A 40,548-nucleotide genomic window follows, 5' to 3' on the forward strand; every position below is an offset into this window, starting at 1 on the left:
CTCGGCCGCCGACAGCTGAAGCCGATCCGGCCGCGGCTGCAATTCGTGTTCCAGGACCCGGCGGCGTCGCTGAACCCGCGCATGACGGTCGGCCGCATCGTCGCCATGCCGCTCAGAGTACAGAAACCCGCGCCCCCGGCGGCTGAGCGGGCGGCGCGGGTGGCGGCGGCGCTGGAGACGGTCGGCCTGTCCGCCAGCCATGCCGAGCGCTTCCCGCATGAATTCTCCGGCGGCCAGCGCCAGCGCATCGGCATCGCCCGGGCACTGGTGACCGAGCCGCGGCTGCTGGTGGCGGACGAGCCGGTCTCCGCCCTCGACGTCTCGGTCCAGGCCCAGATCATCAACCTCCTGATGGAGGTGAAGCGGCGGCTGGACCTGACCATCGTCTTCATCAGCCACGATCTGGCGGTGGTGGGCCAGATCTGCGACCGGGTGGCAGTGATGTATCTCGGCCGGATCGTCGAGATCGCCCCGGCCCGGGCGCTGTTCGAGACGCCGCGCCATCCCTACACCGAGGCGCTGCTGTCGGCTGCGCCGATCCCGGACCCGACGCTGCGCCGGCCGCGCATCCTGCTGAAGGGCGAGCTGCCCAGCCCATTGTCGCCGCCCTCCGGCTGCGCCTTCCGCACCCGTTGCCGTTACGCCCTGCCGGCCTGCGCCGAAGCCGTCCCGCCGCTGCAGGCGGTCGGCGACGGTCATCTCAGCGCCTGCATCCGGCCGGAGTTGGCCCTGGCCTCGCCGCTGCGCCCGGACATCGCCTGCGCCGGCTGACTATAATCTGTGCAGGCTGCCCCGCCGGACGCCGGCGGGAGGGCGGATCGGGCCGTTTCCGGGCTTTCCGCGGCTGGCACGGGCCTTGCTTCGAATTTGTGACGAAAGCGAGGTCCCGCCATGACCGACATCACCACCGTCAAGACCGAACGCAACATCCTGTTCCCGATCGTGCTGGCGCTGGTCGCCGGCGTCGCGACCGGCGTCCTGTGGTGCTACGCCAACCCGATCCAGCTGGTGCCCGGCGTCATCCAGTGGCGCATCTTCGCCTTTCTGCCGCCGCTGGTGGGCATCCTGTTCGGGGCGCGCAGCGGCTTCATCTGCGGCTATGTCGGATCTCTGGTCTGGTCGCTGCTGGCCGGCACTTTCATCCCGGCCCACACGCTGATCGTCGACGGCATCATGGTCGGGCTGACCGGCGCCGTGCCCGGCCTGCTGTTCGACCCGGCGCGCAAGCCGATCGACACCGCCGGCCTGGTGAAGATCGCCGCCACCTGCCTCGTCATCGGCCTCGTGATGGTCGCCGCGGTCGCGGCCAGCCTGGCCTTCCTCGGCATCTTCCCGTTCTGGTGGGGGCTGCTCTATCTCGGCCTGTCGGACATCGTGCCGATGATCATCGGCACGCCGCTGCTGGTGAAGCCGGCGCTGAAGATCCTGGCCGGATCGGGCCTGACCTCCGGCATCACCCGGTTCTGAGGACCCGCGCCGGACCGTGCTCGAGCTCGATGCGCTGAGCGTGGGCTTCGCCCCGGCGAAGCCCACCATCCTGCCCACCTCGTTCCGGATCGCGCCCGGCGAGCGCCTGCTGCTGTGCGGCGCCAACGGCTCCGGCAAATCGACGCTGCTGGCGGCGGCCGCCGGGGTGATCCCGAAGCTGTCCCGGCCGCCGCTCCTGGCCGGCTCCGTCCGTCTCGGCGGCGCCGAGCTGGGCGGCCTGCCGCGGACCGAGCTGTTCCGCCGCGTCGGCATCGTGTTCCAGAACCTCGATGATCAGCTCTGGGACCTCGGGGTCGAGGACCTGATCGCCTTTCCGCTCGAAAGCCGCGGCCTGCCAGGCCTGCGGGTGCGGGACCGGGTGCTGCAGCTGGTCTCGGCCCTGTCGCTCGAGGCGCTGCTCGGCCGCCGGGTGCTGACCCTGTCCGGCGGTGAGCGGCGCATGGTCGCCCTCGCCGCCGCGTTGGCGACGGGGCCGGAGCTGCTGGTGCTGGACGAGCCGACCACCGGCCTCGACCCGGCGGCGCGGCAGCGCTTGGCCACGCTGCTGGGCCGGCTGGGCGGAGACCTGCCGATGCTGCTGGCGGCGGAGCAGGATGCCAGCGCGCTGGCCTCGGTCGCCGATGCCGTGCTGCTGCAGAAGGACGGCGCAGCCGGCGCACCCCGGCCGATGGCCGAGGCCGCGGCCGACGACCCGCTGTGGCTCGATCACGGCCTGCTGCCGCTGCGGCGCAGGGCTGGCAGCCATCGCCGAGGCGCGGGTATCGGCCGGCCCCTGATCGAGGCCACCGGGCTGGTCAGCCGGCTGCGCCGCAGCGACGGGCGGCCGGTGCTGGACGGCATCGATCTTACCGTCCGGGCCGGCGAGGTGGCCGGGTTGATCGGGCCGAACGGCACCGGCAAGACCACTCTGTTCCAGTCGATCCTGGACCTGTCGCCGCTGGCGGCCGGGCGCATCCTCCTGGGCGGCGAGGAGGCCGGCGGCTGGACCGTCGCCCGTCGTGCCCGTCGCATCGCCTATGTGCCGCAGAATGTCCGGCGCATCCTGTTCAACCTGACCGTGCTGGACGAGGCGGCCTTCGCCGTTACCGGCAATCCGCGTGGGCTCGGCGCCGCCGATGTCCACGCCAAGGCGCAGGCGGCGCTGATGCGCTTCGGCCTCGACCGCCGGGCGGGGGACAGCCCCTTCGCCCTGTCGGCGCGCGAGCAGGCGGTGCTGGGCCTGGCCTGCGCCGCGGCGGCGGAGGCCGGGCTGGTGATCCTCGACGAGCCGCTGCTGGCGCGCGACCTCGCCGGCCGGGCGATGCTCGACCGCTTCCTCGATGATCTGCGCAGTCGCGGCGGAGCCGCCCTGCTGGTGTCGCACGACCTGGAGCTGGTCGACGACGTCGCCGACCGGCTGCTGATCATGGATGGCGGCAGGATCCGCCACGACGGGCCGCCGGAAGCGGGCTGGCGCTCCGCCGCCTTCGCCGCGCTGGGCTGGCCGGCGCCGCTGCCCGCGCCCACGGAGGCGGTGGCATGAACCTGCTGCTGCGCCTGAACTTCTTCCTCAAGCTGCTGGCCGCCGCCGCGGTGACGACCGCCGCCTGGCTGGTGGCCACGCCCTTGCTGGCGCTGCTGCTGATGGCCGCCGTCCTGGCCGTGCTGCTGGCGCTGCGGCTGCCGGGCCTGCGCGGCTATCTGAAGGGCGCCGCGATCCTGTTCGCCCTGGTCTTCGCCACCTGGCTGCTCAATCTCTGGCTGCAGGGCGCGCCGCCGGCCGAGGCCGCGGCGACGGCGCTGCGCATGGCGGCGCGGCTGGTGGCGACGACCGGTGCCTTCTTCTTCGTCATGGAGACGTCGAGCCCCGGCTCGATCCTGGCCGCGGCCAGCGCGCTGCGCCTGCCGGCCATGGCGACGCTGGTGCTGGCCCTGATCTTCGGCCTGATCCCGATGCTGCGCGACGAGTTCGAGCGCATCGGCGAGGCCCAGCGCGCCCGCGGCATGGAGCTGGACGACGTGCCACTGTGGACCCGGCTGCGCTATGGCCTGGCCCGCGGCGTGCCGCTCCTGGTGCAGAGCATCCGCATGGCCCAGGCGATTGCCACCTCGTTGTCGGTCTACGGCTTCGACCCGGCGGTGCGGCGCACGAGCTGGCGCCGGGTCGGAGTGCTGGTGGAGGAGCGGCTGCCGGCCGCCGGGAATGGAGACCACAGGAATTGACGGAGCAGAGCAAGCCGACCTGGCGCGTCGATGTGGCGGGGCTGCCCGTCGATCTGCCGATCGTGCCGATCAAGCCGGATTTCGCCATCTCGCTGCTGATGGTGATCGACGCCGGCGTCGCCTTCGGCGCCCATATCGGCCGGGCCCTGGCGGAGCGGCTGGCGCCGCTGCAGCCGGATGTGGTGGTCGGCGCCGCCACGCTGGGCATCCCGGTCGCGATCGAGGTTAGCCGTTATCTCGGCCTCGACCGCTACGTCATCCTGCAGAAGTCGCCAAAGATCCATCTCGGCGACGCGCTGGTGCAGAGCATCACCTCGATCACCTCGAAGGGCGAGCAGCGGCTGCTGCTCGACCGTGCCGCGGTGCCGCTGCTGGCCGGCAAGCGGGTCGTGGTGGTGGACGATGTGGTGGCGACCGGTTCCAGCCTGGCCGGGTCGCTGGCGCTGGTGCGCGCCGCGGGCGCCGAGGTGGCCGGCATCGGCGTGATCCTGACCGAGGCGCATGACTGGGAGCCGGTGCTGGGCGCCGACGCCGCCCTGGTCACGGCGCTCGGCCACATCCCCCAGTTCCGCCCGGGGGCACAGGGCTGGGAACCGATCCCCGGCACGCTGTGAGGACCGGCGTCAATCGGGTCTACCTGGCTCGGTTCAAGCCAAATCGCCGCCGTCGATACCGATGACGTGGCCGCTGACATAGGAGGCGGCGTCGCTGGCCAGGAACAGGACGACGGCCGCGACCTCCTCCGGCGTGCCGGCGCGGCGCATCGGATAGGGCGCGACCAGCTGCTCGGTCGTTACCTGCCAGTCGCGCCGCACCCGCTCCAGCATCGGCGTCTCGATGGCGCCGGGGGCCAGCGCGTTGATCCGCACCTCGCGGCCGTATTCCTGGGCGGCTGCGCGCGTCATGTGGATCACCGCGGCCTTCGTGGCGCCATAGGCGACGATGTTCGGAAAGGCGTGGCGGCCGCCGATCGACGCCATGTTGATCATCGCGCCCCTGGCCCGCGCCAGATGCGGCAGCTCGTATTTCATCGACACGAAGACGCCGCGCAGGTTGGTCGCGACTTGGTCGTCGAATCCCGCGATGTCGGTGTCGGCGATCGGCGCCGGCGGCAGATCGATGCCGGCATTGTTGAAGGCGATGTCCAGCCGGCCCCAGCGCGCCACCGTTTCGGCGACAAAGCGCTCCATCTGTGCCGCGTCGCGGACATCGGCGCGGGTGTAGGCGACGTCGCCGCCCTCCCAGCGGAGACGTGCCTCGACCTCCTCGCCCAACGCCTCGCGCCGGCCGTTGAAGGCGACCTTGGCGCCGGCCCGGGCCAGCGCGGCCGCGGTGGTCGCGCCGATGCCCGAGGTGCCGCCGGTGACGATCGCGACCTTGCCGGCCAGCACGCCCGGCGTCTCGGCGGCCGATGCCGCGGCCGGAAGTGCTGCCCCGCCGGCGGCGATCGCACCGGCCAGGACGGTGCGACGCGGCAATGCTGTCGTCTCTTCCATGGTCGCCTCCTGCTGGTTGTGCGGGAGAGTCTACCGGCTGCGATTGCCTTGAAAAATCGGCACTGTCTTTCTGAGCTTTTAAGTTTCGATTTATAATCAGCGCATGACCGCGCCCGACCCCTTCACCGGCCTGTCCGCCTTCCTCGCCGTGGCCGAGGCCGGCGGCTTCACCGGGGCGGCGGCCCGGCTCGGCGTGTCGCCGGCAGCGGTCAGTCAGGCGGTGAAGGCACTGGAGAGCCGGCTGGGGACGCTGCTCTTCGTCCGCACCACGCGCCGGGTCGGGCTGACCGAGGCCGGCGCCGCCCTGTTGGCGCGGGTCGGGCCGGCGACGATGGAGATCGCCTCGGCGATCGAGGCTGCAGGCGAGATGGCATCGGTGCCGACCGGCCTGCTGCGCCTGACCGTGCCGCGCATGGCGGTGCCGCTGGTGGTCGAGCCGGTGGTGGCGGCGCTGCGCCGCAGCCATCCCAGGATCGCGGTCGAGATCGCGGTCGACGACGCCACGGTCGACCTGACCGCGCGCGGCTACGACGCCGGCATCCGGATCGGCGAATATGTCGAGCGCGACATGGTGGCGGTGCGGCTGACCCGCGACATCGCCTGGTCGGTGGTCGGCAGCCCGGCCTATCTCGACGCCCGCGGCCGGCCGGAGCGGCCGGAGGACCTGACCCGGCACGAGGCGATCCGCTACCGCTTTCCGGCCTCCGGCGCGATCTATCGCTGGGAGTTCGAGCGCGACGGCCGTGCCCTCACGGTCGATCCGCCGGGCAGCCTGATCGTCAATGATGGCGATCTGCTGCTCGCCTTCGCCCGGGCCGGGCTCGGCCTCGCCTATGTCGCCGATATCGCGGTCGCGGCGGAGCTCGCCTCGGGGGCGCTGGAGCCGGTGCTGCAGCCCTTCCTGCCGCGCACGCCCGGCCTGTTCCTGTACTTCCCGCGCCGGGCCCAGGACCAGCCGAAGCTGCGCGCCTTCATCGATGTGGCGCGGGCGGAGCTGCGACCGGGGCGCTGACGCGATGCCGGCTCTGCCGCTTCGCTTCGTGATCTCGTTCCGCATCCGGGCCGAATTGTCGTGAATAGTTTGGATTTTCCATTGTTTTTTCTGCGGCTGCGACCTTATTGCCGTTGAGGTATCCGAGTAGATCTTCTATCGCCGATGAGACTATGCTTGGTACCTCTGTCGGATCATTGTCGATTATTTTAACGAAAATCACGTCGATCGCACGCGGTCGGCGGAGGCCGGTGCTCACCGGTCCAAGGGGAGGACGCGTTCCGGTTTCCGCTGCCAAAGGACCCTTGGTTCCGCGATGAACGAGCCTCTCCGCACCGACCGCGTGCTGGTGGTCGAAGACGATCCCGGCACCCGCTCCCTGATCGTGCGCATCCTGCGCGAGAACGGGCTGCGCGCCACCGGCGTCGGCGACGGCCGCGAGATGTGGGAGTCGATCGAGACGGCGCCGGTCGACCTGCTGATCCTCGACGTCATGCTGCCGGGCACCGACGGGCTCGACCTGTGCCGCGCCTTCCGGGCCCGGAGCCCGGTGCCGGTCATCATGGTCAGCGCCCGTGGCGAGGAGATGGACCGGGTGGTCGGGCTCGAGGTCGGGGCCGATGACTACATCAGCAAGCCCTTCGGCCGGCGCGAGCTGCTGGCGCGGGTGCGCGCGGCGCTGCGCCGGGGCGCGGCGCTGGAGCCGTTCCCCGGCCGTGCCGCCCGCGAGGTTCTGCGCTTCGCCGGCTGGGTGCTCGACCGGCGCCGGCGCCGGCTGACCGATCCCGGCGGGGCCGAGGTCGAGCTGTCCGGGGCCGAGCACGACCTGCTGGTCAGCTTCCTGGAGCATCCGCAGCGCGTGATCGGTCGCGAACGCCTGCTGGAGCTGTCGCGCTCGCGCCTCGGCAGCCCGTCCGACCGCAGCGTCGACGTGCTGGTCAGCCGGCTGCGCCGCAAGCTCGGCGCCGGCGGGATGGAGGGAGCGCTGATCCGCACCATCCGCGGCGTCGGCTACATCTTCACGGCGGATGTCGAGCAGCGGTGATCCGCCGATTCGTCTGCCCGCGCGGCCTGCTCGGCCGCCTGACCCTGCTCGTCCTCTCCGCCGTGCTGCTGCAATTCGTCGGCAGCGCGGTGCTGCAGGAACTGGCCGAGCGCTACAAGGCGGGCAACGTCCATGCCGATCATCTGGCCGAGCGGCTCGCCATCGGCGAGCGGGCGCTGTCCAGCGTGCCGCCCGATCAGCGGCCGCGGCTGGCGCAGGCGCTGTCCACCGCCGACCTCGCCCTGAGCTGGTCGCAGCACCCGGGGGCAACCGAGGGCGCCGCCGCGTCGCCCTGGCTGCGCGACCTGGAGGCGCGGCTGCAGAAGCGGGATCTGGCCGGGCGCGGCCTGACCCTGGACCGGGGCGGCGGGGAAGGGGAGCCGCACCGCGTCCGCGGCGAGCTGCGCCTGGCCGACGGCTCCGTCCTCGGCTTCGACGTCACCCGGCTGCAGCACGGCCTGCCCGACATCCTGCGCAGCCTGCTGTCCACCGCGCTGCTGGCCAGCTGCCTGCTGATCGCGGCGCCGCTGCTGGTCCGCGCCCTCGGGGCCCCGCTGCGCCAGCTGGTGCGGGCGGCGGATGCGATCGGCCGCGGCCGGCCGGTCCCGGTCGCCGTGGAAGGGCCGATGGAGGTGCGGCGGCTGGCGCGGGCGCTCAACGCCATGCAGGACCGGCTGGCCCGGCTGATCGCCGACCAGACCCAGGCCCTGGCCGCCGTGTCGCACGACCTGCGCACGCCGATCGGCCGGCTGCGCCTGCGCACCGACCTGCTCGATGATCGATCGCTTCAGGCCGAGCTGCAGGCCGATCTCGACGAGATGGAGCAGATGGTCGGCTCGGTGCTGGCCTATCTCAAGGGCGACACCGACCCCGAGCCGCCGCGGGCGGTCGACCTCGTGGCGCTGCTGACCACGCTGGTCGACGCCGCGGCCGATGCCGGGCAGGACGTCGTCTATCGGGGGCCGGAGCGGGCCGTCCTCCACGCCCGGCCGCTGGGGCTGAAACGCGCCTTCGCCAACCTGATCGACAATGCGATCGCCTATGGCGGCTCGGCGCGGGTCGTGTTGCATTGCAGCGAAACCGATATGGCGATCGCCGTCTCGGATGACGGGCCCGGCATCCCGGAGGCCGAGCTGGGGCGGGTGCTGGAGCCGTTCCAGCGCATCGAAGGATCGCGCAACCGCACCACCGGCGGTGTCGGGCTCGGCCTGGCCATTACCCTTCAGGCGGTGGAGCGCGAGGGCGGGCGGCTGTCGCTGAACAACCGGCCGGGCGGCGGGCTGACCGCGGAGGTGACCCTGCCAAGGCGCTGAAACACTTTGTCACGAACCATTCGCACATGCGAAAAACAGGAATCCCATCCTCTCAGTGCACGACCCTCGCTCATGCACTGGAGGCCAAGGATGGACGACCTCTTCCTCGGGATGGCGCGGTTCCGCGCCGAAATCTTCCCGCAGCAGCAGCCGCTCTACCAGAAGCTCGCGACCGACGGCCAGCAGCCCCAGGCGCTGGTGATCTCCTGCGCCGATTCCCGGGTGGTGCCGGAGCTGATCACCCAGAGCGGCCCGGGCCAGATCTTCTGCTGCCGCAACGCCGGCAACATCGTGCCGCCCTTCTCCCAGGCCAATGGCGGCGTGTCCTCGGCGATCGAATACGCGGTGGTGGCGCTCGGCGTCCGCGACATCGTGGTCTGCGGCCATTCCGACTGCGGTGCGATGAAGGGGCTGCTGCACCCCGAGGCGCTGCAGGACATGCCGAACGTCGCCGCCTGGCTGCGCCACAGCCACGCCGCCCACCGGGTGGTGTGCGAGGCCTATCCGCCGGGCCGCGACGAGCGCGAGACGCTGCGCGCGCTGGCGCTGGAGAATGTGGTGGCGCAGCTGAACCATCTGCGCACCCATCCCTCGGTTGCGGCCAAGGTCGCGCGCGGCCAGCTGCGCCTGCACGGCTGGTTCTTCGAGCTCGAGACCGGCGACATCCTGGCCTATGACGGCGCCGCCGGCCGCTTCGGCCGGATCGACGACGCCGGCAGCCTGCCGGTGGCGCTGCCGCCGATGCCGCGCCTGGCGGCGGAGTAGGGGCATGGCGCGCTTTTTGCCATCCTCGCTGGCCCGCGACCTGCCGGCCTCGATCGTCGTCGTCCTGGTCGCCCTGCCGCTGTGCATGGGCATCGCCGTCGCCTCCGGCGTGCCGGCCGAGAAGGGGCTGGTGACCGGCATCATCGGCGGTCTCGTCGTCGGCCTGCTCGCCGGTTCGCCGCTGCAGGTCAGCGGCCCCGCCGCCGGCCTTGCGGTGATCGTGTTCCAGCTGGTGCAGGATTTCGGGCTCGCCATGCTCGGTCCGATCCTGGTGCTGGCCGGTCTGCTGCAGCTCGGCGCCGGCGTGCTGCGCCTGGGCAAGTGGTTCCGCGCCATCTCGCCCGCCGTGGTGCATGGCATGCTGGCCGGCATCGGCGTGCTGATCGTGGCGGCGCAGCTGCAGGTGCTGTTCGGCCGCACGCCGCTGCCGGACGGGCTGCAGAACCTGGCGGCGATCCCGGCCGCCCTGCTCGGCCTGCTGCCGCTGCAGTGGTCGTCCGGGACGGCCGCTGTGCTGGCCGGCGGCGCCACCATCCTGGCGATGGTGCTGTGGGAGAGGCTGCGGCCGCGCTCGCTGCGCCTCGTCCCGGGAGCCCTGGTCGGCGTCGTCGCGGGGACGGCGCTGGCCGCGGCCCTGGCGCTGCCGGTGCAGAGGGTGGACGTGCCCGACGCGATCCTGGCTGCCGTCTCGGTCCCGACCATGGCCGACCTGTCGCGGCTGGGTGAAGGCGGGATCCTGGCCGCGGCGCTGGTCATCGCCGTGATCGCCAGCGCCGAGACGCTGCTCTCCGCCGCGGCGGTCGACCGGATGCATGACGGCGTCCGCACGAATTACGACCGAGAGCTTTCGGCCCAGGGCGTCGGCAACCTGCTGTGCGGCCTGGCCGGCGCCCTGCCGATGACCGGCGTGATCGTGCGCAGCTCGGCCAATGTCCAGGCCGGCGCCGTCACCCGGTTGTCGACGATCCTGCACGGCGCCTGGATCCTGGCGGCCGTCGCCCTGCTGCCCTGGCTGCTGCGCGAGGTGCCGATGGCGGCACTGGCCGGGGTGCTGGTGGTCACCGGTTGGCGGCTGGTCAGCCTGAAGCATGTGCGCGAGCTGCTGCACCGGCACGGCGTGCTGCCGGCGGCGATCTGGGCGGCCACGGTGGTCATGGTGGTGGCGACCGACCTCCTGACCGGCGTCCTGGTCGGGCTGGCGCTGTCGTTCCTGGAGGTGCTGCCGCATCTGCGCCGCATGCCGCTGCGCATCCGGCGCCGCGACCTGCCGACCGGCGAGGCCGAGCTGCGGCTGGAGGGGGCGGCCACCTTCCTGCAGCTGCCGACGCTATTGCGGGCGCTGGAGGCGCTGCCGCCGGGCGCGACGGTCCGGCTCGATGCAGGCGGGCTGGCCCAGATCGACCACACCAGCATGGAGATGATCGCCGACTGGGCCGAACGCCGCGCGGCGCCCGTCGAGCTGCACCGGCCGTCGGCCCTGCCGCATGGTCAGCGCCTGGCCGCGGCGCTCCGGGCCTGAGGCTCTCACCGCCGCTCGATGAGATCCTTCAGCCCCTGCACGACCTGCAGCTGCAGGAACGGCTTGGTCCACACCGGGCGGCCGCGATGCAGCAGCTCGATCTCCGCCTCTGAGCGGCCGGTGACGAAGGCGAAGGGGATGTTGCGCTCCTCGAGGACATCGGCTGCGGCATAGACCTCGGTGCGGCCGAGGCCGATGTCGAGGAGTGCCGCGTCCAGCCGCTCCGAGCTGGCGATCCGGACCGCCTCGCGCAGCGTGCTGACCGGGCCGACCACCTCGAGCCCGGCGGCCAGGACGATGTGCTCGAGCATCCCCGCGATCCAGGTGTCGTCCTCGACGATCAGGACCCGGGGTGGGGGCTCACGGCTCTCCATGCCACCTCCACATGCCTGTGGGTTTCACCTCATCAACGGCAGATGACGGGAATCATATCCACAGGCCTGATGTCGGACGAGCCGGAGCCCGGCCCTCCGCCGGTCACGACATGATCAGGCCGCCATCGACATTGATGGTCTGGCCGGTGATGTAGGCGGCGTCGTCGCTGGCCAGGAAGGCGACCAGGCCGGCCACGTCCTCGCCGCTGCCGGCGCGGCCCATCGGGATGCCGCGGACCCATTCCGCCATCAGCTCGCCCGGCTTGTAATCGCCCAGCAGCTTGCCCCAGGCGGCGTCATTGTAAGCCCACATATCGGTGTCGATGATGCCGGGGCAGAAGGCGTTCACGGTGATGCCCTCCTTCGCCACCTCCTTGGCCAGGCTCTGGGTCACCCCGACCACGCCGAACTTCGAGGCGGCGTAATGGGGCGTGAACACGAAGCCCTGGCGCGCCTGGCCGGAGGCGGTGTTGATCAGCCGGCCGCCGCGGCCGTGCTTGCGGATCCGGCGGATCGCCTCCTGGCAGCACAGGAAGACGCCCTTGGTGTTGACCGCCAGCACCTTGTCCCACTCCGCCTCGGTCATGTCCTCGATCCGGGCGATGGTGATGACGCCGGCGTTCTGGATCGAGATGTCGACCTTGCCGAACTGCCGCTCCGCCTCGTCATAGAGGGCCGCGACCTGGGCCGGGTCGGTGACGTCGGCGACGAAGGATGCGGTGCGGCCGCCCTCGGCCGCGATGCGGGTTGCGGCCTCGGCAACGCTGGGCTCGTTGGCGGCCAGCAGCACGGAGGCGCCCTCGGCGGCGAAGCGGCGGGCGATGGCGGCGCCGATGCCGCGGCTGGCGCCGGTGATGACGACGGTCTTGTCGGTGAAGCGGGGCATGGGGTCTCTCCCGGATGTGGCTTTGGGTCAGCGGGCGAAGTCGTTGTCGGACTGGGCCAGCAGCTTTTCCGCCGTGAAGCGGTCGGTGATCAGGATGTTGATGTGGCGGCCCAGCAGGGCGCCGCGGATCGCCGCCACCTTGCGGGCGCCGCCGGCGACGCCGACGATGCGCGGGATGGTGCCGATCTCGTCCAGCGACATCGAGATCACACGCTCATCCAGCGGCGTCTGGACCGGGGCGCCATAGGCGCCGAAGAAGCGCAGGCAGATGTCGCCGACACCGCCGCTCTCGGCCACCGCCTCCAGCTCCTCGCCGGTGAAGACGTTGCCGCTGTTGGCCAGCATCTTGGACGGCTCGACCGCGCCGATGCCGACCAGCGCCAGGGTGATGCGCCGCCACTGCTCGATCGTCGCCCGGACATAGGGGTCGGCGAGGAGGGCGCGCTTGGCCGAGGCCGAGCCCGCGACGCCGGGGGCGGGGAGGAGCTGCGGCTGCGACCCGGTCAGCTGGGCCAGGCGCGTGGTCAGGTGGGTGGCGTGGCCCTGCACCGCGGGGTTGCCCATGCCGCCCAGCATCTGCACCACCCGCTCGGCCGCCACCCGCTTCAGGGGGTTGATGGCGTCGACCATGCGCAGCAGCGACGCGCTCCAGGACGAGATGCCGATCACCTCGCCCGGATCCAGCGTCGTCTCCAGGAAATGCGCGGCGGCGTCGCCGATGCCGGCCAGGATCGAGTCCTCGCGGTCCTCGCCGCATTCGGCGACGATCGCCTCGGCCAGGCCGAAGCGCTCGCGCAGCCCGGTCTCCAGGTCGACATAGGTGCCGCGCGGCGCGTTGATGGTGATGCGGACGATGGACTCGTCCTCGGCCCGCTTCAGCAGGCGCGAGATGGTGGCCTGCGAGATGTGCAGCCGCTGCGAGATGTCGGACTGCTTCAGCCGGTCGACATAGTACATCTGCGCCACCCGGGTGATCAGGCGAAGCTCGTTGATGCGGCTCATCGGAAGGCGGCCTCGATCATCGGTTGCCGGTTCGGCTGACTCGAAAATTTATGCATCATGGCCTGATTATTCAGTCGCCAGCCGATGTCGGGTCAAGCGGAAGCTGTGTGCCGTCGCCGAGCATGGCTCAGAATTTTCTCCTAGTTCTTCGCGTCATTTGTCCTTTGGGCGAACGACGAGCCGAGTGGCTTGACGGGCTTCCGACTCCTGGCTAGCATGAATTTAAATCTGAATGTGAATAATTATTCAAGCCGGAGGAGCGGTGCTCGACCCCAAGCCCTCATTCGTCCCCGACACGGTCCCTGACCCGGCGCGCATCGCCGCGGCGGACGGGGCCGAGCGGGCGCGCCTCCTGGCCGGGGCGGCGGCGGAGATCCGCGGCTCGGTGCTGCGCATGATCGGGCAGGCCGGCCTCGGCCATGTCGGCGGCGACCTGTCGGTGACCGACATCCTGGCGACGCTGTTCTTCGGCGTGCTCGACCTCGACCCCGCCAACCCCATGCGGCCCGACCGCGACCGCTTCATCCTCAGCAAGGGCCATTGCGCCGCCGCGCTCTACAGCACGCTGGCGCTGCGCGGCTTCATCCCGACGGATCTGCTCGGCAGCTTCATGAAGACGCTGTCGGTGCTGAACGGCCATCCGAACCGGCGCAAGGTGCCGGGGGTGGAAGCGAACACCGGCCCGCTCGGCCACGGCCTGCCGATCGGCCTCGGCTCCGCCATCGCGGCGCGGCTGAGCAGCACCCCCTGGCGCGCCTTCGTCGTGCTCGGCGACGGCGAGCTGCAGGAGGGCAGCAACTGGGAGGCGGCGATGTCCGCCGGCCATCGCGGCCTGGACAACCTGACGGCCATCGTCGACCGCAACCGGCTGCAGCAGGGGGCCCGCACCGAGGACACCAACCGGCTGGAGCCGCTGGCCGACAAATGGCGCGCCTTCGGCTGGGAGACGGTCGAGCTGGACGGCCACGACCATGCCGCGCTGTGGGCCGCCTTCACCGCCGCGCCGGCCGGCAAGCCGCGCTGCGTCATCGCCCGCACGATCAAGGGGAAGGGCGTGTCCTTCATGGAAGACCGCGTCGAATGGCACCACAAGGTGCCGTCGCCGGCACAGATCGAGCAGGCGCTCGCCGAGGTGGCCCGATGAGCGCCGATGTCGTCGCCAAGGCCGGCACCTTCGACTGCCGCAAGGCCTTCGCCGAGACGCTGACCGAGCTGGCGCGGACTGACCGGCGCATCGTCGCCGTGTGCAACGACTCCGTCGGCTCCAGCAACCTGACCGGCTTCGCCGCCGAGTTCCCGGACCGGCTGGTCAATGTCGGCATCGCCGAGCAGGCCATGGTCGGGGTCGCCGCCGGCCTGGCCAATGGCGGCTTCGTGCCCTTTGTCTGCGCCGCCTCGCCCTTCCTGACCGGCCGGGCGCTGGAGCAGATCAAGGCCGACGCGGCCTACAGCTACTATCCCATCGTGCTGTGCGGCATGAGCCCGGGCATGGCCTATGGCGAGCTGGGGCCGACCCATCACTCGATCGAGGATCTGGCCTGGACCCGGGCGATCGCCGAGCTGACGGTGATGGTGCCGGCCGACCCGGCCCAGACCCGCGCGGCGGTGCGCTGGGCGGCGGGCGCGGGCCGTCCCGTCTTCCTGCGCATCGGCCGCTTTCCGGTGCCGGAGGTGACGCCGCCCGGCACCGAATTCGACGCCGGCGCGACGCAGCTTCTGCGCGACGGCGGAGACGTCACGCTGGTGGCCACCGGCACCATGGTGTCGCGGGCGCTCGAGGCGGCGGAGCTTCTGGCCGGGCAGGGGGTTCAAGCCCGTGTGCTGAACGTCGCCACCCTCAAGCCGCTCGACCCCGAGCCGCTGCTGCGCGCCGCGGCCGAGACCGGCCGCATCGTCACCGTCGAGGAGGCGGTGGTGCAGGGCGGGCTGGGCGGCGCCGTGGCCGAGATCGTGGTGCAGGGCCGGCCGGTGCCGATGCGCATCCTCGGTGTCACCGGCTTCGCCCCGACCGGCAGCGCCGCCTTCCTGCTCGACCATTTCGGGCTCAACGCGGCCGGCATCGCCGCCGCCGCCCGCGAGCTGGTGGCCTGACCATGACCTTCGTCCTCGCCATCGACCAGGGCACCAGCTCCACCAAGGCGCTGCTGGTCGATGCCGCGGGCGCGGTGGTGGCGCGGGGCTCCGCGCCGCTGGGCGAGACGCATCCGAAGCCGGGCTGGGTCGAGCAGGACCCGATGGCGATCTGGGACAGCGTCCGCGCGGCCGTGGCCGCCTGCCTGCGGGGGCGGGATCCCCGCTCGGTCGCGGCGGTCGGCTTCAGCACCCAGCGCGAATCCCTGCTGATGTGGGACCGGCGGACCGGCGAGGCGCTGTCGCCGCTGATCAGCTGGCAGGACCAGCGCACCGGCGCGCTGTGCGAGGCGCTGCGCTCGCCCGATGCCGAGCGGCTGGTGCGGGACCGCAGCGGCCTGCCGATGGACCCGATGTTCTCGGCCGCCAAGGCCAAGTGGCTGCTCGACACGCTCGACCCGGACCGGGTGCGGGCGAAGGCCGGCGAGATCTGCCTCGGCACGGTCGATGCCTGGCTGCTCAGCCGGTTCGGCGGCGAGGCGGTGACCGAGGCCGGCAACGCCTCGCGCACCCAGCTGCTGGATGTCCGCCGCGCCGCCTGGGACCCCGACCTGATGGATCTCTTCGGCGTGCCGGAGGCGGCGCTGCCACGCGTGGTATCCTCGACCGGCCCGTTCCCGTCGGTCCGCGGCCTCGACCCACTGCCGGACGGCGTGCCGGTGGCGGCGGTGCTCGGCGATTCCCATGCGGCGCTGTTCGCCCATGGCGCCTTCGCCCCGGGCCAGATCAAGGCGACGATGGGCACCGGCTCCTCCGTCATGGGGCTGATCGACCGGGCCGAGGCGCTGGACCCCGGCTTGTGCCTGACCATCGCCTGGTCGGTCGACGGCCCGGCGCTGGCGGCGGAAGGCAACATTCGCTCGGCCGGGTCGACGCTGCGCTGGGTGGCAGAGCTGCTGGGCCTGTCGACCCAGGACCTGGCGGATCTGGCGGCCGATGCCGCCAGCGACGGTGTGTTCCTGGTGCCTGGCTTCAACGGACTCGGCGCGCCGTGGTGGGACCTGAACGCGGTCGGCCTGCTGGCCGGCTTCACCCTCGGCAGCGGGCGGGCGGCGGTCGCGCGAGCGGCGCTGGAATCTATCCCGCACCAGATCGCCGATGTGGTCGAGGCGATCGACCGCAGCGTCGGCCAGGTGCGGGCGCTGCATGTCGATGGCGGGCCGACCCGCAACCCGGTGCTGATGCAGGCCCTGGCCGACCTCGCCGGCTGCGAGGTGCTGCGGTCGGATACGGCCGAGCTGTCGGCGCTCGGCGCGGCCCATCTCGCCGGTCTCGGCGCCGGGATCTGGAGCTGGGATGGCCTCGCGGCGCTGCCGCGCGAGCGGCATGGCTTCGCCGCGGCGATGCCGGCGGACCGGCGCCGGGCCGAGCGGGACGGCTGGCGGCGGGCGGTGCGGCGCGCCTCCGGCGCGGTGCCGCCGGAGACGGCGGAGCACTGATCTGCCCCGCCTGGTGACACGAAAAGGGATGTAGGGAATGGAAGCGCGCATCGACCGACCGGCCACCAGGACGTTCCTGCCGCGATTCAGCCTGACCAGCGGTGCCCAAGGCCCGCTGATCGGCCTGATCCTGCTGTGCGTGATCTTCTCCTTCGCCTCGGACCATTTCCTGTCGGTCCGCAACGGCCTCAACGTGCTGGACCAGGTCACCGTGCTCGGCATCCTCGCCATCGGCATGACGGCGGTGATCGTGATCGGCGGCATCGACCTGTCGGTCGGGTCGGTCCTGGCGCTGTCGATGATGGTGATGGGCTGGCTGGCGCGCGACATGGAGCTGCCGATGGCCCTGGCCATCCTGCTCGGCATCGGTTCCGGCGCGGTCTGCGGCCTGGCCTCGGGCCTCCTGATCACCATGGCGCGGCTGCCCGCCTTCATCGCGACCCTGACCATGATGTCGGTGGCGCGCGGCCTGGCCAACATCCTGACCGACGGCACCCAGATCGTCGGCTATCCCGACTGGTTCACGGCGCTGGCCACCGTGCGCAACTTCGGCTTCCTGTCGCTGACCGTAGCGCTGTTCCTGGTGCTGGTCGCGGTCAGCTGGCTGTACCTGACCTTCCGGCCCAGCGGCCGCAACCTCTACGCCATCGGCGGCAGCCGCGAGGTGGCGCGCCTGGCCGGCATCCATGTCGGCCGGGTGACGATCGCGGTCTACGCCGCGGCCGGGGCGCTGGCCGGCATCGCCGGCATGGCGCTGGCCTCGCGTCTCGACTCCTCGCAGCCCAGCGCCGGGCTCGGCTACGAGCTCGACACCATCGCCGCGGTCGTGATCGGCGGCGCCAGCCTGTCGGGCGGCGTCGGCAGCATCGGCGGCACGGTGGTCGGCGTCCTGATCATCGGCGTGCTGCGCAACGGGCTGAACCTGCTCGGCGTCTCGCCCTTCGTGCAGCAGGTGGTGATCGGCCTCGTGATCGCCGCCGCCGTCACCTTCGACACCCTCGGCCGGCGCAACCGCTGACCGGGACAAAGACGGAAAGACCGTCGCAACAGGAGAGGAAAGACCCATGAAGACCCGTATCGCCGTCGCCGCGCTGGCCCTGCTGGCCGGCACCGCCCTCGGCTCCCCCGCCTGGGCCAAGGACAAGGTGATCGGCCTGGCCGTCGCCAACCTGCAGGCCGACTTCTTCAACCAGATCAAGCAGTCGGTCGAGGCCTCGGCCAAGGAACAGGGAATCAAGGTCGTCACCGTCGACGCCAAGGGCGATTCCGCCACCCAGGTCAGCCAGATCCAGGACCTGATCACCCAGCAGATCGACGCGCTGATCTACATCCCGGCCGGCGCCACCGCCGCCAGCGTTCCGGTGAAGGCGGCCAAGGCGGCCGGCATCCCGGTGGTCGCGGTCGACCGCAACCCGGCCGACGCGCCGGGCGACACCTTCATCGCCACCGACAGCGTCGCCGCGGCTCGCACGCTGGGCGAGTACGTCTGCAAGGTCACTGGCGGCAAGGGCAATGTCGCCATCATCCAGGGCCAGCTCGGCACCACGCCGGAGCAGGACCGCGACAAGGGCTTCACCGAGGCGCTGGCCAAGTGCCCGGACCTCAAGGTCGTGGCGAAGCAGGCCAGCACCATGTGGATGCAGGATGAGGGCTTCAACATCGCCCAGGACATGCTGCAGCGCGACCCGGACATCTCGGTGTTCTTCGGCCGGGCCGATGCGTTGGCGCTGGGCGCGGCCCAGGCGGTGAAGGTCGCCAATCTCGACCACAAGACTTGGATCTTCGGCTTCGACGGCGATGTCGCCGGGCTGAAGGCGGTGCAGGCCGGCACGCTGGACGCGACCATGACCCAGACCACCCAGCAGATGGGCCGGCTGGCGCTGCAGTCGGCGCTGGAGCTGGCGGATGGCAAGAAAGTCCCGGCCGATCAGCTGCAGGCGGCGACGCTGACGACCAAGGACAATGTCGCCGGCTTCATCGAGAAGCACCCCTGATGGCGGGCGCGGCGACCGTTCGCGCCGCCGTGGCGGAGAGCCCTGAAGGGCTCTCCATCCGCGGCATCGGCAAGGCCTATGGCGCCGTCACCGTGCTGGAGGGCGTCGACCTCGACATCCGCCCGGGCGAAGTGCTGGCCCTGCTGGGCGAGAACGGCGCCGGCAAATCGACTCTGTCCTCGGTCATCTCCGGCCTGGTGCCGCCCACCATGGGGACCATGACCTGGCAGGGGCGGCCCTACGCTCCCACACGGCCAGGCGACGCGATCGCCGCCGGCATCGGCCTGATCCATCAGGAGATGAAGCTGCTGCCGGACCTGACGATCGCGGAGAACGTGTTCGTCGGCCGGCTGCCGAGCAAGGGCGGGCGGATCGACCGGGCGGAGATGAACCGCCGCGCCGGCGAGCAGCTGCAGCGCCTGGGCCTCGACATCGCCCCGACCAAGCTGGTGCGCGAGTTGCGGGTGGCGGCGCAGCAGCAGGTCGAGATCGCCAAGGCCCTGACCCTGAACTCCCGCCTGCTGATCCTGGACGAGCCGACCGCGGCGCTGGGCGGGGAGGAGACGGAGCGGCTGTTCCAGCAGATCGACCGGCTGAAGCGCGACGGCGTCTCCTTCATCTATATCAGCCACCGGCTGGACGAGATCGCCCGCATCGCCGACCGCGTCGCGGTGCTGCGCGACGGGCGCCTGGTCGCCACCCATGAGACGGCGCAAGTGCCGGTCAAGACGCTGGTCGAGCAGATGGTCGGCCGCAGCGTCGACCGGATGTTCCCGTCCGTTTCGGTGCCGGGCGAGCCGGCACGGCTCGATGTCTCCGGCCTCACCGCCGCCGACGGCGCCTTCCGCGACATCAGCTTCACCGTGCGCGCAGGCGAGGTGTTCGGCATCGCCGGCATCGTCGGCGCGGGCAGGACCGAGCTGGTGCGCGGCGTCGTCGGCGCCGACCCCGTGGCGTCCGGCGAGGTGGCGGTGGACGGAAGGCCGGTCGACCTGCGCGGCCCGTCCGATGCGATCCGCGCCGGCGTCATGCTGGTGCCGGAGGACCGCAAGCTGCAGGGCGTGGTGCTGGATCACACCATCGCCGACAACATCGCCTATGCCAATTTCGACCGCATCGCGCCCGGCGGCTGGATCAGCCCGGCGCGGGTGCGCGGCTTCGCCGCCGACCTGATCGCGCGGATGGGGGTGAAGGGCACGCCAGGCCAGCGCGCCGGGAATCTCTCCGGCGGCAACCAGCAGAAGGTCGTGATCGCGAAATGGATCGCGCGCGACCCCAAGGTGTTCATCCTGGACGAGCCGACCCGCGGCATCGATGTCGGCGCCCGGGCCGCGATCTACGACGTCATCGCCGGCCTTGCCGCCTCCGGCATGGCGGTGGTGGTGGTCAGCTCCGACCTCGACGAGGTGCTGGGCCTGTCGCACCGGATCATGGTGCTGGCCCGCGGCCGCAACCAGGGCATCCTCGACCGCGACCAGGCCAGCCGCGTCGCGGTGATGGAACTCGCAACCCGCTGAATCAAGGGAATATCCGACCGTGCAGATCTTCCGGCTCGATGATCAGATCGCCTTCGTCACCGGCGCCGGCAGCGGTATCGGCCAGCGCATCGCCGTCGGCCTGGCCGAGGCCGGCGCCGACGTCGCCCTGTTCGACCTGGCGGCATCGGAGGCCGGCCTTGCCGACACCGCCGGCCGCATCCGGGCGCTGGGCCGCCGGGCGCTGACCCTGACCGGCGACGTGACCCAGGCCGCCGACCTGGCCGCGGGGGTCGACGCGGTCGAGGCCCAGCTCGGCGCGCTCACGGTCGCGGTGAACTGCGCCGGGATCGCCAACGCCACGGCGGCGGAGGACCTGCCGGAGGCGCAGTGGCAGCGCACCATCGACGTCAACCTGACCGGGGTTTTCCTGTCGGCGCAGGCCGAGGCCCGGGTGATGCTGCCGCGGGGACGCGGGTCGATCGTCAACATCGCCTCGATGTCGGGCTCGATCGTCAACCGCGGCCTGCTGCAGGCGCATTACAACACCTCCAAGGCCGGGGTGATCCATTTGACCAAGAGCCTGGCGATGGAGTGGGCCGACCGCGGCCTGCGAGTGAACGCGATCAGCCCCGGCTATACCCTGACGCCGATGAACCTGCGGCCCGAGGTGGCGGAGCAGCGCAAGATCTTCGAGCGCGACACGCCGCTGGGCCGGATGGCGACGGTGGACGAGTTGGTCGGCCCGGCGGTGTTCCTGGCCAGCGCCGCCGCGTCCTTCTGTACCGGCGTGGACCTGATCGTCGACGGCGGCTTCGTCTGCTGGTGAGGGCAGGGCGCCCGCTCTCCTTTCAGAGCAGGCCCTATCCCCTTTTCGTCATTCCCGCGAAAGCGGGAATCTCTTTCCCGTCAGGGCGTAAGGAGATTCCCGCTTTCGCGGGGATGACAGGTCGGGGAGCTTTGAGAAGATCTCACAAGCGGGAGAGGCAAAGCCGCCGCTCTACTTCACCGCGCCCGCGGTCAGGCCGCGGATGATGTAGCGTTCGAGGAAGATGCCGATCACCGCGAGCGGCGCAATCGCCGCGGTCGACAGGGCCGCCATCGACCACCAGTTGATGCCTTGCGAGCCGGTCTGGCTGGCCACCATCACCGGCAGGGTCTTGGCGTCGGTGCTGGTCAGGAGGGCGGCGAAGAAATACTCGTTCCAGCACAGCACGACCGACAGGATGAAGGCCGCCACCATGCCCGGCAGGGCCAGCGGCAGCACGATGCGCAGGAAAGCCTGCCAGACGGTCGCGCCGTCCACCCGCGCCGCCTCCTCCAGCTCGATCGGGATGGTGGCGAACTGGTCGCGCATGATCCAGATCACGATCGGCAGCACCATCAGCGCATAGACCAGGATCAGCCCGATCCGGGTGTCCAGCAGCGCCAGCTCCTTGTAGAGGACCAGGAACGGCATCGCCAAGACCACCGGTGGCAGGATCAGCTGCGACAGGAACCAGAACGAGATGTCCTTGTTCCGCCAGGGCCCGAACTTGTAGCGGAAGCGGCTGAGGCCGTAGGCGGCGAGCGAGCCGATCACGACCGCCAGCAGCGAGGCGCCGACCGAGGCGACGATGCTGTTCTCGAAGCGCAGCACGAACTCCTCGCGCACCGTCGAGGTCGCGCCGATCGTGTCCGGCGACAGGCCGAGCGAGCGCCAGCCGCGCCAGTCCGGCTGATAGTCGACGAAGGGGATCAGATGCCCCTGCGTGACGTCGACCGCGGTCTTGAACGAGGTCGTCACGGTCCAGTAGATCGGGAACAGCGAGATGAAGGCCCACAGCAGCGCCGCGGCGTAGAGCAGCGTGCGGCCGGAGATGCGCTTCACGCGCCAGGTCGCCGCGCCGCTCATGTCAGCCGCCGCATCCAGCGGCTGACCAGGTTCAGGAGCGCGGTCACGAAGATGATGATCATGATGAAGTAGACCTGCGCCAGCATGGTGCCGTAGCCGACATTGGATCGGTCCCGGTACTCGCGATAGATGAAGCTCGACACCGTGTCGGTGGCGCCGCCGGGCCCGCCCGACGTGACGTTGATGACGATGTCGGCCAGCTTGAGCTCGAAGATGATCCGCAGGATGACCGCGGTGACGCTGACCGGCAGCATCAGCGGGAAGGTGATCTTCCAGAAGGACTGCCACGCCTTGGCGCCGTCGATCCGCGCCGCCTCCAGGATGTCGTTCGGTATGGCCTGCAGCCCGGCCAGCAGCAGGATCATGATGAAGGGGATCGAGACCCAGCCATCCATCGCCATGATGCTGATCCGCGCCATCCAGGGCGAGGCGAAGAAGGCCGGGTTCTCCCAGCCCAGGAACCGGGCCAGCGACGCCGCCGGGCCGAAGCGGTATTCCATGATCGACTTGCCGATCATCCAGCTGACCGCGACCGGGCTCAGCATGAACGGCATCAGGAAGGCGACGCGGAAGAACTTGCGCGCCCGGATCTCGGCGTTCAGCAGCAGGGCCAGGCCGAAGGCGATGGCGTATTGCACCAGCACGGCCAGCACGTACCAGACCATGTTGCCGAGCGCGTTCCAGTAATAGGGATCGGCCCACAGCGCATAGATATTGTCGAGGCCGTTGAGCTGCCGGCCGGCGAAGGAGCTGAGGTTCCAGTCGGTGAAGGCGATGTAGAGCCCGAAGACGGTCGGGAAGATCACCATCGACACGGTGAACAGCACCGCCGGCAGCAGGAACAGCGCCCGGTGGCCGGCCTCGCCCCGGATCATCACCTGCCCGGCGCCCAGCGCCACCGCCCAGGCCAGATAGGTGTAGAGCAGGGGGCGCCAGGTCTCGAAGCCGATGGCGACGATTTCGGCCGAATCCAGCACCTGCAGCAGCGCCATCGCCGCGAGACCGAGGGTGGCGAGCCCGATCAGCCAGCGCCCCGCGGTCTTGCGGCCGGCGGGGATGTGCGACGAGACGGGCTTGATGCTGTGATCGCCGGCGAGGGCGCCGATCTCCGCTTCGCTCATGCTGGTCCGGACTCGCAGGGTGCCACGCAGGCCGAATTAAAGACGGTCCCCCCTCCCCCTGCGGGAGGGGAGTAGGGGGAGGGGGTTGTCGATCGAAGGGAGCCGCAGCGTCCGGACCGACGCTTCACCCAATCACAAGCATGCGGCGGCACGAACCCCCTTCCCCTGGCCCCCTCCCGCAAGGGGAGGGGGGACGAGGAGGGCAGGGGTTCGGACATCGTTCCTGGCAATCCGGACGTCACAACCCGAGCGAGGCTCTGTACAGGGCGAGCTGCTTGTCCCGGCCGATCTGGTCGGTGAGCTTCTCCCAGGCCGCGGCGATGGCGTCGGCGCCCTGCTGGGCGGTGCTCTTGCCGGCGAAGACCTTGGCCAGCTCGTCCTCCGCCACGCTGTAGTACTGGAAGATGCCTGGGATGCGCGGTTCGACCGCGGCATTCGGGTGGTTGTAGGACGTCGACTGCGAATTCAGGTAGGAGGTGGTGTAGGCTTCATTGTAGCCGGCGGAGATCCATTCCGGGATGTTGAAATGGCTGTTCCGGTAGGGTTGGAAGCCGGACGGATAGGCCGCCGTCCAGAGCGACAGGTCCTTGCCGCCGATATGCGCCGCGGCGCTCCAGGCCGCCTTGTGCTTGACCGAATCGCTGTCGACCCGGGCCATGACATAGACGCCCCAGCCGATATAGGCCATGTTCGGCGCGTAGTTCGGGCCGCTCGGCAGCTTGTCCCAGGCGCCGGTCTTGGCGTTCCAGACGTCGTCCGAGCCCGGCAGAATGCTGAAGCCGCAGACATCGCCGACCACCGAGGAATCGCTGGTGTTCGCCATCGATCCGACATCGCCCCACCAGGCCAGCATCGAGCCGGTGCCGGCCAGGAACTGCTGGAAGGCGGTGGTGTTGGGATCGGCGCCGAGCTGGTCGGCCGGCTCCGACGGCAGAGCGTCGATCACGTCCTGGATCGCCCGCACCCAGGCCGGGTTGTTGACGCGCGGCTTCATGGTGTCGACATCGAACAGCCAGGCCTTGTCATCCGGGTGCTTGGCATAGGCCGAGGCCCGGCTGCCCAGGAAGTAGAAGCCGAAGCCGCCCCAGGCCTTGGGCGCGTCGAGATAGCCATAGACATCCTGGCCGCCGACCTTCTTGCCCTTGAGGAACTTGGTCACCGCCTGGACCTGCTGCCAGGTCTTCGGCACGCCCCATTCGCCCTGGCCGCCGCCGTCCTTCCAGGCCTTGGCCAGGTCGGCGTCAGAGAAGACGTCGGTGCGGTAGTTGAAGTTGTGGCAGTCGCCGTCGATCGAGATCCGGTAGGTCTTGCCGTTCCAGGTGCCGACCGGGGCCTTCAGATAGGCGACATAGTCGTCCATCTCGATCTGGCCCTTGACCCAGTCCGGCATCTCCGAGGCCAGGCCCTTGCCGCAGACGTCGCCCTCGAACGGCGCGCCCATCTCGACGATGTCGAAATCGACCGTGCCGGTGGCGATCGACTGCTGCAGCCGCGGGTTGTAGTCGGCCTGGGCCAGGTCGATCCAGGTGATCTTGGCGCCGGTGTAGGTCTCCCAAGGCCGCAGGAAGCCGCGGAACAGCAGGTTGTGCAGGTTCTGGTTGTTCAGCCCCATGAAGGTCAGCTGCACGCCCTTGAACTCGCCCTCCTTCACCATCGCCTTGGTCGGCCCGAGGCACAGCTCACCGACCTTCTGCCAGTCGGCATCGGTCGGCGACCCCTTGCCCACCCCCGGGATCTGCAGGATCTGGGCGCGCAGGTCGTTCTGCGCCAGCGCGGTCGAGGAGAGGGGGCCGAGCAGGCCCGTCGTGCCCAGGGCGGCGCCGAGCCCGGCGGCACCCTTCAGAACCGTGCGCCGGCTGGCCCGCATCCCGACGAGACGGTCGTAATCCTGTAGCTTCACCGCGAATCTCCCTGTGGCATTCTCTTTGTTCTCGCCCTCCGCCGGGTCGGAACCGCCCTGGCCTGATCGCCCGATCGTTCCGGCCCCGGAAGGGCGTGAAACGTTTCATGGCGGCGCGGCCAGCGATGCGATTTCGGCGGGTGCCGAAGGCGATCCTGAGTATGATGCGGCCTCGATGGGGGCGCAAGGGAGCGGCCGGGGAGCCGCTCTACGCCAGTTGGAGCAGGGAAGGGACGCGCGGATGGGCGCTACGGGCAATTTCCAGCGGGTGTTCGGCGACACGAAGCCGGTGATCGCGATGGTGCATTTCGGGGCCCTGCCGGGTGCGCCGCTCTACGACTCGGCGGCCGGCCTCGACGGGCTGCTCGACGGCGCGCGGCGGGACCTGCAGGCGCTGCAAGCGGCCGGCTTCGACGCGGTGATGTTCGGCAACGAGAACGACCGGCCCTACGAGTTCAAGGTCGATACGGCCTCGACCGCGACCATGGCCTATCTGATCGGCCGGCTACGGTCGGAGATCACGGTGCCGTTCGGCGTCAACGTGCTGTGGGACCCGGCCAGCTCGGTCGCGCTGGCCGCCGCCACCGGCGCTGCCTTCATCCGCGAGATCATGACCGGTACCTATGCCTCGGATATGGGGCCATGGAATCCCGATGCTGGAGAGGCGATGCGCTATCGCAACCGGCTCGGCCGCCAGGACCTGGCGATGCTGTACAACATCTCCGCCGAATTCGCCTGGTCGCTGGACCGCCGCGACCTGGCCGACCGGGCGCGCAGCGCCGTGTTCTCCAGCATCCCGGACGCCATCCTGGTCTCCGGCACGATCACCGGCGAGGCGGCGGCGATGTCGGACCTCGAGGCGGTGAAGCGGGTGCTGCCGCACACTCCGGTCCTGGCCAACACCGGGGTCAAGCACGAGACGGTCGCCGATGTGCTGCGCGTGGCCGATGGCTGCATCGTCGGCTCCTCGCTGAAGGTCGACGGCCACACCTGGAACGCGGTGGACCCCGACCGGGCGGCGGAGTTCATGCGCCTTGCCCGGGGCGCGCGGAAGGGCTGACGGCGATGGCGACGGATCTGCCGGGCACCGACCCGGTCAAGCAGCGCCTGCGCGGTCTGGTGTCGGAGCTGATGCTGATCCCGGGCCTCAGCGGCCATGAAGGCCGGGTGCGCCGGCACATCGCCGGGCTGCTGTCCGGGCTCGGCATCGACTCGCGCTCCGACCGGCTGGGCAACCTGATCGCGACGGTCGAGGGCACGGTCGCGGGGCCGAGCGTGATGCTGTTCGCGCATATGGATCAGCTCGGCCTGATCGTCCGCAAGATCGAGCCCGGCGGGCTGGTGCGGGTGGAGCGGCTGGGCGGGGTGCCGGAGAAGGCGCTGGCCTCCCAGGCGGTGGTGTTCTGCGTCAGCACCGGCCGCGACGTGCCGGGCGTGATCGCCAACAAGAGCCATCACGCCACCTCGCAGGAGGAGAAGTACCGGGTCCTGCCGTATCCGGAGATCTATATCGACGCCGGCTTCGACAGCGCCGCCGCGGTGCTGGCCGCCGGCATCGATATCGGCACGCCGGTGGTCTATGTGCCGAAGGTGGTTGAGCTGGCCGGCGACCGCATCGCCGGCACGGCGGTGGACGACCGCGCCGGCTGCGCCGTGATCGTCGAGGTCGCGCGGGCGCTGCTGGCGGCGCCGCGGCGGCCGACGGTGCATCTGGTGTTCTCGGTGCAGGAGGAGTTCAACCTGCGCGGCGCGGTGACCGCGGCGCAGGTTCTGGCGCCCGATATCGCCATCCAGCTCGACATCATCCTGGCCACCGACACGCCGGACATGGCCCAGCGCGGCGATGTCCGGCTCGGCGGCGGCCCGGCGATGAGCCTGTACAGCTTCCACGGCCGCGGCACGCTGAACGGCACCATCCCGCATCCGGCGCTGGTCGCCCTGTTCGGCGAGGCCGCGAAGGGTGCCGGCATCCCGCTGCAGAAGAGCGCGCATGTCGGGCTGCTGACCGATTCCTCCTATGTGCAGCTGGTCAACGCCGGCGTCGCCTCGATCGATCTCGGCTACCCGGCCCGCGGTACCCACTCCTCGCTCGAGATCTGCGACCTGTCCGACCTGGCCGGGCTGGCGCGGCTGCTGGCCGCCGGCATCGGCCGCATCGACGAAAGCTTCAGCCTGGACCGCGACCGGTACGAGACATGACCCATCACTATCTCGGCATCGACATCGGGACCTTCGAATCCAAGGGCGTGCTGGTGGCGGCGGATGGCAGCATCGCCGCCATGGCCGCCAAGCCGCACAAGCTGATCGTGCCGCAGCCGGGCTGGGCCGAGCATCGGCCGAAGGAGGATTGGTGGGACGACGTCACCTTCCTCTGCCGCAAGCTGCTGGCCGACAGCGGCGTGCCGGCCGCGTCGATTCGGGCGGTCGGCACCAGCGCCATCGGCCCCTGTATGCTGCCGGTCGACGCAGCGGGCGAGCCGCTGATGAACGGCGTGCTGTACGGCGTCGACACCCGCGCCCATCAGGAGATCGCGGATCTGACCGCCCAGATCGGCGAGGACGTGCTGCTGGAGCGCTGCGGCAATGCCCTGACCTCGCAATCGGTCGGGCCCAAGATCCTCTGGCTCAAGCGCAACCGGCCGGAGATCTTCGCCCGCACCGCGAAGATCCTGACCTCGACCTCGTTCCTGGTGCACCGGCTGACCGGGCGCTTCGTCATCGACCACTACACCGCGGCGAATTCCAGCCCGTTCTACCTGGCCGACGAGCTGGCCTGGAGCGATGAACTGGCCCCCGGCATCGTCGATTTGGGGCAGATGCCGGACCTGGCCTGGAGCACCGACATCGTCGGCACCGTCACCCGGCGGGCGGCCGAGGAGACCGGGCTGGCCGAGGGCACGCCGGTGATCGCCGGCACCATCGACGCGGCGGCGGAGGCGGTCAGCGTCGGCGTGCTCGACAGCGGCGACATGATGGTGATGTACGGGTCGACCATCTTCACCATCCTGCTCGGCGACACCCGGGTCCGCGATCCGCGGCTGTGGTGGGCGCCCTGGCTGATGCCGGGCCAGCACGCGGCGCTGGCCGGCCTCGCCACCAGCGGCACGCTCAGCCACTGGTTCCGCGACCAGTTCGCCCGCGAGCTGGACCCGGCCACGGCGATCCCGGCGCTGGTGGCGGAGGCGGAGCAGTCGCCGCCCGGGGCGCGGGGGCTGGTGCTGCTGCCCTATTTCTCCGGCGAGCGCACGCCGATCCACGACCCGCAGGCCAAGGGCGTGCTGTTCGGGCTGAACCTGACCCACACCCGCGGCGACATCTGCCGGGCGGTGTTCGAAGGCATCGCCTGCGGCACCGCGCATATCGTCGAGACCTACCGCGAGGCGGGGCAGGTGCCGCGCGCGGTCTATTCGGTCGGCGGCGGCACCAAGAACCGGGTGTGGTCGCAGGCGACCTCCGACATCTCCGGCCATCCGCAGATCCTGCGGCAGAAGACCTTCGGCGCCAGCTACGGCGACGCCTTCCTGGCCGCGCTGGCGGTCGGCGACGTCCAGCCGGGCGACATCCGGGTCTGGAACCCGACCGCGTCGGAGATCACGCCCGACTCCGCCCATGCCGAGGTCTACCGCCGGCAGTTCGGCGTGTTCAAGGAGCTGTATCCGGCGACGCGGGAGCTGATGCGGCGGTTGGACGGTTGAGAGCAGGCGTCAGCAAAAAACCGTCATGGCGAGGAGCGAAGCGACGTGGCCATCCAGGGTGCGGTGCCGCTGGATGGCCACGCCCCTTCGGGGCTCGCCATGACGAATTTGGGGAACGTTCTGTCGATTACGACCCGGCCTTGGCCTGCTGCTGCTGTTCCGGCAGCGGCTGCACCGGCATGCCGGGGTAGAAGATCTTCTGGGTGTTGCCGGTGATGACGCGGTCGCCCTCGGCCAGGCCCTTCTCGATCGCGACCAGCGCGCCGTCCGTCGGGCCCAGCGTCACCAGGCGCTGCTCCGCCTTGTTGTCCTGGCTGACGACATAGACGTAGCGCCCGAACTGGCTGGCGGCGACCGCCACCTGCGGCACCATCAGCGCGTCCGGCTGCGGCTTCAGATGGACGCGCACGCGGACATACTGGCCTGGCAGCAGGCCGAAATCGCCGTTGCCGACGGTGGCGCGCGCCAGGATCGTGCCGGTCTGGTTATCCACCGAATTGTCCAGGAAGGTCAGCTCGCCCCGGTGCTTCGCCTCGGTCTCGCCCGGCAGCAGCACGTCGATCGTGACCTTCCCCGCGGCCTGCGCGGCCCGGATCTTGGCGAGCTCGGTCTCGCTGGGGTTGAAGGTGACGTAGATCGGGTCGAGCTGCACCAGGGTGTTGAGGGCGCCGCCGCCGACGCTGATCAGGGTTCCCACCGGCGCCTGGTTGCGGCCGAGCCGCCCGGCGAAGGGGGCCCGGATCTCGGTATAGCCCAGGTTCAGCTCGGCCTGGCGCTGCGCCGCCTGGTCGCTGGCCAGGGTGGCCTGGGCCTGCTTCAGATTGCTCTCGCGCTGGTCGAAGGTGTCCTTGTTCAGCCAGCCGTTCCTGGTCAGCTCGCTGCCGCGGTCGAAGTTCGAGCGCAGATAGTCGATGTTGGACTGGTCGCGCTGCAGCTGGGCGTTGGCCTGGTCCAGCGCGGTCTGGAAGTCGCGCGGGTCGATCTTGTACAGCAGATCGCCCGGCTTGACGTCGCTGCCGTCGGTCGCCGGCTGCGCCTGGATATAGCCGGACACCTTGGCCTGCAGGCTGATGGCGGCGATCGATTCGGTGCGCGCCGAATAGTCGAGATAGATCGGCAGCGACCGCTTCAGCACCGCCGCCACCGGCACCGGCATGGCGGGGGGAGGGCCGCCGGCGGGCGCGGCCTCGGCATGCGCCGTGTCGTTGCCCAGCGCCAGCAGGGCCGGGGGCAGGCGGCCGGTCTGGTACAGGCCGGCGACGACGGCGGCGGCCACGACGATCGATCCCAGGACGACGGTACGGACGCGCATGGCGCGATTCTCCACTCTATTCGGCCGGGCCGGCCTTCGGCTCGAGCCGATGGCCGTCGGTGGCATGGGGGCTATCCGTGCCGCCGCGGCGTTCACGGAAGGTCTCGATCACGGCGTAGAACACGGGCACGAAGATCAGGGTCAGGATGGTGGCGGCCAGCATGCCGCCGAACACGGTGGTGCCGATCGACTGGCGGCTGGCGGCGCCGGCGCCGGTGGCGATCATCAGCGGCACCACGCCCAGGATGAAGGCGAAGGCCGTCATCAGGATCGGCCGCAGACGCAGCCGCCCGGCTTCCGCTGCCGCCTCGACGATGCTGTGGCCCTCCTCGCGCAGCCGCTTGGCGAACTCCACGATCAGGATGGCGTTCTTGGCCGCCAGGCCGATCAGCATGACCAGGCCGATCTGCGAATAGACGTCGATCTGCATCTGCCGGGCCCACAGCGCCGCGAACGCCCCGAACAGGGCCAGCGGCACCGCCAGCAGCACCATGAACGGCATCGACCAGCTCTCGTACTGGGCCGCCAGGATCAGGAACACGAAGACGATGGCGAGGCCGAACACCAGGGCCGCCACCGACCCCGCCTGCAGCTCCTGGAAGGTGATGCCGGTCCATTCATAGGCGAAGTCGCGCGGCAGCGCCGTGGCGGCCGCCCGCTCCATCGCCGCGATCGCCTGGCCCGAGCTGAAGCCGGCCGCAGGGGCGCCGTTGATCTTGGCCGAGGTGTAGTTGTTGTAGTGCGGCACCGTGTCCGGCCCGGCGATCGGCTTCAGGTCGCCCAGCGTGCTCAACGGCACCATGCCGCCCTCAGAATTGCGGACATAGAGGCGCGAGATGTCGCTCGCCGACCCGCGGGCGTCCTTCTCCGCCTGCAGGGTGACGCGGAAGGTGCGGCCGTACAGGTTGAAGTCGTTGACATAGAGCGACCCGAGATAGATCTGCAGCGTGTTGAACACGTCGGGCAGGGTCAGGCCCAGCATCTTCGCCTTGTTGCGGTCCAGGTCGTAGTTGTATTGCGGGGTCGTGGTGCTGAAGCTGCTGAACAGCTGATGCGGGTCGAGCTCCGGCTGCTTCCGCGCCTCGGCCAGAACCGCCTGGGTCGCCGCGTTCAAGGCCCCGACGCCCTGGCCCGACAGATCCTCGATCTGGAACTCGAAGCCGCCCGTGGTGCTGATGCCCGGGATCGACGGCGGGTCGAAGGCCAGCGCGAAGGCTTCGGGGATCTGCATCAGCTGCCCGCCCACCTTCTGGGCCAGGGCCGACGCGCTCTCGTCCGGCCCACGCTCGGACCAGGGCTTCAGGATGGCGAACTGGGCCGCGGAGTTCGACTGGGCGGCGCTGGTCAGGAAGTTCAGGCCGACGATCTCGCCGACCGTCTCGATTCCTGGCGTCGCTTCCAGGATGGCGCGGGTCTTCTTCGCCACCGCCTCGGTGCGCTCGAGCGATGCGCCGTCGGGCAGCTGGATGACGACGAAGAAATAGCCCTGGTCCTCGACCGGCAGGAAGGTCGAGGGCAGGCGCGTCGACACCCAATAGGTCAGGCCCAGCCCGGCCACGAACAGGATCATGACCAGCCAGCGGATGCGGATCAGGAATCGCACCAGGGCCGCATAGCCGTGCGACAGCGCATTGAAGCCGGCGTTGAACCAGCGGAACAGGATGAAGGGGGTGTTTGCCCGGTGCCGCAGGAACGCGGCGCTGAGGGCCGGGCTCAGGGTCAGCGAGTTGAAGGCCGACAGGCCGACGGAGATGGCGACGGTCAGCGCGAACTGGTTGTACAGGCGGCCGGACACGCCGGGGATGAAGGCGACCGGGATGAACACCGCCATCAGCACCGCGGTGGTGGCGATGATCGGCCCTGTCACCTCGGTCATCGCCTTGCGCGTCGCCGCCAGGGGCGGCAGCCCGGCCTCCAGCTGCCGCTCGACATTCTCGACCACGACGATGGCGTCGTCGACCACCAGGCCGATCGCCAGCACCATGCCGAGCAGGCTCAGCATGTTCAATGAGAAGCCCATGCCCTCCATGACCACCAGCGTCGCGATCAGCGACACCGGGATGGCGATGACGGGAATCAGGGTGGTGCGCCAGTTCTGCAGGAAGATGAAGACCACCAGCACGACCAGCGCCAGCGCTTCGAGCAGCGTCTTCAGCACGTCTTCCATCGCCGCCGACACGAAGCGCGTGGTGTCGTAGCGGATGCCGTATTCGATGCCGCTGGGGAAGCGCTGCTTCAGCTCCTCCATCTTGGACTGCACGGCCTCCTGCAGCGCCAGCGCGTTCGATCCCGGCTGCTGGAAGACGGCCACGACAACGGCCGGCCGGCCGCCGAAATAGCCTGAGGACGAGTATTGCAGCGCGCCCAGCTCGATCCGGGCGACGTCGCGCAGCCGCACCACCGACCCGGTCGCCGGGTCGGCGCGAACCACGATGTCGCCGAACTGCTCCGGGTCGCTCAGGCGGCCGGCAGCGTTGACCTGCAGCTCGAAGGCCGTGCCCGCGGGGGCGGGCGACTGGCCGATCTTGCCGGCCGCCACCTGCACGTTCTGCTCGGCGACCGCGTTCTGCACGTCGACCGCGGTGACACCCAGATTGGCCAGCTTGTCCGGGTCCAGCCAGATGCGCATGGAATAGCGCCGCTCGCCGAAGATCTGGACGTTGCCGACGCCGGGCAGGCGCTTGATCGGGTCGACGATCTGCAGATAGGCGTAGTTGCTCAGCTCCACCGGGTCGACCGATCCGTCCGGCGACGTCAGGTCGACGATCAGGACGAAGTTCGGGTTCTGCTTCTGGATCGTGATGCCGCCCTGGTTGACGATCGCCGGCAGCGACGAGGCCGCCTGCGACACCCGATTCTGCACGTCGACCGCGGCGATGCTCAGCGGGTAGCCGACCTGGAAGGTGACGGTGATGTTCGAGGTGCCGTCGTTCGACGAGGTCGACGACATGTACATCATGCCCTCGACGCCGTTGATCTGCTGCTCCAGCGGCGTGGTCACGGTGTCGGCCACGACCTGGGCGCTGGCGCCCGGATAGGCGGCGCTGACCACGACCTGCGGAGGCGTGATGTCGGGGAATTGCGAGACCGGCAGCAGGAAGTAGGAGATGCCGCCCGCCAGCACCATGATCACCGCGATCGCCGAGGCGAAGATCGGGCGCTGGATGAAGAAGCCGATCATGACCGGGTCGTCCTGCCCAGCAGGCAGCACTGCGCCGCGCCGCTTTCGCGCGCGCCGCAGGAAATCGCCGAGGCCGACCCCAAGGCCATGGTAAACCCCTTGGTTAAGTTAACTTTGTGGTTGATTATCGTTCCGGCGAGCCGTCGTCAACTGTGCTTCGGCCCTACACCCGCTGGCTGGGGTCGGATCTTGACCTGATCCTGCTGGGGTGTTACCGGTAAGTAACAGAATAAATGATGCGGTGCAACCATACCGTCAAGGGCAATCCAGGTGCTATGACGACGATCACACCCCCGAGGCCGGAGGGGCTGTCAGGGCCCGGCGCCGAACTCCGGCCGCGCGACCGGATTCTCGGTACCGCCAGGGACCTGTTCCACCGCCACGGCTATCGCGGCGTCGGCGTCGACGCCATCGCCGAGGCGGCCGGCACCAACAAGATGACGCTGTACCGGCATTTCGGGTCGAAGGACGACCTGATCGTCGAATGCCTGCATGGCCTTGCCGAAGAGGCCGATGCGGTCTGGGCGAGGTTCGAGGCGACGCATTCCGGCGATCCGGCGGCGCAGCTGCATGAATGGGTCCGATTCGGCGCCGAATGCGCGATTTCGGATGAGCGCGGCTGCGACATGGTCAATGCCGCGGTCGAGCTGACCGAGCCCGGCCATCCGGCCCGGCGCGTGATCGAGGATTTCAAGACCGACCAGCGCGACCGCCTGGTGCGGCTGTGCCGGGCCGCCGGCGCGACCCAGGCGGAGCTGCTGGCCGACACGCTGTGGCTGCTGCTGGAAGGCGCCCGGGTCAGCCGGCAGAGTGTCGGCGCCGAGGGTCCCAGCGCCCGTTTCATCCGCATGGCCGAGGCGATCATCGCCGCCTTCCTGCCCCGCGGCCCCGCAGCGCCCTGAGGCCGGCGGTCCGATCGTGGAAGGGCAGTGTTTTTGCCTCTCTCGCTTGCGGGAGAGGTCGGAGACGCGAAGCGGCTCCGGGTGAGGGGGTTTTGGCGAGGCCGGGACCAGCCCTCACCCGCCAGCGCTACGCGCTGTCGACCTCTCCCGCCAGGCGGGAGAGGCAATGTGCGAAGACGCTCGGCATTCTGTCATCCTGCCCCAACACAGTGATGTGACCCGCCCTCAGGTCATTCCGCTTTGGCCGGCGCCTCGGCTTGGCCACTCAGCGACGCCATGGCCGCCGCGACCCCGCCGGCGCGGTGCGGCACGCCGGCGGCCGCCAGCCCCATCTCGACGCCGGCCAGGGCGGCCATCAGCACCAGCTCGTTGCAGGCGCCGAGATGGCCGATGCGGAACACCTTGCCGGCCAGCCGGCCGAGGCCGGAGCCGAGCGACATGTCGGAGCCCTCAAGCACCACCTTGCGGAACCGGTCGGCGTCGTGGCCCGGCGGCATCAGCACCGCGGTCAGCACCGGCGAATACTCGGTCGGCTCCAGGCACAGCACCTCGAGCGCCCAGGCCCGCACGGCCGCCCGGGTCGCCGCCGCCAGCCGCCGGTGCCGCGCGAACACGGCATCCAGCCCTTCCTCCTGCAGCATGGCCAGCGCCTCGCGCAGCCCGTACAGCAGGTTGGTCGCCGGGGTGTAGGGGAAGAAGCCGCCGGCATTGGGCTTCAGCATCTCGCCCCAGTCCCAGTAGGAACGGGGCATCCGGTTCGCCTTCGCCGCGGCGATCGCCTTGTCGGAGATCGCGGTAAAGCCCAGGCCCGGCGGCAGCATCAGGCCCTTCTGCGAGCCGCTGACGGTGACGTCGACCTGCCATTCGTCATGGCGGTAATCGACCGAGGCCAGCGACGAGATGGTGTCGACCAGGAACAGCGCCGGGTGGCCGGCGGCGTCGATGGCGCGGCGAATTTCGGCGATCCGGCTGGTGGCGCCGGTCGAGGTCTCGTTGTGCACCAGCATCACCGCCTTGAAGACGTGGCCGCGGTCCTCCGCCAGCTTCGCCTCGATCGCGGCGGGGTCGGCGCCGCGGCGCCAGTCGCCGGGGATGAAGTCGACCTCGACGCCCCAACGCGCCGCCATCTGCCGCCACAGCGTGGCGAAATGGCCGGTCTCGGCCATCAGCACGCGGTCGCCGGGCGACAGGGTGTTGACGATCGCCGCCTCCCAGGCGCCGGTGCCGGAGGAGGGGTAGATGACCACCGAGCCGGAGGTCTTGAACACGGCCTTGCAGCCCTCCAGCACCTCCTGGCCAAGCCGGGCGAACTCCGGGCTGCGATGGTCGATGACCTGGCGGCCGATCGCCCGCAAAATGCGCTCCGGCACCGGGCTCGGCCCCGGGATCTGCAGGAAATGCGGCCCGCTGCTGGTCATGATCCCTCCTCGAGGCGGTTGCCGCGGCGATTGGATGACGGTTGGATAGCACAGGTCGCGGCGAAGACGGGCGGAAAGGGATGGCGGGTCTGGACCAGAGGCTGCGGGCCGAGATCGACGGCGATGTCCTGTTCGACGCGTTCAGCCGCGGCCGCTACGCCACCGACGCCTCGCACTACCAGATCATGCCGGCCGGGGTGGTGGTGCCGCGCAGCATGGATGCGGCGGTGCGGACGCTGGCCCTGGCGCGGGAGGAGGGGATACCGGTCACCGCCCGCGGCGGCGGCACTTCGCAATGCGGCCAGACCATCAATCGCGGCCTGGTGGTCGACGGCTCGAAGCATCTCAACCGGGTCCTGTCGCTCGATGTCGAGGCCCGGCGCTGTACGGTCGAGCCGGGGATCGTGCTGGACGAGCTGAACCGCCGGCTGAGGCCGCACGGGTTGTGGTTCCCGGTCGATGTGTCGACTGCCTCGCGCGCCACCATCGGCGGCATGGTCGGCAACAACTCCTGCGGCGGCCGCTCGCTGCGCTACGGCACCACCCGCGACAATGTCGTCGCGATCGACGCGGTCCTGGCCGATGGCAGCGCGATCAGGTTCGGCGAGGTCGCGGCCGATGCGATCGAGGGCATCAACGACCCGCGGGCGCGGGCCCTGGCGCAGCGGCTGCTGGCGATCGGCGCGCGCGAGGCGGGCGAGGTCGCCGCCCGCTTCCCGAAGGTGCAGCGCCGCGTCGGCGGCTACAATCTCGACGCCCTCGATCCCGCCCGCGGCCGGGTCAACCTGGCCCATATCCTGGTCGGGTCGGAGGGGACGCTGGCCTATTCCACCGCGGTCGAGCTGAAGCTGTGGCCGCTGCTGGGCCGGCGCGCCCTGGGCGTCTGCCATTTCGGCTCCTTTCATGCGGCGATGGACGCGGCCCAGCACCTGGTCCGGCTGAAGCCGATCGCGATCGAGCTGGTCGACGCCACCATGATCGCGCTGGCGGGCGAGATCGCGATGTTCCGGCCGACCCTCGACGCGATGCTGAGCGGCGAGCCGGAGGCGCTGCTGCTGGTCGAGTTCGCCGAGGATGAGGCGGAGAATGCGCGGCGGCTGCGGCGGCTCGGCGAACTGATGGGCGATCTCGGCTTCGCTTTCGACCACGACCGGGCGCGCTGGGGCGGCGTGGTCGAGGTGTTGGACCCGGCGCTGCAGGCGGCGATCACCGACCTGCGCACCTCCGGTCTCAACATCATGATGTCGATGAAGGACCAGGCGAAGCCGATCTCCTTCGTCGAGGACTGCGCCGTGCCGCTGGAGCATCTGGCGGAATACACCGCGAGGCTGACCGAGGTGTTCGAGAGGCACGGCACGCGCGGCACCTGGTATGCCCATGCCTCGGAAGGCTGCCTGCATGTCCGGCCGGTGCTGAACCTGCGGCTGGAGCAGGACGTCAAGGCGATGCGCGCCATTGCCGAGGAGGCCTTCGCCCTGGTCCGCGCCTATAAGGGCTCGCACTCCGGTGAGCATGGCGACGGCATCGTCCGCAGCGAGTTCCACGAGGCGATGTTCGGGTCGCGGCTGGTGCGCGCCTTCGAGGAGCTGAAGCGGGCCTTCGACCCCGACGGCGCGCTGAATCCCGGCAAGATCGTGCAGGCGCCGCGCTTCGACGACCGCTCGCTGCTGCGCTACCCGCCTGGATATGGCGCGCAGGAATTCGCGCCGCGGCTCGACTGGTCGGCCTTTCCGGGCGCCGCGGGCGGGCTGCAGGGCGCGGTCGAGATGTGCAACAACAACGGCGCCTGCCGGAAGCTCGAGGGCGGCGCGATGTGCCCGTCCTACCGCGTCACCCGCGACGAGCGGCACGTCACCCGCGGCCGCGCCAACAGCCTGCGCCTGGCGCTGACCGGCCAGATCGGCCGCGACGCCTTCGCCTCGGACGAGATGGCCGAGACGATGAAGCTGTGCGTGTCCTGCAAGGCCTGCCGGCGCGAATGCCCGACCGGCGTCGACATGGCGCGGATCAAGATCGAGGTGCTGGCCGCCCGCGCCGCCCGAAACGGCTTCTCGCTGCGCGACCGGCTGATCGCGACCCTGCCGCGCTACGCCCGCTTCGCGGCGATGGCCGCGCCGCTGCTCAATCTGCGCGACCGGATTCCGCCGCTGGCCCGGCTGTCGGAACGGCTGGCCGGGTTCAGCGCCCGGCGCCGGCTGCCGGTGTGGCGCCGGGACCGGTTCCGGGCGCCGGCCGCCGCGCTCGGGCCCGAGGATGGGCCGGAGGTCGTGGTCTGGGCCGACAGCTTCAACGCCGCCTTCGAGCGCGAGATTCTGGACGATGCCGTCGCCGTGCTGGCCGGCGCCGGCTACCGCGTTCATGTCGCGCGTCCCGCCGACGGCTCGGGGCGCCCGCTGTGCTGCGGCCGGACCTTCCTGTCGGTGGGGAATGTCGACGCCGCCCGCGCCGAGATCACCCGCAGCCTCACCGCGCTGCGGCCGTTCCTGGAGCGCGGCGTGCCGGTGGTCGGGCTGGAACCGAGCTGCCTGTTCACCTTCCGCGACGAGGCCGTGGCGCTGCTGCCGGGCGACGAGTCGCGCCGGGCCGCCGCCCACGCGCTGCTGTTCGAGGAGTTCATCGCCCGGGAGGTCGAGGCCGGACGCTTCGCCCCGGCTCTCGCGCCGGTCGCCGCCAGGGCGCTGCTTCACGGCCATTGCCACCAGAAGGCCTTCGGCGCCATGGGCGCAGTGCAGGCGGCGCTGGGGCTGATCCCCGGCCTGGCGGTCGAGACGGTCGAATCGAGCTGCTGCGGCATCGCCGGCGCCTTCGGCTATCAGGCGGAGACGATCGACGTCTCGCTGGCCATGGCCGAGCTGTCGCTGCTGCCGGCGGTGCGGCAGGCCGCGCCGGACACCGTCGTGGTGGCGGACGGCACCTCCTGCCGGCACCAGATCCGCGACGGCGCCGGGCGCGAGGCGGTGCATGTCGCCCGGCTGCTCGCCGCCAGCATGGTCGCGGCCGTCGGTCGGTCCTAGGTCGTTCGGCGGTCGGCGCCTTGACCTGGATCAAACCGGACGAGTGCCGCTTGGGCAAATCTCTGCCCATCAGCCGGATGGCGAGCCGAGAAGGCTGTCCGAAACCTTGGTGCAGGAAATGCGTCGCCATGTCTCCATCGCCGCCGCCGAGTGGAAAGGTGTTGGCCGTGCGGGGCGCAGTGCTCGATGTCGCGTTCGACGGCGCCGAGCTGCCCCGGCTCGACGAAGCGCTGATCGTGGAATGGGACCAGCCCGAGCCGCTGATGCTCGAAGTCCAGGCGCATCTGGACGAACGGACCGTGCGCGCCGTCGCACTGCAGGCCACGGCAGGGTTGAGGCGCGGCGCGGCGGTGAGGCCGACCGGCGGTCCCATCGCAGTGCCCGTCGGCGACGCCGTGCTTGGCCGCCTGCTAGACGTGACCGGCCGCACCCGTGACAACGGTCCGCCGCTGCCGGCCGATCTGCCCCTTGCACCGATCCACCGGATGCCCCCGCCGCTCGACCAGCGGAATTCGGCGACGGCGATCTTCGAGACCGGCATCAAGGTCATCGATCTGCTGGCGCCTCTGCCTCAGGGCGGCAAGGCCGCGATGTTCGGCGGGGCCGGGGTCGGCAAGACCGTGGTCGTGATGGAGTTGATCCACGCCATGGTTCAGGGCTACCAGGGCATTTCGGTATTCGCGGGGATCGGAGAGCGTTCGCGCGAAGGCCACGAGTTGCTCAACGACATGCGCGGCTCCGGCGTGCTCGACCGCAGCGTGCTCGTCTACGGCCAGATGAACGAGCCTCCCGGCGCGCGGTGGCGCGTCGGCCTGACGGCGCTCACCATCGCCGAGCATTTCCGTGACCGGAAGCGCCGGAACGTTCTCCTCCTGATGGACAATGTCTTCCGGTTCGTCCAGGCCGGCAGCGAGGTGTCCGGCCTGCTTGGCCGGCTGCCGTCGCGCGTCGGCTACCAGCCGACGCTCGCCACCGAGGTCGCAGCCCTGCATGAGCGCATCGCCTCGGTCGCAGGCGCCTCCGTTACTGCGATCGAGGCCGTGTACGTGCCGGCGGACGACTTCACCGATCCGGCGGTGACCGCGATCTCGAGCCATCTCGACAGCGTGATCGTGCTGTCGCGGGCCATGGCCGCCGAAGGCATGTACCCCGCCGTCGACCCTCTGAGCTCCTCCTCGATCCTGCTCGATCCCACCATCGTCGGCGACGAGCATTACCGAGTGGCGGAGCAGGTCCGGGAAACCATCGCGCATTACCGCGAGCTGCAGGACATCATCTCGCTGCTCGGCATCGAGGAGCTCAGCGCCCAGGACCGGCTCGCCGTGACGCGTGCACGCCGCCTGCAGCGCTTCCTCACCCAGCCCTTCACCGTCACTGAGGCCTTCACCGGCGTGCCCGGTCGTTCCGTGCCGCTGGCGGAGACACTGAGGGGCTGCCAGGCCATTCTCCGCGGCGATTGCGACCGATGGAGCGAAGATTCGCTCTACATGGCCGGCACAATCGAGGAGGCGTGCGCCAAGGACGAGCGGCCCAAAGGCGGAGATCGGCCGCTATGAGGCTGCTGATCACCACCCCCACTGCAGTCGTGATCGACGACCGGGACGTCGTCGCCCTGCGCGCCGAGGACGAGAGCGGCAGCTTCGGCATCCTCACGGGCCATGCCGATCTCCTGACGGCGCTGGCCGTGTCGATCGTGAGCTGGCGCGGCGCGGACGGCCGCTCGCGTCACTGTGCCGTGCGGCGGGGCGTGCTGTCGGTCGCGAACGGCTCCGAGATCGCGATCGCTACGCGTGAGGCGGTCCCGGGCGACGATCTCGATCAACTCGAACAGGTGGTGCTCGAACGCTTTCACCGGCGGCTCGATACGGAACGGGCGGCACGCACCGAAAGCCTGAAGCTGCAGATGAAGGCGATCCGGCGGATCGTCCGGTATCTGCGCCCCGATCGGCCCCGCACAATGGAGGGGGACTCGTGACGGCCGGCCCCGGTCCA

At 70.4% G+C, this 40,548-nt stretch carries 34 protein-coding genes (1 of these 34 cut by a window edge); 24 read left to right on the forward strand and 10 right to left on the reverse strand.

What is annotated here, in order from left to right:
• From FFK22_RS01845 to FFK22_RS01865, 5 genes are all read left to right on the forward strand, one after another.
• Positions 1-771: the 3' portion of an ABC transporter ATP-binding protein gene (locus tag FFK22_RS01845; protein WP_138888326.1), read on the forward strand. Its footprint begins 249 nt before the window's first position; only the last 771 of its 1,020 coding nucleotides appear in the window; its start codon lies beyond the left edge, outside the window; its stop codon occupies positions 769-771.
• Positions 772-891: 120 nt separating this feature from the next.
• Positions 892-1,467, forward strand: coding sequence for an aminotriazole resistance protein (locus FFK22_RS01850; protein ID WP_138888325.1), 576 nt, complete (start codon positions 892-894; stop codon positions 1,465-1,467).
• 16 nt (positions 1,468-1,483) lie between these two features.
• Entirely contained in the window at positions 1,484-3,010 is a 1,527-nt protein-coding gene (locus tag FFK22_RS01855) for an ABC transporter ATP-binding protein (protein ID WP_138888324.1), read from the forward strand.
• Complete coding sequence (locus tag FFK22_RS01860; RefSeq protein ID WP_138888323.1) at positions 3,007-3,690, forward strand: energy-coupling factor transporter transmembrane protein EcfT; 684 nt, start codon at positions 3,007-3,009, stop codon at positions 3,688-3,690. The genes FFK22_RS01855 and FFK22_RS01860 overlap by 4 nt, the downstream gene beginning before the upstream one ends.
• Positions 3,687-4,304 (forward strand): phosphoribosyltransferase family protein, encoded by a 618-nt coding sequence (locus FFK22_RS01865; protein ID WP_138888322.1) that lies wholly within the window; start codon positions 3,687-3,689, stop codon positions 4,302-4,304. Before FFK22_RS01860 ends, FFK22_RS01865 begins: the two co-directional genes overlap by 4 nt.
• 33 nt (positions 4,305-4,337) lie before the next feature.
• Here the strand turns inward: FFK22_RS01865 and FFK22_RS01870 are convergent, their stop codons facing one another.
• On the reverse strand, positions 4,338-5,186 hold the full coding sequence (locus tag FFK22_RS01870) for an SDR family NAD(P)-dependent oxidoreductase (RefSeq protein ID WP_138888321.1): 849 nt from the start codon (positions 5,184-5,186) through the stop codon (positions 4,338-4,340).
• 103 nt (positions 5,187-5,289) lie between these two features.
• Here FFK22_RS01870 and FFK22_RS01875 point away from each other — a divergent pair, with 103 nt between their 5' ends.
• From FFK22_RS01875 to FFK22_RS01895, 5 genes are all read left to right on the forward strand, one after another.
• Entirely contained in the window at positions 5,290-6,198 is a 909-nt protein-coding gene (locus FFK22_RS01875; protein WP_138888320.1) for a LysR family transcriptional regulator, read from the forward strand.
• Positions 6,199-6,493: 295 nt separating this feature from the next.
• Positions 6,494-7,222 carry a response regulator transcription factor gene (locus FFK22_RS01880; protein WP_138888319.1) on the forward strand — a complete coding sequence of 243 codons (729 nt, stop codon included), beginning with the start codon at positions 6,494-6,496 and terminating at the stop codon, positions 7,220-7,222.
• Positions 7,219-8,535 carry an ATP-binding protein gene (locus FFK22_RS01885; protein ID WP_138888318.1) on the forward strand — a complete coding sequence of 439 codons (1,317 nt, stop codon included), beginning with the start codon at positions 7,219-7,221 and terminating at the stop codon, positions 8,533-8,535. The genes FFK22_RS01880 and FFK22_RS01885 overlap by 4 nt, the downstream gene beginning before the upstream one ends.
• Positions 8,536-8,625: 90 nt before the next feature.
• Complete coding sequence (locus FFK22_RS01890; protein WP_138888317.1) at positions 8,626-9,300, forward strand: carbonic anhydrase; 675 nt, start codon at positions 8,626-8,628, stop codon at positions 9,298-9,300.
• A 4-nt stretch (positions 9,301-9,304) separates the two neighbouring features.
• Positions 9,305-10,819, forward strand: coding sequence for a SulP family inorganic anion transporter (locus FFK22_RS01895; protein ID WP_138888316.1), 1,515 nt, complete (start codon positions 9,305-9,307; stop codon positions 10,817-10,819).
• Positions 10,820-10,824: 5 nt separating this feature from the next.
• Here the strand turns inward: FFK22_RS01895 and FFK22_RS01900 are convergent, their stop codons facing one another.
• From FFK22_RS01900 to FFK22_RS01910, 3 genes are all read right to left on the reverse strand, one after another.
• Positions 10,825-11,193 (reverse strand): response regulator, encoded by a 369-nt coding sequence (locus tag FFK22_RS01900; protein ID WP_138888315.1) that lies wholly within the window; start codon positions 11,191-11,193, stop codon positions 10,825-10,827.
• 103 nt (positions 11,194-11,296) lie between these two features.
• Positions 11,297-12,079: an SDR family oxidoreductase gene (locus FFK22_RS01905; RefSeq protein WP_138888314.1), complete on the reverse strand. Its 783-nt coding sequence runs from the start codon at positions 12,077-12,079 to the stop codon at positions 11,297-11,299.
• Positions 12,080-12,106: 27 nt separating this feature from the next.
• Complete coding sequence (locus FFK22_RS01910; RefSeq protein WP_138888313.1) at positions 12,107-13,081, reverse strand: sugar-binding transcriptional regulator; 975 nt, start codon at positions 13,079-13,081, stop codon at positions 12,107-12,109.
• A 262-nt stretch (positions 13,082-13,343) separates the two neighbouring features.
• Here FFK22_RS01910 and FFK22_RS01915 point away from each other — a divergent pair, with 262 nt between their 5' ends.
• The 7 genes from FFK22_RS01915 to FFK22_RS01945 are packed head-to-tail and all read left to right on the forward strand — an operon-like array spanning position 13,344 to position 20,948.
• Positions 13,344-14,225 carry a transketolase gene (locus FFK22_RS01915; protein ID WP_221938321.1) on the forward strand — a complete coding sequence of 294 codons (882 nt, stop codon included), beginning with the start codon at positions 13,344-13,346 and terminating at the stop codon, positions 14,223-14,225.
• On the forward strand, positions 14,222-15,172 hold the full coding sequence (locus FFK22_RS01920; protein ID WP_138888312.1) for a transketolase family protein: 951 nt from the start codon (positions 14,222-14,224) through the stop codon (positions 15,170-15,172). The genes FFK22_RS01915 and FFK22_RS01920 overlap by 4 nt, the downstream gene beginning before the upstream one ends.
• Before the next feature lie 2 nt (positions 15,173-15,174).
• Positions 15,175-16,650, forward strand: a complete 1,476-nt coding sequence (locus tag FFK22_RS01925) for a glycerol kinase (RefSeq protein WP_138888311.1) — start codon at positions 15,175-15,177, stop codon at positions 16,648-16,650.
• Between the two features lie 37 nt (positions 16,651-16,687).
• Entirely contained in the window at positions 16,688-17,668 is a 981-nt protein-coding gene (locus FFK22_RS01930; RefSeq protein ID WP_143956789.1) for an ABC transporter permease, read from the forward strand.
• Positions 17,669-17,714: 46 nt separating this feature from the next.
• A complete protein-coding gene (locus FFK22_RS01935; RefSeq protein ID WP_138888309.1) occupies positions 17,715-18,644 on the forward strand; it encodes a sugar ABC transporter substrate-binding protein in 930 nt (309 codons plus the stop codon).
• Complete coding sequence (locus FFK22_RS01940; RefSeq protein WP_138888308.1) at positions 18,644-20,161, forward strand: sugar ABC transporter ATP-binding protein; 1,518 nt, start codon at positions 18,644-18,646, stop codon at positions 20,159-20,161. Before FFK22_RS01935 ends, FFK22_RS01940 begins: the two co-directional genes overlap by 1 nt.
• A 19-nt stretch (positions 20,162-20,180) precedes the next feature.
• Positions 20,181-20,948 carry an SDR family oxidoreductase gene (locus FFK22_RS01945; protein WP_138888307.1) on the forward strand — a complete coding sequence of 256 codons (768 nt, stop codon included), beginning with the start codon at positions 20,181-20,183 and terminating at the stop codon, positions 20,946-20,948.
• Positions 20,949-21,119: 171 nt separating this feature from the next.
• On the opposite strand, the gene FFK22_RS01950 is transcribed toward FFK22_RS01945, so the two are convergent.
• The 3 genes from FFK22_RS01950 to FFK22_RS01960 all read right to left on the reverse strand — a co-directional run bounded on the left by FFK22_RS01950 (position 21,120) and on the right by FFK22_RS01960 (position 25,034).
• The gene (locus tag FFK22_RS01950; RefSeq protein ID WP_138888306.1) at positions 21,120-22,013 is read right to left on the reverse strand and encodes a carbohydrate ABC transporter permease; all 894 of its coding nucleotides are present in this window, start codon (positions 22,011-22,013) and stop codon (positions 21,120-21,122) included.
• Positions 22,010-23,134: a carbohydrate ABC transporter permease gene (locus FFK22_RS01955; protein WP_138888305.1), complete on the reverse strand. Its 1,125-nt coding sequence runs from the start codon at positions 23,132-23,134 to the stop codon at positions 22,010-22,012. Before FFK22_RS01955 ends, FFK22_RS01950 begins: the two co-directional genes overlap by 4 nt.
• Before the next feature lie 238 nt (positions 23,135-23,372).
• Positions 23,373-25,034: a sugar ABC transporter substrate-binding protein gene (locus FFK22_RS01960; RefSeq protein ID WP_138888304.1), complete on the reverse strand. Its 1,662-nt coding sequence runs from the start codon at positions 25,032-25,034 to the stop codon at positions 23,373-23,375.
• 241 nt (positions 25,035-25,275) lie between these two features.
• On the opposite strand from FFK22_RS01960, the gene FFK22_RS01965 reads away from it, so the two are divergent.
• From FFK22_RS01965 to FFK22_RS01975, 3 genes are read left to right on the forward strand one after another with little or no spacing between them, the layout of a single operon-like run.
• The gene (locus FFK22_RS01965) at positions 25,276-26,094 is read left to right on the forward strand and encodes a BtpA/SgcQ family protein (RefSeq protein ID WP_138888303.1); all 819 of its coding nucleotides are present in this window, start codon (positions 25,276-25,278) and stop codon (positions 26,092-26,094) included.
• A 5-nt stretch (positions 26,095-26,099) separates the two neighbouring features.
• Positions 26,100-27,233 (forward strand): M42 family metallopeptidase, encoded by a 1,134-nt coding sequence (locus tag FFK22_RS01970; protein WP_138888302.1) that lies wholly within the window; start codon positions 26,100-26,102, stop codon positions 27,231-27,233.
• Positions 27,230-28,729 (forward strand): FGGY-family carbohydrate kinase, encoded by a 1,500-nt coding sequence (locus FFK22_RS01975; protein ID WP_138888301.1) that lies wholly within the window; start codon positions 27,230-27,232, stop codon positions 28,727-28,729. The genes FFK22_RS01970 and FFK22_RS01975 overlap by 4 nt, the downstream gene beginning before the upstream one ends.
• A 127-nt stretch (positions 28,730-28,856) precedes the next feature.
• Here FFK22_RS01975 and FFK22_RS01980 read toward each other — a convergent pair whose 3' ends face one another.
• Both FFK22_RS01980 and FFK22_RS01985 read right to left on the reverse strand, forming a co-directional pair.
• Positions 28,857-30,041 (reverse strand): efflux RND transporter periplasmic adaptor subunit, encoded by a 1,185-nt coding sequence (locus tag FFK22_RS01980; protein ID WP_138888300.1) that lies wholly within the window; start codon positions 30,039-30,041, stop codon positions 28,857-28,859.
• 16 nt (positions 30,042-30,057) lie between these two features.
• Positions 30,058-33,222 carry an efflux RND transporter permease subunit gene (locus tag FFK22_RS01985; protein ID WP_138888299.1) on the reverse strand — a complete coding sequence of 1,055 codons (3,165 nt, stop codon included), beginning with the start codon at positions 33,220-33,222 and terminating at the stop codon, positions 30,058-30,060.
• 275 nt (positions 33,223-33,497) lie between these two features.
• Here FFK22_RS01985 and FFK22_RS01990 point away from each other — a divergent pair, with 275 nt between their 5' ends.
• The gene (locus tag FFK22_RS01990) at positions 33,498-34,124 is read left to right on the forward strand and encodes a TetR/AcrR family transcriptional regulator (RefSeq protein WP_138888298.1); all 627 of its coding nucleotides are present in this window, start codon (positions 33,498-33,500) and stop codon (positions 34,122-34,124) included.
• A gap of 230 nt (positions 34,125-34,354) precedes the next feature.
• Here the strand turns inward: FFK22_RS01990 and FFK22_RS01995 are convergent, their stop codons facing one another.
• Complete coding sequence (locus tag FFK22_RS01995; RefSeq protein WP_138888297.1) at positions 34,355-35,542, reverse strand: alanine--glyoxylate aminotransferase family protein; 1,188 nt, start codon at positions 35,540-35,542, stop codon at positions 34,355-34,357.
• 80 nt (positions 35,543-35,622) lie between these two features.
• Here FFK22_RS01995 and FFK22_RS02000 point away from each other — a divergent pair, with 80 nt between their 5' ends.
• From FFK22_RS02000 to FFK22_RS02010, 3 genes are all read left to right on the forward strand, one after another.
• Complete coding sequence (locus FFK22_RS02000) at positions 35,623-38,556, forward strand: FAD-binding and (Fe-S)-binding domain-containing protein (protein ID WP_138888296.1); 2,934 nt, start codon at positions 35,623-35,625, stop codon at positions 38,554-38,556.
• Positions 38,557-38,684: 128 nt separating this feature from the next.
• The gene (gene atpD / locus FFK22_RS02005; protein WP_138888357.1) at positions 38,685-40,112 is read left to right on the forward strand and encodes a F0F1 ATP synthase subunit beta; all 1,428 of its coding nucleotides are present in this window, start codon (positions 38,685-38,687) and stop codon (positions 40,110-40,112) included.
• A complete protein-coding gene (locus FFK22_RS02010) occupies positions 40,109-40,531 on the forward strand; it encodes a F0F1 ATP synthase subunit epsilon (RefSeq protein WP_138888295.1) in 423 nt (140 codons plus the stop codon). The genes atpD and FFK22_RS02010 overlap by 4 nt, the downstream gene beginning before the upstream one ends.
• Positions 40,532-40,548: the final 17 nt, after the last annotated feature.

Source organism: Mycobacterium sp. KBS0706 (genome assembly GCF_005938675.2).
GTDB lineage: Bacteria > Pseudomonadota > Alphaproteobacteria > DSM-16000 > Inquilinaceae > Inquilinus.

Coding starts and splice junctions, on each gene's coding strand:
- FFK22_RS01850 (WP_138888325.1), top strand. CDS start 892: ATGACCGACATCACCACCGTCAAGACCGAACGCAACATCCTGTTCCCG.
- FFK22_RS01860 (WP_138888323.1), top strand. CDS start 3,007: ATGAACCTGCTGCTGCGCCTGAACTTCTTCCTCAAGCTGCTGGCCGCC.
- FFK22_RS01870 (WP_138888321.1), bottom strand. CDS start 5,186: ATGGAAGAGACGACAGCATTGCCGCGTCGCACCGTCCTGGCCGGTGCG.
- FFK22_RS01875 (WP_138888320.1), top strand. CDS start 5,290: ATGACCGCGCCCGACCCCTTCACCGGCCTGTCCGCCTTCCTCGCCGTG.
- FFK22_RS01880 (WP_138888319.1), top strand. CDS start 6,494: ATGAACGAGCCTCTCCGCACCGACCGCGTGCTGGTGGTCGAAGACGAT.
- FFK22_RS01890 (WP_138888317.1), top strand. CDS start 8,626: ATGGACGACCTCTTCCTCGGGATGGCGCGGTTCCGCGCCGAAATCTTC.
- FFK22_RS01895 (WP_138888316.1), top strand. CDS start 9,305: ATGGCGCGCTTTTTGCCATCCTCGCTGGCCCGCGACCTGCCGGCCTCG.
- FFK22_RS01900 (WP_138888315.1), bottom strand. CDS start 11,193: ATGGAGAGCCGTGAGCCCCCACCCCGGGTCCTGATCGTCGAGGACGAC.
- FFK22_RS01905 (WP_138888314.1), bottom strand. CDS start 12,079: ATGCCCCGCTTCACCGACAAGACCGTCGTCATCACCGGCGCCAGCCGC.
- FFK22_RS01910 (WP_138888313.1), bottom strand. CDS start 13,081: ATGAGCCGCATCAACGAGCTTCGCCTGATCACCCGGGTGGCGCAGATG.
- FFK22_RS01920 (WP_138888312.1), top strand. CDS start 14,222: ATGAGCGCCGATGTCGTCGCCAAGGCCGGCACCTTCGACTGCCGCAAG.
- FFK22_RS01925 (WP_138888311.1), top strand. CDS start 15,175: ATGACCTTCGTCCTCGCCATCGACCAGGGCACCAGCTCCACCAAGGCG.
- FFK22_RS01930 (WP_143956789.1), top strand. CDS start 16,688: ATGGAAGCGCGCATCGACCGACCGGCCACCAGGACGTTCCTGCCGCGA.
- FFK22_RS01935 (WP_138888309.1), top strand. CDS start 17,715: ATGAAGACCCGTATCGCCGTCGCCGCGCTGGCCCTGCTGGCCGGCACC.
- FFK22_RS01940 (WP_138888308.1), top strand. CDS start 18,644: ATGGCGGGCGCGGCGACCGTTCGCGCCGCCGTGGCGGAGAGCCCTGAA.
- FFK22_RS01950 (WP_138888306.1), bottom strand. CDS start 22,013: ATGAGCGGCGCGGCGACCTGGCGCGTGAAGCGCATCTCCGGCCGCACG.
- FFK22_RS01955 (WP_138888305.1), bottom strand. CDS start 23,134: ATGAGCGAAGCGGAGATCGGCGCCCTCGCCGGCGATCACAGCATCAAG.
- FFK22_RS01965 (WP_138888303.1), top strand. CDS start 25,276: ATGGGCGCTACGGGCAATTTCCAGCGGGTGTTCGGCGACACGAAGCCG.
- FFK22_RS01970 (WP_138888302.1), top strand. CDS start 26,100: ATGGCGACGGATCTGCCGGGCACCGACCCGGTCAAGCAGCGCCTGCGC.
- FFK22_RS01975 (WP_138888301.1), top strand. CDS start 27,230: ATGACCCATCACTATCTCGGCATCGACATCGGGACCTTCGAATCCAAG.
- FFK22_RS01980 (WP_138888300.1), bottom strand. CDS start 30,041: ATGCGCGTCCGTACCGTCGTCCTGGGATCGATCGTCGTGGCCGCCGCC.
- FFK22_RS01985 (WP_138888299.1), bottom strand. CDS start 33,222: ATGATCGGCTTCTTCATCCAGCGCCCGATCTTCGCCTCGGCGATCGCG.
- FFK22_RS01990 (WP_138888298.1), top strand. CDS start 33,498: ATGACGACGATCACACCCCCGAGGCCGGAGGGGCTGTCAGGGCCCGGC.
- FFK22_RS01995 (WP_138888297.1), bottom strand. CDS start 35,542: ATGACCAGCAGCGGGCCGCATTTCCTGCAGATCCCGGGGCCGAGCCCG.
- FFK22_RS02000 (WP_138888296.1), top strand. CDS start 35,623: ATGGCGGGTCTGGACCAGAGGCTGCGGGCCGAGATCGACGGCGATGTC.
- atpD (WP_138888357.1), top strand. CDS start 38,685: ATGTCTCCATCGCCGCCGCCGAGTGGAAAGGTGTTGGCCGTGCGGGGC.
- FFK22_RS02010 (WP_138888295.1), top strand. CDS start 40,109: ATGAGGCTGCTGATCACCACCCCCACTGCAGTCGTGATCGACGACCGG.